Source organism: Alishewanella sp. WH16-1 (assembly GCF_001441695.1).
In the GTDB taxonomy this organism is placed as follows: Bacteria; Pseudomonadota; Gammaproteobacteria; order Enterobacterales; family Alteromonadaceae; genus Alishewanella; species Alishewanella agri.
The window spans coordinates 1-57,671 of sequence record NZ_LCWL01000125.1 but is presented as its reverse complement, the minus strand read 5'-3'; the positions used below and the strand labels follow the sequence as shown (position 1 = coordinate 57,671).

Sequence of the window (57,671 nt, the reverse complement as noted above, 5' to 3'; positions counted from 1 at the left end):
GGGTGGTCAGTAACGGGGCGTGGAAAGGTAAAATACCCAGCTCGCCCTCACTGCCTGTGACCTGCACGGATTCGACAAGGCCGGAGAAGATTTTTTCTTCGGCACTTACTACATCCAGTTGCACTGTCATCGCCATCTCGCTCTCCTAAAGCCTGAACTTACAGTTTCTTCGCTTTTTCGATCGCTTCGTCGATTGAACCAACCATGTAGAAAGCCTGCTCTGGCATATGGTCATATTCACCGGCCAGGATGCCTTTAAAGCCACGGATAGTTTCTTTCAGCGGCACGTACTTACCTGGTGAGCCAGTGAATACTTCAGCAACGAAGAATGGCTGTGACAGGAAGCGCTGAATTTTACGCGCCCGGTATACAGTAGTACGGTCTTCATCAGACAGTTCATCCATACCCAGAATGGCGATAATATCTTTCAGCTCTTTGTAACGCTGCAGTACTGTTTGTACGCCACGCGCCACTTCATAGTGCTCTTTACCGATAACCAGTGGGTCTAACTGACGAGAGGTAGAGTCCAGTGGGTCGATCGCCGGGTAAATACCCAGTGACGCAATGTTACGGCTTAATACAACGGTCGCATCTAAGTGCGAGAACGTCGTTGCCGGTGACGGGTCAGTTAAGTCATCCGCAGGTACGTAAACGGCCTGGATTGACGTGATAGAACCGGTCTTAGTTGAGGTGATACGCTCTTGCAGTACACCCATCTCTTCCGCCAGCGTTGGCTGATAACCTACTGCTGAAGGCATACGGCCTAACAGTGCAGATACTTCAGTACCGGCCAGAGTATAACGGTAGATGTTGTCAACGAAGAACAGAACATCACGGCCTTCATCCCGGAACTTTTCTGCCATGGTTAAGCCGGTTAAGGCTACGCGCAGACGGTTTCCTGGTGGCTCGTTCATCTGACCATACACTAACGATACTTTATCCAGTACGTTAGAGTCTTTCATCTCGTGATAGAAGTCGTTACCTTCACGGGTACGCTCACCTACACCGGCGAATACTGAGTAGCCGCTGTGCTCGATCGCGATGTTCCGGATCAGTTCCATCATGTTTACAGTTTTACCTACACCGGCACCACCGAACAGACCCACTTTACCACCCTTGGCGAACGGACATACCAGGTCGATAACCTTGATACCCGTTTCCAGCAGGGCGTTTGAAGCTGCCTGATCTTCGTAGCTTGGTGCAGCGCGGTGGATTGACCAACGCTCTTCTTCACCGATTGGGCCAGCTTCGTCGATTGGCTCACCCAGAACGTTCATAATACGGCCCAGCGTGGCTTTACCCACCGGAACCTGAATTGCTTTACCAGTATTGGTAACTGAAGTGCCACGACGTAAACCGTCAGTAGAACCCAGCGCGATTGCACGCACCGTACCGCCACCCAGCTGCTGCTGAACTTCCAGCACCAGACCTTGCAGGTCACCGTCGGTAACGTTTAACGCGTCATAGATACCAGGTACCGCGTCTTGTGGAAAATCGATATCCACAACGGCGCCAATGATTTGGACGACCTTACCTTGACTCATGATGTTTCCTCAATTTTGCAAAACTCTTTACCTTAGCCTACAGCAGCCGCGCCCGCGACGATTTCACTGAGCTCTTGGGTAATCGCAGCCTGACGTGCCTTGTTGTAAACCAACTTCAGGTCATCCATCAGGTTTCCGGCGTTATCGGTTGCGGCCTTCATCGCCACCATCCGTGCTGCCTGTTCACTGGCAGAATTTTCTACAACGCCTTGGTACACTTGCGATTCAATATAACGAGACAGCAACATATCCAGGATAGGTTTTGGATCCGGCTCGTAAATATAATCCCAGCTGTGCTCACGCTTCGCGAGGTCTGTTTTTGGCAGAGGTAACAGTTGATCGATCACTGGCTCTTGCTTCATGGTGTTAACAAACTTGTTGTACACCAGGAATAAGCGGTCAATCCGGCCTTCGTCAAATGCTTTCAGCATGACCTGTACCGAACCAATCACGTCCGCCAGCCGTGGTACATCACCTGAACCGGCCTGGGCAGCTACTACCTTACCACCAAACCGCTTAAAGAACGCCGCAGCCTTGTTACCAATGATGGCAAACTCGGTATCCACGCCTTTTTCTTTCCAGCTTTTCAGCTCAATAGCAACTTTCTTAAACTCGTTGGTGTTCAGGCCACCGCAAAGACCACGGTCGGTTGAAATAACGATGTAACCAACCCGCTTAACTTCGCGCTCCGCTAAATACGGATGGCGATATTCCAGCGAGCCTTGTGCCACGTTACCGATCACTTTGCGCATACCTTCAGCGTATGGGCGAGTTGCAGCCACGCGGTCCTGCGCTTTGCGCATTTTACTGACCGCAACTTTTTCCATAGCACTGGTGATCTTGCGAGTATTGTTAATACTCCCGATCTTACTTTTTATCTCTTTACCACCGGCCATGACTGTATCTCCGATTTATTCAACGAATGGGGTGGCACAGGCCACCCACATTGCTTACCAGGTCTGCGTTGCCTTGAATTTCTCAATAGCGGCTTTAAACGTAGACTCGATTTGGTCGTTGTAGTTACCGGTTTTGTCGATCTCAGCCATCAGCTCAGCGTGTTCGGCTTTCATAAAGGCAATCAAACCGGCTTCAAAGTCCAGGACTTTAGCCACGTCGACGTCTTTCATAAAACCTTTTTCGATAGCGAAAATAGACACGCCCATCTCAGCAACTGACATCGGGCTGTACTGCAGCTGTTTCATCAGCTCAGTAACCTTCTGACCGTGCTCTAACTGGGCACGGGTTGCATCATCCAGGTCAGAGGCGAACTGCGCGAACGCAGCCAGTTCTGAGTACTGGGCCAGGGCCAGACGGATACCGCCACCCAGCTTTTTGATGATCTTAGTTTGGGCTGCACCACCTACCCGTGATACCGAAATACCGGCGTTAACCGCTGGACGGATACCGGCGTTGAACAAGTCAGTTTCTAAGAAGATCTGACCGTCAGTAATCGAAATTACGTTAGTAGGTACGAACGCAGAAACGTCACCGGCTTGGGTTTCGATAATTGGCAGCGCAGTTAATGAACCGGTTTTACCTGTTACCGCACCTTTGGTGTAGCGCTCTACGTAGTCAGCATTAACGCGTGATGCGCGCTCCAGCAGACGAGAGTGAAGATAGAATACGTCACCTGGGTAAGCTTCACGGCCTGGTGGACGACGTAACAGTAACGAGATCTGACGGTAAGCTACAGCTTGCTTCGACAGGTCATCGTATACGATCAGAGCGTCTTGACCGTTGTCACGGAAGTATTCACCCATGGTACAGCCAGAGTAGGGTGCCAGGAACTGCAGTGCAGCCGCTTCAGACGCTGATGCAACCACAACGATAGTGTGGGCCAGGGCGCCGTGCTCTTCCAGCTTACGTACTACGTTAGCGATGGTAGAAGCCTTTTGACCTACAGCGACATAAACACACTTAACGCCAGTACCTTTCTGGTTGATGATGGCATCGATCGCCAGTGCCGTTTTACCGGTCTGACGGTCACCGATCAACAATTCACGTTGACCACGGCCGATTGGAATCATCGCATCAACCGATTTGTAACCCGTTTGCATTGGTTGGTCTACCGATTGACGGTCGATTACGCCCGGTGCAATCTTTTCTACCGGCTCATAGCCAGCAGCATCGATTGGGCCTTTACCATCAATAGGAGCACCCAGCGTATTTACTACGCGGCCTAACAGACCAGGACCTACTGGAACTTCCAGGATCCGGCCAGTGCTTTTAACTTTAGTGCCTTCCGTCAGATCCGCATACGGACCCATTACTACCGCGCCCACTGAGTTACGTTCTAAGTTCAGTGCGATAGCATAACGGCTGCCAGGAAGCTCAATCATCTCGCCTTGCATACAGTCTGCCAGGCCATTGATGCGAATGATACCGTCAGTTACCTGAACGATGGTACCTTCGTTGCGAGCTTCACTGACCACGTTGAACTGAGCAATACGACTTTTGATCAGTTCAGATATTTCTGTGGAATTCAGTTGCATTCTCTGTTCCCCATTAAGACTGCAGCGCAGTTGCCAGGCGATCCAATTTACCGCGGACCGAGCCATCTATAACCATGTCACCGGCTTTAATCAGCATACCGCCGACGACTTCCGGGTTGACGCTACAGTTCAATTTAACTTTGCGTTGCAAACGTTGCGACAATGCAGCAATCAGCTTGTCCTGTTGAGCGGCGTTCAGCGCTGTAGCAGAAGTTACATCAACAGTAACTTCTTTTTCATACGCGGCTTTGTGTTCAACAAAAGCGGCTAATACCTCCGGCAACGCCAACAAGCGGTGATTTTCAGCCATCACTTTAATCAAGTTCTGGCCCTGCTCATTGAGTTGCTCACCACATACCTGGATAAACAGGTGGGCTTGCTGTTCAGCAATGCCCGTAGTACGAAGCAAGGCTGCAACCTGCTCATGCTTTGCTACTTCCGCAGCAAAACCCAGCATTTGCAGCCAGGCGTCCAAGGCATTTTGCTCAACCGCAAAATCAAAGGCCGCCTTTGCATACGGACGAGCAATATTCGTCAAATCAGACATAGCTCATCCTCTTTACAGTTCTTGTACCAGTTTTTCCAGAATGTCTGCGTGAGCAGTTTCATCAATAGAACGTTGCAGGATCTTTTCTGCACCGGCTACCGCTAATGCAGCAACTTGTTTGCGTAAATCTTCACGTAAACGATTGCGTTCAGCTTCAACTTCAGCCTTTGCCTGAGCCAGGATGTGATCACGCTCAGCATTTGCCTTAGCAACTGCTTCGTCGATCATCTTAGCTTCACGCTTTTTCGCTTGCTCAATGATGGCGGCAGCTTGCGCTTTAGCATCTTTCAGCTGATCTTTAGCTTTGTCTTGCGCCAGTGCCAGATCTTTTTCAGCTCTGTCAGTGGCAGCCAGACCGTCGGCAATTTTCTTCTGGCGCGCTTCGATGGCATTCATCAAAGGTGGCCAGACAAACTTCATACAGAACAAGACGAAAACTGCAAAAGCAATCATCTGTCCGATAATAGTCAGAGTCAGATTCACGTCCGCTCCTCCTTAGTTAATTAGTTCTTGGTTTAAGAAAACGTCAGATAATTAACCAACGAACAGGATGTACATTGCGATACCAACAGCGATCATCGAGATAGCATCGATCAGACCTGCCAGGATGAACATTTTAACTTGCAGAGAAGGTGCCAGCTCTGGTTGACGGGCACATGATTCCAGGAACTTACCGCCCATGTTGGCGAAGCCCAGTGCAGTACCGATAGCACCAAAACCGATTAACAGGGCTACGGCGATCAGTTTTACCGCTTCTACCACTGCTTCTGGCATAGTTAAGATATTTTCCATTTTTTTACTCCGATAGTTAAAGTTAAGTTAAAGATAAAGGTAAAAATTAATGATTGTCTGCACTGGCCATGCTCAGGTAAACAATGGTCAGCATCATAAACACGAAGGCCTGCAGCACGATAACCAGAATATGGAATACCGCCCAGATAAAGTGCAGAGGCAACTGTAACAAGCCAATAATACCGATCAGGATAAAGATCATCTCACCGGCATAGAGGTTTCCGTACAAACGCAGTGCCAGCGAAAACGGCTTAGTAATCAGCGCCAGCACTTCCAATAACAGGTTGAACGGCACAAGCAGGGCTTGTACAAACACATTTTTGGTGTGGAACGGGTGCAGCGTCAGCTCTTTAATAAAGCCGATAACGCCTTTGATTTTAATTGAATACCCGATCATCAATACAAAGACACCCAGCGCCAGTGCGGCAGTGGTATTGATATCAGTGGTCGGTACGATCTTCATGTAAACATCATGCGAGTCCATACCAAAGAAGGTTGCGCCAATCCAACCGGCAAGCGCAGGCAGCACATCTACCGGTACCAGATCCATCAGGTTCATCAGGAATACCCAAACGAAAATGGTCAGTGCCAGTGGTGCAATCAGCTTGCTACGGCCATGGAAGGTGCTTTTGACGTTGCTTTCAACGAATTCGACCAGCATTTCTACGAAACACTGGAACTTGCCCGGCACAGCCAGCTCATTTTTAGTGGCTTTTACCGCGGCAGTGCGGAACAACCAAAGAAATAACACACCTAAGCCAATAGACCATGCTAAGGAGTCGATGTGTAATACCCAGAACCCAGCCTCACTACATGCTTTGTTAAATGCGACACTGCCATCGACAGTACACATTTTGGCATTTGTTAGGTGGTGCTGAATATGACTTGAAATGCTAGTTTCACCTGCAGCCATGTTTCATCCCAATTATCAATGTTTAAAGAAAATTGCTGTTGTCCATTGTGCCAATAACGTCAGAACAAAGCCGACCATCAGCGGGCCAGCGGCGATATCCTGTTGCATTACGACGACAAAAAGCACTATGGTCAAAATAATTTTCAGCGCATGACCGCGCATCATGGCGGCCTTCGCTTGCTCTGCCGTGCCCTGACCCAAGGTCCAGAAAGCAATCAAGGCAAAGACGAAATTCGGTACTGCGGCAATCAGGCCGCCTTTCAGGGCTGACTTGGCTGCCAGCTCGCCTGAGATCACAGCAAACACCAGGGCCGTTATTACCGCCACCACAACCTGAAAAGCGACTAATTTATAGGCTGAAATTCGAACCTGTCGCGGATTCGGTTGCATTACATCTCCGGTTTCATTTGCTGCCTGGGATCCGAGGCAAAAAACTGCGGCAAGTATACTGAACTGGCCTTGTTTTGCAACAAAAAGCGGCTACAACTATAGTCCTGTCGCTGATTTGTAAACAGAACGCCACTAGTCGTTTTGCTGGGCTTTCAGTTTCTGCAAAATGCCGTCCAGTTCATCCAGACTGTTATAGCTGATCAGTAAACTGCCTTTACCTTTCTTGTTGTAATCAATTTGTACCGGTGCCGCAAAATGTTCACTCAGTTTCAGCTCCAGCGCGGCAACATCCGGATCCTTTTCACGCGGCGTTTTCGCCGGTGCCGGCTCCAGAATGCGGCGCACCAGATTTTCGGTATCGCGCACTGTCAGCTGCTTTGCTGCCACCAATCTGGCAGCGTCAGACTGGGCATCACCGTCCAGTGCTAACAGCGCACGGGCATGCCCCATCTCGATATCGCCATGCTCCAGCAGTAGTTTCACATCGTCGTTTAACTGATTTAGCCGTAACAGATTACTCACTGCGGCGCGGGATTTACCGACCGCATCAGCGACTTGTTGGTGGGTTAATTCAAATTCGGTCAGTAAGCGCTGCAGCGCCACGGCTTCTTCCATGGCGTTCAGATCTTCACGCTGGATATTTTCAATCAGCGCTATGGCGACTGCGGCTTCATCCGGCACATCCTTGATCAAACAAGGCACCTCGGCCAGTTGCGCCAGCTGCGAAGCGCGCCAGCGGCGTTCACCGGCAATAATTTCATAGCGATTTTCAGCCAGGGGCCGCACCACGATCGGTTGAATCACACCCTGGGCTTTGATCGAACTGGCCAGATCTTCCAGTGCATCCTGCGACATATCTTTACGTGGCTGATATTTGCCGGGTTGTAAAAATTCAACCGGGATCTGCTGTAATTCAGAACGCTCTTTGGCTGTAGCGACCGGGGCAGGTTTACCTGCCGTTAATAACGCATCGAGTCCACGACCTAAACCACGTTTTTTCAAAGACATGCGATTCTATAATCCTTATATGCGATTACTGGGCGACGGCACCGGTAACCGGCTTTTTCTTTTCAGAGCGGCGCAAGATTTCACCGGCTAACGCCAGATAAGCTTTGGCTCCAGTGGAGCTTTTATCGTAATACATCACCGGGGCACCGAAACTTGGCGCCTCAGCTAAACGAACATTGCGTGGGATCACCGCGCGGTAGACTTTATCACCAAAATGCTGCTTTAACTGCTCGGAGACGTCATTCGCCAGCCGGTTGCGTGGATCGTACATAGTACGCAGAATACCCTCGATTTTTAGCTCGGGATTAACAACTGAAGCCAGTTTATTAATGGTATCAACCAAGGCGGTTAAGCCTTCCAGGGCAAAATATTCGCATTGCATCGGTACCAGCACACTGTCTGCCGCCGACATGGCATTGACCGTAAGCATGTTGAGCGACGGCGGGCAATCGATAAAAATAAAGTCGTAACTGTTCTTGTAAGCTTTCAGAGCATTGCGCAAACGCAGCTCGCGGGCAAATACGTCCATTAAACGGACTTCAGCCGCGGTCACATCAGAGTTCGCGCCCACCAGGTGGTAACCACCAGAGGTGTCTTTGACGACCACTTCAGCCAGCGGTTTTTCATCGACTAATAATTCATAAGCGGTGGCAGCAAGTTCATATTTGTCGACGCCACTGCCCATAGTCGCGTTGCCCTGTGGATCCAGATCGATTAACAGCACTTTGCGTTTGGTTGCAGCCATGGAGGCAGCCAGATTCACCGCCGTCGTAGTTTTACCTACTCCACCTTTCTGGTTTGCTATTGCGATGATTTTGCCCACGGTGTCCCTCGTGTTGATCAGACGTTACCTATTCGGATTTACTCAGCACCACCAGATGACGTTGCGCATCCAGCTGTGGTACCTGCAAATGATGGATGGCGTCTACTTTAACAAAATCCGGCAAAGCTGCAATTTCTTCTTGCACGGCAGCGCCTTTCATGGCGAAAAAGCGGCCATCAGCAGCAGGTAAGTGTTGGCACCAACTCAGCATATCATTCAGTGAGGCAAAGGCTCTGCTAATCACACCATCATAGCCCTGTGCTGGCTGATGTTCTTCAACCCGGCTTTGCAATGGCGTAATGTTTTGCAGCTTGAGCTGCATTTTTACCTGATTTAAAAAGCGGATCCGTTTGCCCAGACTATCAAGCAGGGTAAAATCTTTATCCGGATAATAAATGGCTAATAAAACGCCGGGTAAACCCGGCCCGGTGCCGACATCAATAAAACGCTGTCCGGTAAGGTAAGGTGCGACCACCAGGCTATCTAACACATGCTTAATCAGCATTTCTTGTGGATCGCGAATTGAAGTCAGATTATAAGCACTATTCCATTTATCCAATAACGCAACGTACTGTACACATTGCGCCAGTTGCGATTCTGATAACTGTAAATCTGTTTGCGCGACCAGCTTACGCAGGGTAGTTAACAACTCAGCCATAGATCCTTAATTCCGCTTAAGCGGTTTTACGCAGTAAACCCTGCTTCTTCAGATAAACCAGTAATAATGAAATCGCTGCCGGGGTAATACCCGAGATCCGTGATGCTTGGCCTACTGTTTCCGGCTGAGTTTGATTTAACTTGGTAACCACTTCATTTGACAGGCCTTTAACCTGACTATAATCAAACTTAGCCGGTAAGCGGGTTTCTTCGTTACGCTGTTGTTTGGCGATCTCATCCTGTTGCCGGTTGATATAACCTTCGTATTTGATCTGGATCTCAACCTGCTCTGCCGCTACCGGATCCGCTAGTACCGGGCCTAAGCTATCAATGGCCAGCAGCTGCTGATAAGTGACTTCCGGGCGACGGATCAGCTCTTCCAAACTGGCTTCGCGGGTCAATGGGGTTTTAAGCAGCGTATTAACTGCTGCCAGTGCCGAATGTTGTGGATGGACCCAGCTCTGGCGTAAACGTTGCCGTTCCAGTTCTATTTGTTCCATTTTCTGGTTAAAGGCTGCCCAGCGGATATCATCAACCAAGCCCAGTTCGCGGCCCTTGGCAGTTAAGCGGGCATCAGCATTATCTTCACGTAACATCAACCGGTACTCAGCACGGCTGGTAAACATGCGGTAAGGTTCTTTAGTGCCTAGTGTGGTCAGATCATCAACCAGTACACCAAGATAGGCTTGATCGCGGCTTGGCGACCAGCCATCCTGCTCTTTAGCGTAAAGCGCAGCGTTAAGTCCGGCTAATAAGCCCTGAGCACCTGCTTCTTCATAACCGGTTGTACCGTTGATCTGACCGGCAAAGAACAAGCCTTTAATAAATTTAGTTTCCAGCGTCGCTTTCAGATCGCGTGGATCAAAGAAATCATACTCAATGGCATAGCCTGGCCGGGTGATATAGGCGTTTTCCATACCTTTGATTGAACGCACGATCGACAGCTGCACATCAAAAGGCAAGCTGGTGGAAATACCGTTGGGATAAAGCTCGTGCGTGGTCAGGCCTTCTGGCTCGATAAAGATCTGATGTTTATCTTTATCAGCAAAACGCATGACCTTGTCTTCAATAGATGGGCAATAACGTGGCCCTATGCCTTCAATGACACCGGTATACATCGGTGAACGATCCAGATTGTCCCGGATCACCTGGTGTGTTTGTTCGTTGGTGTAGGTGATAAAACACGGGATCTGTGTCGGATGATCGCTTTGCTTGCCTAAAAATGAGAATACCGGAGTAGGGGTATCACCAGGCTGAGCTTGCATCACCGAAAAATCGACGGAGCGGGCATCAATGCGTGGTGGCGTGCCGGTTTTTAACCGATCAACCCGAAATGGCAGTTCCCGTAAACGTCTGGCCAAAGCGATAGAGGGTGGATCGCCGGCACGGCCACCGGCGAATTGCTCTAAACCTATATGGATCTGGCCACCAAGGAAGGTTCCTACTGTTAATACCACAGCTTTGGCTTTAAAGCGTAATCCCATCTGGGTAACGACGCCTGTTACCTGATCCTGTTCAACAATCAGATCGTCACAGGCCTGTTGAAAGATCTTCAGGTTTGGTTGATTTTCCAGTATTTGACGAATTGCGGCGCGGTATAACTGGCGATCGGCCTGGGCGCGGGTAGCTCTTACTGCCGGGCCTTTTGAACTGTTCAGGGTACGGAATTGGATCCCGCCTTTATCAGCAGCAATCGCCATAGCGCCACCTAAGGCATCAATCTCTTTTACCAGATGGCCTTTACCAATACCACCAATGGCCGGGTTACACGACATTTGACCCAGCGTTTCAATATTATGGGTCAGCAATAAAGTAGACAAACCGGTGCGTGCTGCAGCTAATGCGGCCTCAGTACCGGCATGGCCACCACCGACGACGATCACATCAAAAGTTTCCTGATACAGCATTGTTGCCTCGATCTGTTACCAATAAAAAACAGGGCAGATATTGTAGCTTGATCCGGTGGAGAGGGAAATGGCTAAAACCAGATCTGGATCCGCCTTAATATATATAGGATCTTTTTAGATCTTTTCTGTTATTACTCTTATTAAGCAAGGGTTTTCTGGTGGATAAGGCTATTTTCTTTCAAAGGATCATAAGCTTAAATAGGATCAGATCCTGTGATCAAGCTTGGATCTAACCTGATCTAACAGGTGGGTAAGATCCTGTTTTATCCACAGTTGATGGGTTTAATAAACTTATAAATTGGATAAATACAGCTTATACCTTGGTAAAATGCTAAGTTATCAACATTGCGTTAAGTTAAGATCATTAACTGTGGGTAAAGTGAGGATAAGAGGATCATAAGATCGGCAACGCCAGTATTTGACTGCCTTTGCCGGATCCATTGCTTGGCACTTGATCAGGCTTAATCCTGGCGGATGCTGGATAAACTGTTGATAAGTTGTGGTAACCAGGCGAGCGCCTGATCTTCTGGTAATTCTGGATCCTGAGCATCGATATTTAGCCCGGGTAATAAGCAGCGAGCGCCTTTTGCAGCCAGTAAAGCGGCGATTTTCGCCCCTGCCAGACAAAAAGTATCGTAACTGGAATCACCTAAAGTGATCACTGCATAAGAAAGTGTGGTAAGATCGCACTGATCTTGTGCTAATTGATCCGCAAAGGGTTGAATATTATCAGGCAGATCTCCTGCGCCATAGGTGGATGTAATCACTAACCAGATAGCATGCTGGTTTAGCTGATTGAGTTCGGGTTTCAGATGCGTTGTAACGTCATAGCCCGCTTGTACCAGTGTTTCAGCAACTTGTTCTGCCACATATTCCGCTGCGCCCATTTGGCTGCCGACGAGGATTTCGATCATTTGTGCCTCTTGCCAGTGAAATGATTGGCTATACTACTGGAATAAAATTGAATAACGCTAGCGCTGTTTATTCGATTTCGCGTTTTTACTGCATTGCAGGCATAGTAGAAACGACAATTGCACGACCACTGAGCCTGCGTGTTATTGAGGTTAAAACAAAGTATGTCTGACTCTATGTCATTTTCCCAGCTAATGCTGCCGGAGCCCCTGGTACGTGCTGTCACCGAACTTGGATATGAAACCGCATCGCCAATTCAGGCGGCTGCCATCCCCAAATTATTAGCTGGCGAGGATGTCCTTGGCCAGGCGCAAACCGGTACCGGTAAAACCGCCGCCTTTGCCCTGCCATTATTAGCCCGGTTAGATCCGGCGCAGAATGATCCACAAATTCTGGTACTGGCGCCAACCCGCGAGCTGGCGATCCAGGTCGCCGAAGCCTTTCAGGCTTATGCCCGTTATATGCCTGCTTTTCATGTGTTGCCGTTATACGGTGGCCAGAGCTATACCAATCAGTTAAAATCGCTGAAACGCGGTTCACAAGTTATTGTCGGTACACCGGGCCGGATCCTGGATCACCTGGATCGCGGCACCCTGAAGCTGGATAAGCTCCGTGCCATCGTGCTGGATGAAGCCGATGAGATGTTGCGGATGGGCTTTATCGATGATGTGCAAACCATTATGGATGCGACGCCTGCCGGTCGTCAGGTGGCGATGTTCTCTGCGACAATGCCAGCCCCGATCCGTGCTATTGCTCAGAAGCATCTAACCAATGCCGAAGAAATTAAGATCGCCTCGAAAACCAGCACAGTGGAGCGCATTGAACAACGCTTTGTGATGCTGGATGCCAACCAAAAACTGGATGCGTTAACCCGGGTACTGGAAGGCGAAGAGTATGATGCCAGTATCGTCTTTGTGCGTACCAAAAGTGCTACCGAAGAAATTGCTGAGAAACTGGGTGCCCGCGGTTATGCGGTAGCCTGTTTAAATGGTGATATGAATCAGGCTCACCGTGAGCAAACCATCCGTCGTATGAAAGCCGGCCAGCTGGATATTATTGTCGCCACTGACGTTGCTGCCCGTGGCCTGGATGTGGAACGCATCAGCTTGGTAGTGAACTACGATATTCCTTATGACAGCGAAGCCTATGTACACCGTATCGGCCGTACTGGTCGTGCCGGCCGTGAAGGTAAGGCGATTTTGTTTGTATCGCCGCGTGAGCGCCGGTTACTGCGTACTATTGAATATGCGACCAAACAACCAATCGAGCAAATGAGCCTGCCAACCGGTCAGGTGATTGAGCAAAAACGGATTGAGAGCTTCCGTGCCCAACTGGCGCAAACCATTGAAACCCAGAATCTGAGTTTCTTTGTCGATTTAATTAACGACTGGCGCGACAAGCTGGAAACCACTGATGCTGATATGGCTGCCGCACTGTTATATCTGGCACAGAAAGATCAGCCGTTAAATGTGGCTAAACAGTTCCCGGAATTACGTCAGCCACATGCCCGTGCTGAACGCAATGATCGTGGCGGTGAGCGCCGTGATCGTCCGGAGCGTAGCTTTGGCGACCGTCCGGCCGGTGATCGGCCAGAGCGCGGTCCGCGTCAGCGTCGCGAGCTGCAAGGTGATTACAATACTTACCGCATTGAAGTAGGTAAAGAGCACGGTGTGCGCGCCGGCGATATCGTGGGTGCTATCGCCAACGAAGCCAATATTGATAGCCAGTTTATCGGTAATATCAAATTGTTTGACCATTTCAGTACTGTTGAGCTGCCGGCGAATATCCCGAATGAGATTTTCCAGCATCTGAAAAAGGTGTATGTGCGTAAGCAAAAACTGAATATTACCGTCGATACCGGTGCTGCACCGGCTGGTGAACGGCGTTCCGGCCCAGGCCCGCGTCCGGGTGCCGCGCCACGGGCTCCACGCAAACCGCGTGAATAATCCCTTTGCAATAACTTAATTGCTTAAGCCCCGCGTGCCGGGGCTTTTTTCTGCGTGTTGCAGGTTATCGCGTCTTTAAATTTGTGTCCGATCACCTTATATCTGCACTATCACCTGTTGCGGAGACTGCCGATGATTATTGCCTGCCCCCACTGCCATGCGTTAAACCGCTTACCTGCCGATCGCCCGCTGCAGGATGGCCGTTGTGGTAAATGTAAACACGCCTTGTTCAGCGGCCAGCCGCTGGAATTGACGGCAGCGAATTTTGCTGCCCATGCAGAAAAGTCTGAGCTGCCGTTGGTGCTGGATTTCTGGGCCAGCTGGTGTGGCCCGTGCCGCAGTTTTGCGCCGGTATTTGCTGCCGCCGCCGCAGAGTTGGAGCCCCGCTTTCGTTTCGCTAAGGTCGATACTGAGCAACAGCAAAGTCTGGCGGCGCGCTTTGCTATTCGTTCGATCCCGACCATTATGCTGATCCACCAGGGTAAGGTGCTGGCACAGCAAGCCGGATCTTTACCTAAGGCGCAATTCTATCAATGGCTACAGCGTTATAGTTGAAAGTAAGCGGCCACTTACTACCGGTGTTGGCTCTATCACTTGATCTGCGTCTTGTCGCGGCGTAAGGTAAGGCCAGCCTCTAAACCTGGGAGAGAATAATGAGTAACACCCGTTTTAGTCTGAGTAGTCCGGATCTGCAAGAAGGCCATTTTATGGCAAAAGATCAGGAATTTGATGGTTTTGGTTGTAACGGCGCTAATATTTCGCCGGCATTGAACTGGCAGAATGCACCTGCAGGTACCAGGAGTTTTGCGGTAACGGTGTTTGATCCGGATGCGCCGACCTGTTCGGGTTTTTGGCATTGGCTAGTTAGCGATATTCCAGCGGCCGCTACCGGTTTGCCGCGTGGGGCCGGTAAAGGCAGCTTACCGCCGGGTAGCCGTAGCTTTACCAATGATTATGGTAGTAAAGATTTTGGTGGCGCCTGCCCACCGGAAGGTCATGGTATGCACCGTTATCAGTTTACGGTCTGGGCCTTACCGGAAGAAACTTTACCCGCTCCGGATGGCGCCAGTGCCGCGGTCGTCGGCTTTATGCTAAATGCGATGGCATTGGCTAAAGCGACGCTTACTGCAACTTATGCCCGTTAATTCATTACTAGACTAAGACTATCGGCGCATAGCCACTATGGGGCTGATCGCCTAAGCTAAGGTCCTGTTGCTCAGGATCTTAGCGATTAAACTTTGCTTCCATTACGCCTGAAAGTTCTGCTGGCCGGCTTTTTCAGTCAGTTACTCTGTCTCGGAGTGGCACGCTTTGCTTATACCCCCTTACTGCCACTGATGCAGCAACAAAGTATGCTGGATGACGCCAGTGGCGGTTATCTGGCCGCGGTAAATTACCTTGGTTATATGAGCGGTGCCTTACTGGCGGCCAGCCTGAACTCACTGACACTAAAAGACCGCCTGTATCGCTTTGGTTTGCTGTTAGCGATTATCAGCACCATGGGTATGGCGCTGACCGAAAATATCTGGCTCTGGGCATTCTGGCGCTATCTGGCCGGGCTTAGCAGTGCCGGCTCGATGCTGATTGCCTCCGGGTTGATCCTGCACTGGTTATTGCAGCATAAGCTAAGAGCCGAGCTTGGGGTTCATTTTGCCGGGCTGGGGCTGGGCATCGCCCTCGCTGCGCTGGCGGTTGAGCTGATGCTCAGGCTGGATTTTGACTGGTGGCAGCAGTGGTATTTATTAGCCTTACTCGGTGTTGCGCTGGCTATACCGGCCTGGCGCTGGTTACCGCCGCCGGTTTTAACCAGTACCAGCCAGCAACAGACTGCTATGCAGCCTGAGCCGGGCAGTCGTTTTATCCGACTAATGTTATTCAGTTACTTTGGTGCCGGCTACGGCTATGTCGTCACTGCAACCTTTATTGTTACTATCGTTGAACGACTGCCGGGACTCACAGGCAGCGGCAATCTGGCTTTTGTGCTGTTGGGCTTGGCGGCGGCGCCAGCGGTATTAGTGTGGGATTTACTGGCCAGAGGTCTCGGTTTTCTGAATGCAATTATTCTGGCGCTGCTATTACAAACCCTTGCTATCGCTTTACCGCTGACCGTGCCCGGACTTTGGCCCGTACTATTTAGTGCTGCGCTGTTTGGTGCGACCTTTATTGGGGTCGTCAGCTTAGTACTGACTATGGCCGGGCGTTTATACCCGACCAAGCCCGCGCGGTTAATGGGAAAATTAACGCTGGCTTATGGCTTAGCCCAGGTGATTGCACCGGCCATCACCGGCGTTCTGGCCAAAGCCACGGGTTCCTATCAACCTGGTTTGCTGCTGGCGGCCGGCTTTGTTGCGCTGGCCGCACTTTTACTTTACTGGTTAAAACGCACCGATCAGACCTTAGCGCAACTGCAGTAGTGGCTTAATGCTTTTACTGCGCTATTTCCCGATGCAGAAACTGGAAAATATCCGCCCCAGTAAATCATCTGAACTAAATTCGCCGGTAATTTCATTCAGGTGCTGTTGGCTTAGTCGCAGCTCTTCGGCCAGAATTTCGCCGGCAATAAAGCTATGCAGTTGCTCCTGGCCTATTGCCAGATGCTCAGCGGCGCGGTCCAGCGCATCTAAATGGCGACGGCGGGCCAGAAAGCTGCCTTCGGTACTGGCATCAAAGCCAATACAACGTTTCAGGTGTTCACGCAGCGCATCGATACCGGCACCGGTTTTCGCGGATAGCGGATAGACAGGCACGGCGGCCAGTTCGTCCGGTTGCAGACTTTCGCCGGTCAGATCGGCCTTGTTGCGGATCACGGTAATGCCTAAGCCTGGCGGCAGGCGATCGATAAACTCCGGCCAGATAGCATGGGGATCGGTATCAGCAGTGGTGGTGCTGTCGACCATAAACAGCACCCGATCCGCCTTGGCGATTTCCTGCCAGGCGCGGGCAATGCCGATTTGCTCTACCTGATCCTCGGTATCACGTAAGCCGGCGGTATCGATAATATGCAGCGGCATACCGTCGATATGAATATGTTCGCGCAGTACATCGCGGGTGGTACCGGCAATCTCGGTCACTATAGCGGCTTCGCGGCCGGCGAGGGCATTTAGTAAGCTGGATTTACCGGCATTGGGTCGCCCGGCGATCACTACCTTCATCCCTTCGCGCAGAATACTGCCCTGGGTGGCTTGCTTTCTGACCTGTGCCAAATCGTCGATAATCTCGGCCAGATCGGCGGCAACCTTGCCGTCAGACAAGAAATCGATTTCTTCATCCGGGAAGTCAATGGCGGCTTCGACATACATCCGCAAGTGAATCACTTTTTCGACCAGCTGATGAATGCGCTTGGAAAACTCACCCTGCAACGATTGCATGGCGCTGCGTGCAGCCTGCTCGCTGCTGGCATCAATCAGATCAGCTATGGCTTCGGCTTGTGCCAAATCCAGTTTGTCATTTAAAAAGGCGCGCTCAGAAAATTCACCCGGGCGGGCGATCCGCACATTTGGCGTCTGCAACACCTGGCGCAGTAACATATCCAGCAGTACCGGACCACCATGGCCCTGCAGCTCCAGCACATCCTCACCGGTAAAGGAATTCGGGCCGGGGAAGTACAGGGCGATGCCCTGGTCCAGTACCTGATCTGTTGCGAAAAACGGCAGATATTCGGCATAGCGCGGTTTAGGCAGGCGTTTTAGGATTGCAGCGGCCACGGTTTTACAGTCCGGGCCGGAGATCCGGATAATGCCAACACCGGCCCGTCCGGGGGCGGTGGCGACTGCGGCAATGGTATCGGTACTAAACATCTTGACCTCGGTTAAACAAAAAAGCCTGTCAGACATAGCAGGGCGTGTTGACGTTTTCTGCTTAGATTTTGTTCGCACTGGCGGCGCTTTGATCGCGAAACGAGGAGCGCAGTTTAGTCATTCTAAATAAGTGACGAGTGCCAAAGAGCAAAGTGTCGCCAGTGCGAACCTTTCGGGCAGCGTTTGGCTGGCGTTTCTACTGCGTTATCGCTTGTTCATGTAGAATAACTACACATCACAAGCTTTGCCTTGTATAAACACCAGCCAAACGGCTGCAAAAACAAGCAGCAAACGTCAACACGCCCTAAAGGCTCTGGAGTTACGTTTGCTGTGGGAGCAGATTAGGCTTTACGGGTATGTATGCCTTTCTTTTCCATACCTTTGTAGATATACAGCATCTGAGCCAGCGAAATCAGGTTACTGACTAACCAGTACAGTACCAGACCACTCGGGAACCAGAAGAAGAAGATTGAGAATACCACTGGCATCCACATCATCAGCTTCTGTTGCAGGGGGTCTGTTACCTGCATTGGCGTCAGTTTTTGCATCATAAACATACTGATACCAAAGAGAACCGGCAACACATACAGTGGATCTTTGGCTGATAAATCCGTGATCCATAACATGAATGGGGCATGTCGCAGCTCGACACTCTCGACAAATACCCAGTATAACGCCAGGAAAATCGGCATCTGGATCAGCATCGGTAAACAGCCACCCATCGGGTTAACTTTTTCTTTGCGGTACAGCTCCATCATCGCCGGGCCCATTTTCTGGCGGTCATCTTTGTAGCGAGACTGAATTTCTTCAATCTTTGGCTTCAGATTGCGCATCTTAGCCATAGATTCATATTGGATCTTGGTCAGTGGATACATTAAGCCTTTTACGATCAGGGTGATGATAATAATGGCGACACCCCAGTTGCCAACAAAGCCCTGGATAAAGGTCAGTAACCAGAACAGTGGTTGTGAAATAAACCACAGGAAACCGTAATCGACAGTCAAATCCAGACCATTCGCCAATTGTGCCAGGTTATCCTGATCTTTCGGGCCGGCATAGAACACCGCATTAATTGTTGCAGTCTGACCCGGATCGATATCCAGTGGATTACTCAGCGCACCGATCACACCTTTATTACCGCCGTGGATGCGACTATATAACTGGTGTGTGCTAGCCTGATCAGGTACCCAAGCCGATACGAAGTAGTGTTCCAGCATGGCGACCCAACCGCCGGTTGTGGTAACTGTCAGGTTGTTTTTCTGCATATCGCTGAAGTCGTACTTTTTATAGCGCTCTTCAGCACTACCAAAAGCGGCACCGCGATAAATGGGCATAAACATACTGCTACTTTCGCCATTATCGATATTTTGCAGTAGGTGTTGATAGGCCTGAACTGTTTTAACTTCGGCACTGTTATTCAGTATTTGATATTCTACCCGGACATCATATTTACCCGCGGTAAAAATAAAACGCTTTTCGATTTGCAGACCGTTGTGCTCTAAACGTAGTGGTACAGTCAGGGTATCGCCGTTCAGACGGTACTCACTGGCTTCACTCTGGTATAGTGGCCGGCCGTTACGGTCAGGGCCATCGCGGGCGATTAAACCGGATTGCGCGACATACTCAAAAGCACCAATTTGCCGCATCAGCACATAAGGGTCCTGACTGTCTTTAGTCAGCGCATACTGTGGTAATTTCAGGCTGACGATATCGCCACCGCGTGGGTCAATTTCCAGTTCCAGCACATCAGTGCTGACTTTGATCCGCCGGGCAACGGCTTCGGTTGGCGTGGTGGCTTGCGGTGTTTCCGGGCTATCCATAATCAGGGACGCGGAACTGTTATCGTTGCTGACTTGTTGTTGAGTAACAGGTGCAACTACCGGCTTAGGGCCATAATCTTTTTGCCATTCCTGCCAGAGGAAAAAACTGACGATTGCCAGGGCAATTATTAGAAAACTGCGTTGTGAATCCATGTGTTAGCTTTTCTCATTATGCTTTTCAGGAACGGGATCTTCACCGCCCGGGTGAAGCGGATGGCATTTTAATATGCGTCTACCGGCTAACCAAGCCCCTTTCACAGCACCAAAGCGTTGAATCGCCTCTATCGCATAATGCGAACAGGTGGGGTGAAAACGACAGCGAGGCCCCAGCAACGGGCTAATCAGTAATTGATAACCACGCACTACGCCCAGCATTAACCAGATAACAAAGCGGTGTACTGGCGAGCGATCTTTTGCCATAGCCGTTCCAGTTGTTTCAGTAATTCATCATTCGGGGTATTGCTGATATCACCCTTTACCATGAGTACCAGATCAACAGCAGGAAGCTGGTGCTGATGTAAACGAAAGCTATTTCGCACACAACGTTTGATACGATTACGCTGTACGGCTAATTTAACACGTTTTTTGGCGATAGTAAGGCCAATTCTTGGCTGGGTTAACTGATTTGGCTTAACAAGGATGGTAAACAGGGGGGAAGCAACCCGAAACGGGTTCTGGAAAACATTATCAAACTGACTGGGAGTCAGTAGTCTTAACTCCCGGCCGAATTTGTAGCTGACCACGCAGCGTTTAACCGCCAGCTTAGGCAGTTAAACGTTTGCGGCCTTTAGCACGACGACGTGCTAACACCTGACGACCATTTTTAGTGGCCATACGGGCACGGAAACCGTGGTTGCGCTTGCGTTTTAACACGCTTGGTTGAAAGGTTCTTTTACTCATAACTTCATCCGTCCGGTCGAAATATTTACTAAGGGTACCTGTGTTTTAGCAAATACACCAAAACGCAGCTGACAAAAATGAGCGCGAATTTTAAGTAGTTCGGCTACTAAAGTCAATGCGATCCTACAGGAAAAGTGCGATCAATACTGTTGTGATCCGGCTTTTTAGAAAGTTTTCCACAGGTAGGGTAGTTAAAACAGAATAAATTGTGAGTTATTTGCTTTTCTACGCATAAATACTAAGGTCTGCTGTGATCTATTCTTAAATAGAATAAGCAGTAAATATGCAATAAATACAATAGTATAAATATCTTTTTGGCTGAATGCCGAGTTTTTTAAAAAGTCAATCTTGCAGTTGTGGATAAGATAGTATGATAATGCCGGTCTGGCGTTTTGCACCAGCCTTAATCATTACTTATAACTCAGGCTTCAGGAGAGACGGTGTACCAGTCCGTTTGGCAAAATTGTCTGCAGGCATTGCAGGCCGAACTACCCGCACAACACTTTAGCATGTGGATCCGCCCGCTGCAGGCTGATAGTTCAGCTGATGCGCTAACTTTGTACGCGCCTAATCGCTTCGTGCTGGATTGGGTGCGTGAAAAATATTTAAACCGGATCCTCGAGCTGATCCGGGATTATTGCGGCGACAATGCACCACGCTTACGCTTTGATGTTGGCAGCAGCACTCAGACGGCCAGAGTGAGTATGCCGAGCCAGATGCCAGCCAAAGCTGCACCTGAAGCCCCTGCTGCCGAACCGGAAATACCAGAACCTGCCCCAAAAAGCATAGTGCGCTCTAATGTTCGTACCAACTATACCTTTTCTAACTTCGTTGAAGGTAAGTCGAATCAGCTGGCGCGGGCCGCAGCATCGCAGGTGGCTGATAATCCGGGTACTGCCTATAACCCGCTGTTTATTTATGGCGGTACTGGTCTGGGTAAAACCCACTTATTACATGCGGTAGGTAACGGTATTCTGGCGAAAAAGCCTGATGCCAAGGTGATCTATATGCATTCTGAGCGCTTCGTGCAGGATATGGTGAAAGCGCTGCAGAATAATGCTATCGAAGAATTTAAGCGTTACTATCGCTCGGTTGATGCCTTGCTGATTGACGATATCCAGTTTTTTGCCAATAAAGAGCGCTCGCAGGAAGAATTCTTTCATACCTTTAATGCCCTGTTAGAAGGTAATCAGCAGATCATTTTAACCAGCGATCGTTATCCAAAAGAGATCGACGGAGTGGAAGATCGGCTGAAATCCCGTTTTGGCTGGGGTTTGACGATTGCGATCGAGCCGCCAGAGCTGGAAACCCGGGTCGCGATCCTGATGCGTAAAGCGCAGGAAAACCAGATCCGCTTGCCGGAAGAAGTGGCGTTCTTTGTTGCGAAACGGCTTCGTTCCAATGTTAGGGAATTAGAAGGTGCCTTAAACCGGGTGATTGCCAATGCCAACTTTACCGGCCGGCCCATTACCATTGATTTTGTGCGCGAAGCGCTGCGTGATTTACTGGCGTTACAGGACAAGCTGGTCACCATTGAAAATATTCAGAAAACGGTAGCCGAGTATTATAAAATCCGGGTGGCGGATCTATTATCCAAGCGCCGTTCGCGTTCGGTGGCCCGGCCGCGGCAAATGGCGATGGCGCTGGCGAAAGAGCTGACTAACCATAGCTTACCGGAAATTGGCGATGCCTTTGGTGGCCGTGACCATACTACGGTATTACATGCTTGCCGCAAAATTGAGTCTTTGAAAGAAGAAACTCATGAAATTAAAGAAGATTTCCAAAATTTAATTCGTACTTTGTCCTCTTAACAGGGTGTTGTTATGCAATTTCTGATCAACCGTGACGCTTTACTTAAACCATTGCAAATGGTCTCTGGTGCCATTGAGCGGCGGCACAACCTGCCGATCTTATCCAATGTGCTGCTGGACGTTACGGCTGATACTTTGTCGCTGACCGGTACCGATCTGGAAGTCGAGCTGGTGGCCAGCACCGAGCAGCTGCAGATCCAAAGTCCGGGCCGGATTACCGTGCCGGCAAAAAAGCTGCTGGATATTTGTCGCAGCTTGCCGGAGCAAAGTGATATTCAGATCGCGGTACAAGGCGAGAATTGCGTACTGACCAGCGGTAAAAGTAAGTTTACCCTGTCGACCCTTAGTGCTGCTGAGTACCCGAATTTAGAGAGCTGGCAAGGAGAGGTTGAGATTAACCTCAGCCGGCAGCAATTGCGTAAGTTATTAGAAGACACCGCGTTCTCGATGGCGAATCAGGACGTACGCTACTATTTAAATGGCTTGTTGTTTGAAGTCGACAACGGCACCCTGACCGCAGTGGCAACCGATGGTCACCGGCTGGCGATGAGCACGCTGGCGTTACCTGCTGTTAGCGGGCAACAGAAGCAAATTATTATCCCACGCAAAGGTGTGTTGGAGATTATGCGCTTGCTGGCCAATGACGAGCAGCAAGTCAGCCTCAGTTTAGGGCAGAATCATATCCGTTTAACCGACAGCAGCTTTAGTTTTAGTAGCAAACTTATTGATGGCCGTTTCCCGGACTACCGCCGCGTCTTGCCACGTAACAGCACTAAGCTGGTGACAGCGCATCGCGCGGTGTTAAAAGATGCCTGTATCCGGGCGTCCATTTTATCGAATGAAAAGTATCGTGGCGTGCGTTTTACGCTCAGCAATCACGAAGTCCAGATCGTTGCCAATAACCCTGAGCACGAGCAAGCGGAAGAAGTGATTGAAGTTGAGTATCAGGGCGACACCCTCGAGATAGGCTTTAACGTCGGTTATTTGCTGGATGTATTAAATACTCTGGCGACCGATTTGGTGATCTTGCATCTGAACGATGCGAATTCCAGCGCCCTGATCGAAGGGGTCGGCAACAATGGCGCGGCCTATGTTGTGATGCCGATGCGTCTCTGATTTTATTCCGTTATGTCGCTGCTATTGCTGCAGGCGCAACAATTTCGCAATTTTGCGGAACTCAGTTTGCAGCCACATCCACAATTTAACCTGTTGGTTGGTGAAAACGGCAGCGGTAAAACCAGCTTGCTGGAAGCGATTTATTATCTGGCACATGGCCGCTCGTTTCGCACCAGCAGGCATCAACGGTTAATTCAGCATGATGAGCCGGCCTTTGTGTTGCATGCCAAAGTCAGCAGTGCGGAGCAAGTACATAGTATTGGTATTCAACGAGAGCGGACTGCTGATTTACAGCTGCGTTTAAATGGCTCTGCCCAGTGTCGTCTGGCGGATATTGCTGAGCTGTTGCCGGTGCAGTTATTAACGCCGGACAGCTTTAAGTTGTTTTTTGGCGGACCCAAGGAGCGGCGGCAGTTTTTTGATATGGGTGTGTTCCACGTGGAACAACATTTTTTTGCTGTCTGGCTGCAGTTTAGCCGGGTACTTAAACAACGTAACGCGCTGCTAAAGCAAAGTCGGCAGTATAACCAGCAATTTGAATACTGGGATGCGCAGTTTGTGCAACTGGCTTGGCAACTTCAGGCGTTACGGCAACACTATATTAGCTTGTTGCAAAATGCTTTTGCGGCACTAACCGATCAGGATAGCTTGCTGTCGACAGTCAGCTTACAGCTTTACGCCGGCTGGCCGGAGAAGCTGCAGACGAGTGCCGAATTTCAGGAGTTGTTAGGTCAAAGTTTTCAGCAAGATTTGCGGCTGGGCTTTACCCAATATGGGCCGCAAAAAGCCGATCTTCGACTGCGTAGCGCCGGCCATTCAGTTGAAGAAGTATTATCCCGCGGCCAGCTAAAAGTGTTATTATTTGCGCTTAAAGTTGCCCAAAATAACCTGATCGCAGGGAGTGGGCTAAAGCAGCCGATACTATTGATTGATGATCTGGCGTCGGAACTCGACCCCAGTTCAACAAAAAAGATTTTTGATTTTTTAACTAATATTAATTCACAGGTTTTTATAACTGCAATTAATGCTGACCAGGTAACACCCTTTATTGCTGCCGATTGCCGGCAAGTGTTTCACGTGGAACATGGTCAGATAACCAGCACGGACAGATAACGATGGCCGAAGAGCATAACTACGATTCCTCCAGTATTAAAGTATTAAAAGGTCTGGACGCCGTCCGGAAAAGACCAGGGATGTACATCGGTGATACCGACGATGGTACCGGTTTACATCATATGGTATTCGAGGTAGTGGATAACTCTATCGACGAAGCCCTGGCAGGCTACTGCACCGATATCTGGGTGACCATCCACAGTGATAACTCGGTATCGGTACGTGATAATGGTCGCGGTATTCCAACCGATATGCATGAAGAAGGCGTGTCTGCGGCCGAAGTTATTATGACGGTACTGCATGCCGGCGGTAAGTTTGATGACAACTCCTATAAGGTGTCTGGCGGCTTACACGGTGTCGGTGTTTCGGTCGTTAACGCCCTGTCGGATGTGTTGGAATTGACTATCCGCCGTAAAGGGCAGGTACACAGCCAGATCTATCATCTGGGTGTACCGCAAGCACCATTAGCCGTAATTGGCGAAACAGAAGGCAGTGGCACGGCAATTCGGTTCTGGCCCAGCCCGACCATCTTTTCTGATATCAATTTCCACTATGACATTCTGGCGAAACGGCTACGGGAGCTGTCATTCCTGAATTCTGGTGTCAGCATTATTCTGACCGACGAGCGCACAGATAAGACGGATCACTTTAAGTACGACGGCGGTATTGAAGCCTTTGTGCAGTACTTAAACCGCAGCAAGACCAGTATTCACCCTAAGGCGTTCTATTTTACTGATCAGCGTGAGGACGGTATTGCGGTTGAAGTGGCGATGCAGTGGAACGATAGCTATCAGGAAAATGTATTCTGTTTTACTAACAATATTCCACAGCGTGACGGTGGTACTCACTTAGCCGGTTTCCGCGGTGCCTTGACGCGGGTATTGAATACCTATATCGATCAGGAAGGCTACGCTAAGAAAATGAAGGTACAGGCCTCGGGCGACGATGCCCGCGAAGGCTTAACCGCAGTAATTAGCGTTAAGGTGCCGGATCCAAAATTCAGCTCACAAACTAAAGATAAACTGGTATCCAGCGAAGTGCGCTCGGCAGTAGAAAGCGTGATGGCGGAAAAGCTGAACGAATATCTGCTGGAAAACCCGGGTGATGCCAAGATTATCGTGGGAAAAATAGTGGATGCGGCCCGTGCCCGTGAAGCGGCCCGTAAAGCCCGTGAAATGACACGTCGTAAAGGCGCGCTGGATATTGCTGGCTTACCCGGCAAACTGGCCGACTGTCAGGAAAAAGACCCAGCCTTATCTGAACTCTATATCGTCGAGGGTGACTCTGCGGGTGGTTCTGCCAAGCAGGGCCGTAACCGGAAAAACCAGGCCATCCTGCCACTGAAAGGTAAGATCCTGAACGTGGAAAAGGCGCGCTTCGACAAGATGCTATCGTCGCAGGAAGTCGGCACCTTGATTACGGCCTTAGGCTGTGGCATTGGCCGCGAAGAATATAACCCGGATAAAACCCGTTATCACAGTATCGTACTGATGACCGACGCCGACGTCGACGGTTCACACATCCGTACCCTGTTACTGACCTTCTTCTATCGCCAAATGCCCGAACTGATTGAGCGTGGCTATATCTATATTGCGCAGCCACCACTGTATAAAGTTAAAAAAGGCAAGCAAGAGCAATATATCAAAGACGAACCGGCGCTGGTGCAGTATCTGACCACGCTGGCACTGGATGAAGCGTCATTACATGTGAACGAGAATGCGCCGGGGATCAGTGGCGAAGCGCTGGAGAAACTGGTGCAGCAGTATCATAAGGTGATGGCGGTCATCGATCGCTTAAGCCGCAAGATCCCGGTTAACCTGTTAACCGAGCTGATCTACGTTACCGGTTTAACTGCCGAACTGATGAAAGACCAAACCGCCGTTGAAGCCTGGGTAAAAACTCTGGCCAAGCGTCTGGATGATAAAGAAGGTGACGGTTCAATTTACAAGTACGCTGTGATTGAAGATCGTGAGCGCCATTTATTCCAGCCGAAGGTGATTATCCGTCAGCATGGTATCGATAACGAATACCTGCTGCATCACGACTTTATTAGCTCACGGGATTACCTGAGTCTGGTTGCACTGGGTGATGAAATTCGTGACCTGATTGAAGAGGGTGGCTATATCCGCCGTGGTGAAAAGGTGAAGCCGGTTGAAACCTTTAAAGACGCCCTGGATTGGTTAATGACCGAGTCCAAGCGCGGTCTCTACATTCAACGCTATAAAGGGCTGGGTGAAATGAACCCGGAACAACTGTGGGAAACGACCATGGATCCGCAAAACCGCCGCATGTTGCAGGTAACCATTGAAGATGCCATTGGCGCCGATCAATTGTTTGCCACCCTGATGGGGGATCATGTTGAACCAAGGCGCGCCTTTATCGAAGAGAATGCGCTGTACGTCGCTAACCTCGACGTCTGATAAAAATTAAACGGGGGCAGCTTTGCCCCCTTAGTCATTTAAAGTGAGTCTGTTGCGTCATGCATAAGTACGATATTAAAACCTTTCAGGGGCTAATTTTAGCCCTGCAGGATTACTGGGCACGCCAGGGCTGCGTTATCGTGCAGCCGCTGGATTTAGAAGTTGGCGCCGGTACTTTCCATCCGATGACCTTTTTACGTTCTCTGGGGCCAGAGCCGACTAACGTCGCTTACGTGCAGCCATGTCGCCGGCCAACTGATGGCCGTTATGGCGAGAATCCAAACCGGCTGCAGCATTACTACCAGTTTCAGGTGATCTTAAAGCCGTCACCAGACAATATTCAGGAGCTGTATCTGGGCTCGCTGCGCGAACTGGGGATCGATACCCTGGTACACGATATCCGCTTTGTGGAAGATAACTGGGAATCACCGACATTGGGTGCCTGGGGCCTGGGTTGGGAAGTGTGGTTAAATGGCATGGAAGTAACGCAGTTTACCTACTTCCAGCAAGTAGGTGGCCTGGAGTGCCGTCCGGTAACCGGCGAAATTACCTATGGCTTAGAGCGCCTGGCGATGTATATCCAAGGTGTGGATTCGATCTATGATCTGGTATGGACCGACGGCCCCTTGGGGCGGGTAACCTATGGCGATGTGTTCCATCAGAATGAGGTCGAGCAGTCGACCTACAATTTCGAACATGCCGATGTAGCCGCCTTGTTTGCCTACTTCGACCAGTGCGAAAAGGAAAGCCAGTATCTGATTGAACAAGGCCTGGCGTTGCCGGCCTATGAAAAAGTAATGAAAGCGTCGCACGCCTTTAACCTGTTGGATGCCCGTCATGCCATCTCGGTAACTGAGCGTCAGCGCTATATTTTGCGGGTTCGCACCCTGGCCAAGGCCTGTGCGCAGGCTTACTATGATGCCCGCGAAAAACTGGGTTTCCCGCTTTGCAAGAATCAGAGCGCCAAGCAGTCGGAGGCGAACTAATGCGTTCACAAGATTTTCTGGTTGAAATTGGTACCGAAGAATTACCACCAAAATCGCTTACCACTTTGGCACAAGCCTTTGCCGATAATCTGCAAGCCGAATTAGCCAAGCTGGAACTCAGCCATGCTGAAATTAGCTGGTATGCGGCTCCACGCCGCTTAGCAGTGCGGGTTAATCAGTTAGCCGCAGCCCAGGCCGATAAAGTGGTAGAAAAGCGCGGGCCTGCACTCAGTGCGGCCTTTGATGCCAATGGCAATCCGACTAAGGCTGCCGAGGGTTGGGCCGCTGGCTGTGGCATTACGGTGGCGCAGGCTGAGCGTTTAGAAACCGATAAGGGCGCCTGGCTATTATGCCGGCAACAGCAACAAGGGCAGGCGACGGTCAGCTTGCTGCCGGAGATGGTCGGCACAGCCTTAGCCAAACTACCTATTGCCAAGCCGATGCGCTGGGGTAGCTCAGATGCCGAATTTATCCGGCCGGTACATACCATTATTATGCTGTATGGCGAGCAGGTAGTGCCTGCTACTATTCTTGGCCGGCAGAGTGGCAACCAGACCTATGGCCATCGTTTTCATGCGCCGGCGCTGGTTAGTATCAAAGATGCTGATGCCTATCTGCCGACGCTGGAACAAGCCTTTGTAGTGGCTGATTTCGCTAAGCGCAAAGCCTATATCGCGGAGCAGGTACAAGCGACCGCTCAGCAGTTACAAGCACAGCCGCAATGGGATGACGCTCTGCTGGAAGAAGTCACGGCGCTGGTCGAATGGCCGGTAATACTGGTAGGTAGCTTTGAAGAAAGCTTCCTGCAGGTGCCGGCTGAGCCGCTGATCTCGACGATGAAGGATAATCAGAAGTACTTCCCGCTGCGGGATAGTCAGGGCAAGTTACTGAACAAGTTTATCTTTGTGGCCAATATCAGCAGCAAGGATCCACAGCAAATTATCTCTGGTAATGAGAAGGTGGTACGGCCGCGCTTATCAGATGCGCAGTTCTTCTTTAATACAGACCGCAAGGTCAAACTCGCTGAGCGGTTAGACAGTTTAAAGACGGTACTGTTTCAGCAGCAGCTGGGCACGTTGTTTGAAAAATCGGAACGCATCAGCCAGGTAGCCGGCTTTATTGCCGCAAAAATTGGTGCCGATCAGGCCGCCGCTGCCCGTGCCGGCTTATTATCGAAAACCGATCTGATGACCAATATGGTCGGCGAATTCCCGGAAGTGCAAGGTATTATGGGTATGCACTATGCCCGGCTGGATGGCGAAGCCGAAGCAGTAGCCTTGGCGCTAAATGAGCAATATATGCCACGTTTTGCCGGTGACCAGTTACCCAGCCGTCTGGAAGGGGCGGCGGTGGCTATCGCGGATAAGCTGGACTCACTGGTCGGTATTTTCGGCATTGGCCAGATCCCGAAAGGTGACAAGGACCCGTTTGCGCTGCGTCGCGCCGCCATCGGTGCCTTACGCATTATGGTGGAACAACAGCTACCCTTGGATTTAACCGACCTGATTGCCGTTAGTCAGCAAAGCTTTGGCAGCAAGCTGACCAACCCGCAGGTAGCCAGTGACGTATTGGACTTTATGCTGGGCCGCTTCCGCGCCTGGTATCAGGACGAAGGCTATAGCGTCGATTTGATTCAGGCGGTACTGGCGCGCCGGCCAACTAATCCGGCAGACTTTGATCGCCGGGTTAAGGCTGTAGCCGAGTTCCGGCAGTTAGAAGCCGCAACAGCTTTAGCTGCAGCCAATAAGCGGGTGGCAAATATTCTGGTCAAGGTTGAAGGTGAAATTGCCAATACGGTTAATCCGGCGCTGCTGCAGGAAGCGGCAGAACAGGCACTGTATCAGGCCTTGACCGCGGAGCAGGCATATCAGGCTGGGGTTAGCGATTATAGCCAGGGTTTAACCCATCTGGCCGCAATGCGTGAGGTTATCGATGCCTTCTTTGAGCAGGTGATGGTAAACGCCGAGGACGCCGCAGTACGGGCTAACCGTCAGGCGTTATTAAAACAGTTGCGTGAACTGTTTTTACAAGTAGCAGACATCTCACTGTTACAATAAAACGAGAAAATATGGCCGGCTCGACAGCCGGCCATTTCGTGCAAAGCGATAGTCCCACCTTTGGCTAATACAGTCAGTCTGCATAATACTTAGTTAGCTGGCGCAGTAATATCACTGATAATAACTTTGCGTTCTGGCAGTCTTTCATAAGGCTGCAGCATACTTACTACTCTGTTCGCATTATGATTACGGGCAAAAGTCAGTAACTGCTGTTTATTACACATTACTTTATCAACCGCACTTTGTTTGCTGATCCGATATTCGCGCAGCGTCCTGAACAATTTCCCTGGTTGGTCATTCTTGGTATGAGTACAGACCTCAACCAACGCAGTATGTACGTAACTACCTTCATCAATTAGGTTGTTCGCGGTAACAGGTGCAACAAGCAGAGCGGAAGCCAGAACTGCAGTTAGCGTAAGATAACGTTTCATAATATCAATCCTTTTGACGGTATTGGCATGATTGCCACACACAGTGTAGAAGTGTTCGTGGTTATTACACGCAGACTTGGGATGAAGGGGTTGCAGCTGTGGCTTTGGGCTTAAACCAGTAAAAGCCACTTTGAAATGATAAAACCCTGTTCAATGCTAAGTTTGGGATGAAAGCGCCATTAAGAGGGTTTAACGGTGGGCTAAGTTGAGTAAGGTATCCAGTTGCAGTTTACAGCGTCGTGAGATTTTAACCTGGCGATTATTAGACAGAACCAAATGTAAAGATGAGCTGGTTACCACCTGTTTAACATGCAGGATATTAACGATCGCCGAACGATGTACCTGAACAAACAAAGGTGGTAGCTTGGCAAGGAGTTCTTTTAAGGTGTTCCGGATAATATAATTCTCATGTCGGGTATGCAGGCAGAGATAATTACCGGCCGCTTCAATCAAAATAATTTCCTGCTCCTGAAAAATCAGTTCACTGTTGCCGGTCTGAAAAACCAGTTGTGACTTTGTCTGGTTGCAGAATGGGCTATCGGGTCGCAGCAAAGTGGTGGCATCCAGCAGTACCTGCTCTAAATGCTGTGGCGTCACAGGTTTTGTCAGATAGGCAAAAGCGTGGAAGTTATAGGCAGCACAGGCAAACTGCTCGTAGGCTGTTAGCATCACGAACAGTGGTGGTGTAAGCGAAGATGTTTTATTGAACTGCCGCAAAATATCTATACCACTAATATCCGGCATCACGATATCCATAAAAATCAGATCCAGATGATGCTGGTGCAGGAAATTCAAAGTATCCCGACCACTGGTAGTAGCGCCAACCAGCAATAGATTAGGAAAGCGCTGCAACAGTATTTTTAGATACTGACTGGTAATAGGTTCATCATCAGCGATTAAAACCCGCAGCGGCTTCATCTTGAATCTGCTGTTCAGGAAGGGGTATTAGAGTATAGTCAGTAAGCCTTGTTCTGCAAGCCAGCATGCTCTGCTACAAGGCGCCGTTGCGGCCGGATTAACTGAAACGCCAGGCCAAAATAGTACTGATTTTTTGACCATGCTGCATTTTAATTTGCCGTACTTCAGGTACCGCCAGGCGCCGCAATTGTGCCACTAATGCCGGTAAATGTTTTTGCTGCGAAACCAGACTAGTAAACCAGCCGACCTGACCGGCAAACAGACTGCTGTCAGCGATCAATTTTTTGATAAAGGCGACTTCGCCGCCCTCACACCAGAGCTCATTGGCGGTACCGGCAAAATTACGGTCATTATTGGCCTTACCTAACTTCTGCCATTTCTGCTGGTTAGCTGCCGCTGCCTCTGCCGCCGATGCATAGAACGGCGGGTTACAGACACTGATATCAAAGTATTCACCGGGTTGGATAATACCAAATAGCAGTTCAGTAGCTTTTGGTTGTAACCTGAGTTCGATCAAGCCTTTAAGATTGGTGTTGGCTTTGACAATGGCGCCGGCGACTTTCAGTGCTGTGCTGTCAATATCACTGCCAACAACGCGCCAGCCAAAACTGCGGCTAGCCAGGATCGGATAGATGCAGTTAGCACCGCACCCCAGGTCCAGCAACCGAAATTGCTTCCCCTGCGCTTTAGCCTCGCCGGTCAGTTCCGCAACCAGATCGGCAGCATAATGCAAATAGTCGGCACGGCCTGGGATCGGCGGGCAGAGATAACCCGGTGGTAATTGCCAGTATGTCACCTGATAATGGCAGGCCAGAATGGCAGCATTCAGTGCCTGTACTGCGGCGGCCTGGCTAAAATCAATACTACTGTCACCAGCGGGCGTGGTGATAATAAAAGCCTGTAATGCAGGGTAGTGCCGGCATAGCCGAGTGAAATCATAGCGGCCCTGATGGGGGTTATTGGGGTGTAATGACATGAATTTTCAGGCATGATAAATCAGGAATCGAATCGACAGTGTAACGGAAAAGGACCTTCAGTGATATGTCAAAGCCTCTGAAAATTACCGCACTGCTCCTGCTATTCTGCGCTGGCGGCTATGGCCTGAGCCAATGTCAGAACCGGGCCGCAGCTCCTGTTGTGCCGCCTTTAGCTGACTCTCCGTATCGGCCAGCCGCCGATGCCAGAGATGACAGGGTGGCTGCGCCAGAGGTAACGCCGGAGCAGTATGCGGCGTTGCAACAGCAGGTCGTTGCCTGCACACCGCAGTTACAGCAGCGACAAAAACAGCATGAGCACGAGCAGGAACAAAAGCTTACGACAGCCTTTCGCGAGCTGTTGCAGCAGGGACAGAGCCTGGAACGACTTTATCAGGAGTTGCAGGTATCTTCTGAACTGCAGCCTTATCTGCAATTGCTATTGGATGAGGCTGCACAGCAACAGGCAACGCAGCAGGGCTTTAATGTGCTGGATGCCAGCGAAGCCAACTATGAAATCTTGTTCAGTGATGTATTGGACCCGCAAACGGAACCTCAAACTGAAGCAGATTGGCTGCAGCTACTGCACAGCCTGGCAAACAGTAGCCGCTTTTATGATATGGCGCTATTGAGTCACCAGCATCAATGGCAGAGTAGCCGGGTATTATCACCGGGGCTGGCCTTTGTCAGCAATCTCAATACAGTGCCGTTGTCGCAAGCCCGTCAGCTGTTGGCAAACCTTAACCTGTATCCGACACATATCGCTCATGCTATTCAGCAGCAGCTGCCGGATGAACTGATCTTGCTATTACTGGAGCGGGGAGTAGAGCTACAGGGCATGCCGTTATTCCGGCGTCTGGCTGAGGATAACAAAGCCCTATTTAACCTTGCTGATGCTGCGCTACTCGCTGGTCGGGCTAACCTGCTGCCGGTACTGGCGCAATATGGTATTGAACCCAGTCAGCTCAATGGCACCTTCAGTGCGCTGGATTATCTGATTTCGGGCCTGACAGCACAGAATCGCAACCGCCAATTAAACCGGCAATGTCAGGACAATTGCTATCAACTCAGCGCAGTACAGGTCCGGCAACTGCAGCAACTGGCTAACCAGGGTCATCTGCTGCATCCATTGCCAGCTCTCAGTAGTCCCTATTTACGCCTTACCTGGCTAAATAGCCGGAATGAGCTTGCCAGTGGTCAATGGCTGGAGCCAGCAGCACAGCAACCAGATTCAGCGCTGGTATCGGCGCTGCGCCGGCAATTAGCGGTACAGCCGGTCGATGACGCTACGGCTGCTTGCCTGACGGCGCAGCAGCAGCTAAGGCAATCCCGGGCGTTGTGGAGTGACGAGCAGGTAGCGGCCATTCTGGAACAGTTTCAGCAGCACTATAGCGGCGAAGCTTTGCTGGCGGCGCTGCATGACTATGAGCCAGCGTTGTTAGTAGCGTTTCAGCACCGGCAACGACAAAACATAGAGCAAGATATTGCACTTGAGGAGACGGAGCTCTATCTGGAGCTGATGCGGGTCTGGCGCTCGGCGGAGCGGATGCAGCAATTGGTGTTTAGTACGCCTTTGTCGCCTTTCCTGACCAGCGAGCTGCTAGCCTGGGTGTTACTGCAACCGGAATATATCAGTATCTGGGAAGGGCGAACCTTACCGGTTGCGCCTCTGACCATGGCCTGGTTTAGTTTTGTCAGCACCGAGAACTTGCAGCAGTTGGTCGCCGGCCGTTTTGACTTCCGGCTAACCGACCAGTTTGGCATGTCGCTATACCGGCCAGCCTTTGCGCACGAACAGGCGGAGCAGGTGGTGCAATTATTGTTAGAGCAGGGGGTAATGCCGCAACACAACCGTTTCGGGCCGGATGCGCTGCATTTAGCGCTGGATTGGAGTTTCCAGCAGGGGCGCTTGTTTCCACTCGTATCAGAGATCCTGCGCCAGCCGCTACAAATAAAGCCCACACATCTTAGCCGCGCCAAACGTTTACAGCTGTATTACCCCGAGCTCTATACTGAGCTGGTGGCACTGGCGCCGGCATTGCGTGTCTCAGAGGAACATTCAGCTAACTTATTGTTGGCATTAGAGCCTAATTAAGGGCTAAGCTGGTTTCTAAGTTAGTCGCCGGCAGATGTTGTTGTAGCCAAAGCCGCAGCGGCTGATATTGCTCCAGCGGAAATTTGTAGCGTACCTGCAGCTGCTGACCGAGTGCAAAATCAATAAAACCATATTGCTGGTCTTGCCACAATTTGATCTTATCGATATTGCGGATATTCGTTGTATCCATACCAACCCGCAGCTGGCCGTCATCACAACTAAACAGCTTCAAGATATCCTTGCTGTATACAAAATCCTGACTGGCATAGGTCGCGCTATTGCGCCACATTATCACTTCCAGCGCCAGAAAGAGTGCGACACCGAGTAAGGTATGAAAGCCGAGAAACCAGAATAATACGGCCAACGCCAACAATAGCAGACTTTTTGCCGGCAGCGATGCCTTAATTAGTGGCCATAACATAACAAATTCTCCCTGAATCATATTGCCCAGATTATGGTGCGTGGTGTTCCTGGTCAAGCGGAGATTTGTAACAGTAAATTAACCAAGCTGCTTGAAAGGCTAATTTCAGCAGGGAAATATCCGGCGCGCAGCGCGCACCGGAATAGCCTGATTTAGGGTTGTTGCTCCGCCGCCTTAGCCTGCTGCACTAAAGTCCGTACGTCGGCCAGTAGGCGCTGGGCATCGTAGATAATGCCGTCCTTGATGGTATAGCGCACGCCCTTGGTGCGCTCAGGTTGATTGTCTGTATTGAGCCGGTAGTGGCCGGTGCCATACAACACTTTAAAATTGGCCAGCGGGTTTTCTGCCACTATCACCAAATCTGCCTTTTTACCGGCGACCACGCTGCCAATTTCCTGATCTAAACCAAGCGCAGTAGCGCCATTTAAGGTGGCGGCTTGTATCACCTCCAGCGCACTAAAGCCTGCTTCACGTAGCAGCTCCAACTCCTGAATATAGGCAAAGCCATAAATTTTATAGATATAGCCAGCGTCGGAGCCAACAGTAACGCGACCGCCATGATTTTTAAAGTCATTTAAAAACTGCATCCAGAGCCGGTAGTTTTCCCGCCACTGAATTTCATGTTCGGTCGTCCAGTCAAACCAGTAGGAACCATGGGCATAGCGGTTAGGTGTAAAAAAGCGCTGCAGTGTCGGCAGGGTATAGTCCTGATGCCATTCCGCATTCCGCTGCGCAGCGGCATCGCGGCTGGCTTCGTAGATGGTCAGGGTGGGGTTGATGGTGAAATTGAGTTGGATCAGCTCATCCCTTACCGCCTGCCATTTGGCAGAGCCCGGCTTCGCCGCCTGTGCCCACAGCTGGCCAGCAGCGGCAAACCGGTCCTGTTCATTCTGATAGTTATAATTAGCCGGATACTGCTGAATCGTCTGGCCATCAAACAAGGCCTCAGGCAGACCATACCAGTGCTCCATCGAGGTCAGGCCCATGCGGGCACTGTGTAGTACATTGGTGCGGTACACATTCAGCTGGGCGTGATGCATCATGGTACCGAGCTGTTGTTGCTTGGCTTCGGCCAGCGCGGCGGCCATAATTTGCGGAGTAGCACCAAAAAACTTAATCCCGGCGGCACCGGCTTTCTTAATATCCTGCACCCATTTTTTGGCCTGGTTTGGGTTAAAAACCGGCTCCGCCAGGCCCTGACCGAAGCCAACATAGGGTACGATCCGTGGCGCGACAATCTGATTGGCGGCCGCCGCCTGCATATGGCGCAAGGTCCAGGCCAGGCCGTTAAAACTGCCCGGCTCGCGAATAGTGGTAATGCCATGCGCTAACCAGAGTTTAAACACATATTCGGCCGGTATTCCGTTGGCAGAGCCGCCGATATGGCCATGCATATCGACAAAACCCGGCAGGATATACATGCCACTGACATCTAATTCCTGATCGCCGGGTTTAGCTTGTGGCCGGCTTTGCGCCAGTACCGGCACCTCCGGATAACCGACAATGGCCACCTGACGAATACGATCCTGCTCAATCACGATATCCACCGGGCCGACCGGTGGCGCCCCTTCGCCGCTAATCAAAATGCCACCGCGCAGAATTAAACGCGGATAGGGGCCGTCACCTTCCGTCCGCGTCGGTGCCGACGGCGTGCGTTCAGGGGTTTGGCTGTAAGCCATTGGTAAGGATAACGCAAGGCAAAGAATGAGCAGTAGCAGCGGATGCATAGGTAAACCTGTTTTGTTGTTATTATTGCCGGGTGAGCAATAAACAGGCTAAGCCGAAATTCGGGAAAATACAATGCAATCAGCCGGCTGGTGGCGTATTTGCGATAGCTGGCGTCGTGTCGACCTTTAGCTACTGACTTTTTTTACCAGATAGCGGTAGGGTAAGGCTGCGGTATCACTACCGACCAGCTGATGATCCATAAAGCGGCAAAACGCCGGGATATCGCGGGTGGTGGCAGGGTCGTCGGCGATAATCAGCAAGGTTTCACCTGCCTGCATTTTGCGGATCTGCAACCGTACCAGCATCACTGGCTCAGGGCAGCGCAGCCCAAGGGCATCCAGCGTATGATCGGCTTGCTGAAATAAGGTTTCCATAATGGCGACTGCTCCGCGAATTGATAAAAAGGGTAACAAAAAAGGGCCGTAAACGGCCCTATTTTAAGCTATCTGCGCTGTTGCGGCTAGGTTAAGGCCGTTCAAACACCGTAGCGATACCCTGGCCCAAGCCGATACACATGGTCGCCAGGCCAAACTTACCGCCCTTAGCTTCCATCACATTAATCAGTGTGGTGCTGATGCGTGAGCCGGAGCAGCCCAGTGGGTGGCCTAAAGCAATGGCGCCACCGTTCAGGTTCACTTTCTGCTCAGCCACTTCCAGCAGCCCCAGGTCTTTCATAACCGGCAAGGCTTGCGCCGCGAAGGCTTCGTTCAGCTCGGCATAATCGATATCGGCAATGCTGATACCGGCAGCCTTTAACGCTTTCTTCGAGGCTGGCACCGGGCCATAACCCATAATAGACGGATCACAACCGGCCACACCCATACCACGGACATAAGCGCGGATCGGTAAACCGAGCGCCTTCGCTTTATCTTCGCTCATCACCAGCATACCTGAGGCACCATCGGATAAGGCGGATGAGGTGCCGGCGGTCACAGTACCGTTAGCCGGGTCAAATACCGGCCGCAGCTGGCTTAGCGCTTCAACTGTGGTTTCCGGGCGGATCACTTCGTCGTAATCGAACAGGCGCAGTACGCCATCGGCGTCGTGACCTTCGGTCGGAATAATTTCATTTTTAAAGCGGCCCTGCAGGGTGGCTTCGTGCGCCAGGCGATGCGAGCGGGCACCAAACTCATCCTGCTGCTGCCGGCTGATGCCATGCAGCTTACCCAGTAATTCGGCGGTTAGGCCCATCATACCGGCGGCCTTGGCCACTGAAGTGGCTAAGCCCGGGTGGAAGTCGACGCCATGGTTCATTGGCACATGACCCATATGCTCGACGCCACCAATCAGATAGACCTCACCCATGCCGGTTTGGATGGCGCGCACGGCATCATGCAATGCCTGCATTGAAGAGCCGCAGAGGCGGTTTACGGTAACACCCGGTACTGAGTGCGGGATACCCGCCAGTAAAGAGGCATTACGGGCGATGTTAAAGCCTTGTTCCAGCGTTTGCTGCACACAGCCCCAGATCACATCATCAATATCTGCCGGGTTTAAAGCCGGGTTACGCTCCAGCAGGCTGGCCATCACATGGGCTGACAGCTGTTCAGCGCGAACATTGCGGTACATGCCACCCTTAGAGCGGCCCATCGGGGTACGGATACAATCTACAATAACGGCGTTTTTCATATTCTGCTGCTCCTGCGCTTAAACCGGGAAGAAACGCTGGCCATTAGCGGCCATGGCGCGGGTTTGTTCGGTTACCTGGTAAATCTCGCCCAGGTGGGCGTACTTGTCCGCCAGTGCGACAAAGTTAGCCAGACCCAGGGTATCGACATAACGCAGTGGACCACCACGGAACGGAGGGAAGCCCAGGCCATAAACCAGACCCATATCCGCTTCGGCCGCACTGGCAACAATGCCTTCTTCCAGACAGCGGATCGTTTCATTAATCATGGGTACCATCAGGCGGGCAATAATGTCCTCGGCACTGAAGTCCTGTTTGGCGGCAGCAATACCGGACAGTAAGTTAAGGCTGGCGGCATCAATATCCTTTTTCGGCTTGCCTTTGGCATCTTTGCTGTAAGCATAGAAACCGAGGCCATTTTTCTGACCGTAACGGTTAGCCTGATACATGGCAGCAACTGGATCATTGTCCAGTTTGGCCATCCGGGTTGGGAAGCCGGCTGCCATCACGTCCGTGCAGTGATAGGCGGTATCTAAACCGACGACGTCCAGCAGATACGCCGGGCCCATCGGCCAGCCAAACTGCTTTTCCATCACCTTATCAACCTGAGCGAAGTCGGCGCCGTCTAACACCAGTTTGCTAAAACCAGCGAAATAGGGGAACAGTACCCGGTTGACAAAGAAGCCCGGACAATCGTTAACGACGATCGGTGACTTGCCCATTTTCGCCGCGTAAGCGACGACAGCGGCTACGGTTTCTTCACTGGTGTCTTTACCGCGGATCACCTCTACCAGTGGCATCTTCGGTACCGGGTTAAAGAAGTGCATACCACAGAAATTGTGTGGCCGGCTCAGATTCGCTGCCAGCTGATTGATTGAGATGGTTGAGGTATTTGACGTCAGGATGGCATCATCGGCCAGCAAGGCTTCAACCTCTTTTAATACTGCGCCCTTGATTTTCGGGTTTTCGACCACGGCTTCCACCACGATATCGACGCCTTTGACCTGCTCGTTGCTTAATGTCGGTGTAATAGCAGAGATCACTTTCGCCATACCGACAGCATCCAGCTTGTTACGCTCCACCTGTTTGGCCAGCAGCTTGGTGGCTTCGCCCATCCCCAATTCCAGCGCTTTATCGGCAATGTCTTTCATCACTACCGGTACGCCCTTTAACGCTGACTGGTAGGCAATGCCGCCGCCCATAATGCCGGCACCCAGCACTGCCGCCTTTTTCACGGCCTTGGTGGCAACTTTTGCAGCTTTTTTGGCTTTACCCTTAATCACCTGATCATTCAGGAACAGGCCAATTTGCGCCGTTGCGGCATCGGTTTTTGCCAGTTTGGCAAAGCCGCTGTTTTCCAGTGCGACGGCGGCGTCACGGCCTAAAGTTGCAGCGGCTTCAATAGTCTGCACGGCGACCATGGGTGCCGGGTAGTGTTTACCGGCGGTGGCGAACACCATACCTTTGGCGGTGTTAAAGCTCATGGTGGCTTCGGTTTTGTTCAGTTTTAGCGGTTGCAGTTTCACCGCACGCTTTTTCTGCCAGTTCAGCTTACCGGCGATGGCATCTTCCAGCATGCTCAGAGCTGCCGCTTCCAGTTTTTCCGGTGCTACAACGGCATCAATTAAGCCTTCTTTCTGTGCTTGCTCTGCGCCACGCTCTTTGCCGGTGGTGATCCACTCCATCGCATTATCGGCACCGATAATGCGTGGTAAACGCACAGTACCGCCGAAACCTGGCATCAAGCCCAGTTTGACTTCCGGTAAACCGATACGGGTTGTGGTATCCGCCACCCGATAATCACAGGCCAGGGTCCACTCACAGCCACCGCCCAGTGCAAAACCTTTAATCGCAACCACCGAAGGCACAGGTAAATCTTCACAGTAATCAAACACATCAGAAGCGGTTTTAATCCAGGGAACCAGTTCGGCTTCCGGACGCTCGAATACAGGTAAGAACTCAGTGATATCGGCGCCGACAATAAAGTTGTCTTTGCCACTAACGAAGAGGATGCCTTTTAATGCCGGATCTGCGTGCAGCTTCGCGAGCGCTGCCTTACAATCAGCCAGTGTTTGCTGATCAAATTTGTTGACCGAACCTTGGGCGTTAAACGTAAACTTAGCAATGCCAGGTTTTACATATTCCACCTGGATGCTGTTACTTTGGTAAATCATAAATATGCTCCTTGGTCGCCTTTGCTTTAGGGTTATTCGCAACTGGTACGATGAGGTTATCCTATCCAGTGTGTCGTGCTTTAATGAAAATATCAACAGTTATTTAAACAGGTGTTTGAATCTTGGATTGCTGTCAGTCGGTCCAAGTCTTGTCGCTGTGATTGTCTCTTCTAATTATGCCGGAGTCGTTTTGTGAAACACCTGTTCTTCTTTATCTCATTTGGCGCAATGTCTGCCCCGTTACAAGCCGAAATGCCAGATTCCAGTGCCGCCCAGCAAGAGCAGCAGCGTCGGCTATTTATTCAGGTAGAACATCAGATCAGTTCGGCATCGCCGTCCCAGGTCGAGCGCTGGCTGACCGAGCTGCAGGATTATCCGCTGCAGCCCTATCTGAAACAACGCTGGTTACAGCGCCGCATATCTCAACACGATGACATTGCCCGTTTTCTGGAGCAACATCAAGGCTCACCACTAGACTGGCCATTACGTCGCCCCTGGTTAATGAGTTTAGCCAAAGGGCAGCAGGCAGCGCGCTTTTTAGAGCACTTTCCAGGTTCTAATGATCCGGAACTAAACTGTATCGCGATACAGCAACAATTGAAGTTGCGACCTGCTACGATAGCTGAAATATGGCAACAAACAGAATCGCTGTGGATGGTGGGCAAATCGCAACCTAAAGCCTGCGATCCCTTATTTAGTCAGTGGCGTAATGCCGGTCAATTAACCACTGAAGCGGTATTGCGGCGGCTGCAGTTATCCGCCGAGGGCGGTGATGCCGGTTTAATCCGCTATTTAAAAACCTTATTGCCGGCACAGCAGCAGTATTTAGCAGATTTATGGTTACAAGTGCGTCAGAACCCGGCAGCCATTGCTAAACCGCGGTTTTTACCCGGCAAGCATGTGATTGAGCGTGATATTTTGGCCTATGGTTTAAAGCGTTTGGTATGGCGGGCACCGGATCAGGCACTGCAAACCTGGCAACGTTATGCCAGCGATCCCTATTTTACCGCTGCCCAGCGGTTGGACGTGCAGCGCCAGTTTGCAATCGCGTTGGCGCACAAGGGCGATGAACGGGCCAGCGCCTGGATGGATCAATTACCACCGGAGCAATTGGATAATACTCTGGCGCAATGGCAGGTGGGTCATGCGCTGCGCGAGCTGAATTGGCCGCGGGTGCAGCAGGTGATAGAGCGCTTTCCTGTCGAGCTGGCCGCAGATATAAATTGGCGTTACTGGTTAGCCAGAGCATTGGAAGAGCAAGGCCAACAAGCTGCGGCCGAACCGATTTTCCGCGAGTTGGCACAGCGTCGGCATTTCTATGGTTTTATGGCAGCAGCAAAACTGGGTTTGCCGCCGAGTTTGGCGCATAACCCGGTAACAGTTTCTGCTGAGGATTTAACTCTGGTGCAGCAGCATCCTGCTGTTGCGCGGGCCAAAGAGTGGTTGGCGCTGGGCAGGATGACTGAGGCGCGTCGCGAATGGAATTTTTTACAACGCGCTGTGACCGAGCCACAAAAATTGGCCGTGGCGAAACTGGCAGGCCAGCTGGAGTGGCATGAGCGGGCGATTTTTACCCTGGCCGATGCTGGCTACTGGGACGATGTCGAGTTACGCTTTCCACTGGCGTTTAAAGAGGAAATCCAGCGTTTTGCCAAAAGTGCCAAGGTTGATTCGGGTTGGGCGATGGCCATTGCCCGGCGTGAAAGTTCCTTTATGCCTGATGCCAATTCGCCGGTGGGTGCCCGTGGTTTGATGCAAATTATGCCCGATACCGCAAACTACATTGCAAAAAAGAAAGTCCCACTGAGCCAGTTGTATAATCCGGTCACCAATATCGATTTTGGCACCGATTATCTGAACTATCTGATGCGCCGTAATGATGGCAACCTGATTATGGCGACAGCGGCTTATAATGCTGGCTACAGCAGAGTGCGGCAGTGGATCCCGCGTGACCGCGCCCTGCCAGTGGATGTCTGGGTTGAGACGATTCCGTATCGGGAAACCCGAGAGTACGTTAAAGCGGTGATGGCATATTATCAGATCTATAATATTCGCTTAAATGAACCCAAAGATGTGTTTCAGCCGCTGTTAGCCATGCAGATTGGGCGTGCTGGCAAATAATGTTATTATCGGCTTTCCCTTAACAGCAATGCATAAGGTAATTATGACTCCGAACTACCCACAACTGTATCAGGCGCACCTGCAGGAATTACAACAGCGCACCCGTAATGTGCTGGCTCGCGAAAATCTGGATGCACTAGTTATTCATTCTGGCCAGGCTAAACGCAAGTTTCTGGATGATATGGATTATCCGTTTCAGGTCAATCCGCATTTTAAAGCCTGGTTGCCGGTCGTGGATAATCCGCATTGCTGGTTGTTAGTTGATGGTGTCAATAAACCCAAGTTGATTTTCTACCGGCCAAAAGATTTCTGGCATAAAGTACCGCCGGTACCAACCGATTTTTGGGCTGAGCATTTTGACATTCAACTGCTGGAAAAAGCCAATATGGTCGAGAATCTGCTTCCATATGACAAAGCCAGATTGGCCTATGTTGGTGAGTATCTGGAAGTGGCCAGAGCACTCGGTTTTACTGAAATTAACCCGGAGCCGGTACTAAACTACCTGCATTACCACCGTGCTTATAAAACGGAGTACGAGCTGGCGTGTATGCGTGAAGCTAACCGGCTGGCGGTAACCGGCCATCGTGCTGCGGCAGCTGCGTTTTATGCCGGCGGCAGTGAGTTTGAGATTCAGCTGGCTTATCTGGCGGCCGTTGGGCAGGGCGAAAACGAAGTGCCGTACGGCAATATCATTGCGCTTAACGAGCATGCTGCTATTTTGCACTACACGGTGTTAGAGCGGTTAAAACCTGAGCAGCCTAAATCCTTTTTAATCGACGCTGGCGCCTCCTGCCATGGCTATGCCGCCGACATTACCCGTACTTATAGTTTTAATCCGAAAGATGAATTTGCTGAGCTGATTAAGGCAGTAAACCGGGTGCATTTGCAGGTGGTTGATACTATTAAACCGGGTATTAAATATACTGAACTGCAACTGTTAACCCATCGTTTACTGGCGCAGGTGCTGGTCGACTTTGACTTTGTGCGCGGTAGCGCAGACAGCGTGGTTGAAACCGGCGTTAGCCGTACCTTTTTCCCACACGGTGTAGGTCATCATCTTGGCTTGCAAGTGCATGATGTGGGTGGTTTTATGGCTGATGAGCGCGGCACTCATGTTGCGGCGCCGGCAGAGCATCCGTTTTTACGCTGTACCCGACTGATTGAGCCGGGAATGGTATTTACCATTGAGCCTGGGCTGTATTTTATCGAGTCTTTATTAGCTGATTTGCAGGCAATGCCAGCAGCCAAGCAGCTAAACTGGCAAAAAATCGATCAGTTCCGTAGTTATGGCGGTATCCGGATTGAGGACAATATCATTGTCCATCGCGAACGTAATGAAAATATGACCCGCGAGCTGCAACTGCCATAAGCAGCGGCAAGGGCGCATTAAGGACGCTATGCAATATCGTTCGATAATCCGGATCCTGGGGATGCTGATTGCCATCTTCAGCATCACTATGGTGCCGCCGGCCTTGGTGGCATATTGGTACCAGGATGGCGCTGGCGTGCCTTTTATTCTGTCTTTTCTGTTATGTTTGTTAAGTGGTTTCCTGATTTGGTACCCCAACCGCCAGTATCGGGCTGAATTAAAAGTCCGTGATGGCTTTTTAATTGTGGTGTTGTTCTGGATTGTATTGGGAGCAGTCGGGGCTATTCCGCTGGTGTTGGCAGAAAGGCCCAATATGAATTTGGCCTCAGCGATGTTTGAGGCGTTTTCCGGCCTGACCACAACCGGCGCTACCGTACTCACCGGCATTGAGTTACTCCCTAAAGCAATTTTGTATTACCGGCAGCAGCTGCAATGGCTGGGCGGTATGGGTATTATCGTCTTAGCTGTAGCTATTCTGCCGCTATTGGGTGTTGGTGGTATGCAACTATACCGGGCGGAAACACCGGGTCCGGTGAAAGATAACAAGATGACACCACGGATTGCCGATACCGCCAAACATCTGTGGTATATCTATCTGGCGCTAACGCTGGCCTGTGCACTGGCGTTTTATCTGGCCGGAATGTCATGGTTTGATGCGATTTGTCACGCGTTTTCGACGGTGGCTATTGGCGGCTTCTCAACCTACGACGCCAGCATCGGTCATTTTGATAGTGGCTTGATTAATACCATCTGCATTGTGTTTCTGCTGATCAGTGCGGTGAACTTTCCGCTGCATTTTGCTGCTATCCGCGGTAAGAGTGTGGCAACCTACTTTCGTGATCCGGAGTTTAAAACCTTTCTTGGCATTCAGGCGGCGCTGATTTTGATCTGCTTTTTGGTACTGTTGCATACCAGCGTGTATCCGGATGGTTTGACAGCACTAAATCATGCGGCCTTTCAAGCGGTTTCTATTTCTACCACCGCTGGCTTTGCCACTGACAGTTTCGCGGCCTGGCCGCTGTTCTTGCCGATATTGTTGATTTTCTCCAGCTTTATTGGTGGTTGTGCCGGCTCTACCGGGGGCGGTATGAAGGTGGTACGGGTGTTGTTGCTATTTAAGCAAGGGGTGCGAGAACTTAACCGCTTGATTCATCCACGGGCGATGTATGCCATTAAACTTGGCCGGCGGCCGGTTGAAGATCGCATTGTGCAGGCGGTTTGGGGCTTTTTTGCCGCCTATGCGCTGGTGTTTGTCGTGATTATGCTAGCGCTGATTTTTACCGGCCTGGATAATATTACTGCTTTTTCAGCAACCGCGGCTTGCCTGAATAACCTGGGACCGGGCCTGGGCGAAGTGGCCGCCCATTTTGGCAATATTCCGGATGCCAGCAAGTGGATCCTGATTATTGCCATGGTGTTTGGCCGACTGGAGATCTTTACTTTACTGGTACTCTTTACGCCGGTGTTCTGGAAAGATTAGATAAAAATCGCGCTGACTTGGAAAAGCTTTTCCACTTCAACGATATGTTTCTTATCGACCATAAACAAGATGATATGGTCGTCAGTTTCGATGCGGGTGCTGTCATGCGCAATCAGTACCTCATCACTTCTGACGATGGCGCCGATGGTGGTACCAGGCGGTAAGCGGATTTCGCCTATGGTTTTGCCAACAACTTTACTGGTACTGCTGTCACCGTGGGCAATCGCCTCTATAGCCTCTGCAGCGCCGCGGCGTAGTGAGTACACATTAACAATGTCACCGCGGCGGATATGGGTTAACAGTGCTGAGATAGTCGCTTGCTGCGGCGAGATGGCGATATCGACCTCGCCGCCTTGCAATAAATCAACATAAGCGCCACGTTTAATCAGTACCATGGTTTTTTGCGCACCCATCCGTTTGGCCAACATCGCCGACATGATGTTGGCTTCATCGTCGTTAGTTACTGCGATAAAAACGTCAATTTGCTCAATATTTTCCTCTTCCAGTAGCTCCGGATCTGATACATCACCGACATAAACCACCGTATTATCCAGTCCACTGGAGAGAAATTCAGCGCGCTCTTTGCTGCGCTCAATTAACTTGACGCTATGGGTTTTTTCCAGTGCCCGTGCCAGGCCATAGCCAACGTTACCGCCACCGGCAATCATAATCCGGCGATAGCTGCGCTCCAGTTTTTGCAACTCACTCATCACGGCGCGGATATGCTTGGTCGCGGCAACAAAAAATACCTCGTCGTCGGCTTCGATAATAGTGGTGCCAAGCGGCTTAATCGCCGTACCGCGCCGATAAATAGCCGCAACCCGGGTTTCAATATGTGGCATGTGCTCCTTTAAGGTAGATAACGCATGACCCACTAACAGGCCGCCATAATAGGCTTTTACGGCGACCAGGCTGACTTTACCTTCAGCAAATTCCACCACTTGCAGCGCGCCTGGGTAGTCGATCAAACGCCGGATATAGTTGGTCACCAGCGCTTCCGGTGCAATAAAGTGGTCGACTGGCATATCATCTTTATGAAATAGCTGATCGCGGTATTTTAGATACTGGTTGGTACGGATGCGGGCGATTTTCAGAGGGGTATTAAAGATACTGTAGGCAACCTGACAAGCGACGATATTCACTTCATCGCTGCTGGTTACTGCAACCACCATATCCGCATCTTCAGCGCCGGCTTTACGTAAAATATCCGGATGTGAGCCGTGGCCGTAAACTACCTGTAAGTCGAAGCGATCCTGCAGGGCTCGCAATTTATCCAGGTTGGTATCGACAATAGTAATGTCGTTCTGCTCACCCACCAGGTTTTCTGCCAGGGTTGCACCCACTTGTCCGGCGCCGAGAATGATAATTTTCATGCTGGTACTCTGTTAGGCTGCTTTATGTAGCAAGGCATAGAAAAAACCGTCCATATCCTGCTCGCCGGGTAAAATCTGCCAGCTATTGACGCCCAGTTCCGGTAAAGATAGCAAGCTGGCATCACTTTGCTGCGCCAGGAACTGTTGTAATTGCTCGCTATTTTCCGCCGGTAATACGCTACAGGTTGCATACAGTAAGGTGCCACCAGGTTTCAGTAACTGCCAGGCGCATTGCAGGATCTGCTGCTGTAACACCGTTAGCGGCGCGATATCGGTTTTTTTTCGTAACCAACGAATATCCGGATGGCGACGGATCACCCCGGTTGCGGAGCAGGGCACATCCAATAAAATCCGATCGAATAATTCGCCTTGCCACCAACTGGCGGTATCCAGCACATCAGCGGCAACAACGCGCGCACTCAGCTTTAAGCGCTCCAAGTTTTCAGTAACCCGTTGTAAACGGGTTGCGTCACGATCTAACGCGGTTAACTGAAGTGCCGGCGCCAGCTCCAGTAAATGGCAGGTTTTGCCCCCGGGGGCACTGCAAGCATCCAATACCCGCTCGCTCGCTTGCGGTGCCAGGAAGAAGGCAGCATGTTGCGCTGCGGCATCCTGCACTGAAAACCAACCCTCAGCATAACCAGGCAAGGTAGTGATATCGCAGGCTTGTTCCAGCTTAATGGCAACCGGCAAATAAGCAAAAGGCTGGCTGGCAGCAATACCTGCCTCATCTAAGGCTTTCAGATACGCATCGGGACTGATTTGCTGCTGGTTAACTCTAAGCCACAGCGGTGCTTTTTGCTGGTTTGCGGTGAAGATCGTCTGCCATTGTTCAGGATAAGCCTGTTGCAGTTCGTTAATCAGCCAGCCCGGATGATTAAACTGCACCGCACTGCTGGCCTGACAAAAATCAAATAGTTCTGGCTTGCGCTGCACATTGCGCAGCACCGCATTAATCAGTTTAGTCAGATTCTGACCTTTTAACAGCCGTGCTGCTTCCACCGTTTCACTGATAGCGGCATGATCCGGAATCCGTAAAAACTTCAGCTGATAGATGCCTACATAAATCAGAAATTGCAGTGGTCGCAGCTGTTTAATCAGCGGTTTATCCATCAGCTGCTGACACACCGTTTCTAATTGCGGCAGCTGGCGCATCACGCCAAAACAGATTTCCTGCAACAGCGCTTTATCCGGTGCAAACGGCAGTTTTTGCTGGCCTTTCGGCAGTGCCTCGGATAACGACTTACCCTGATCAATCACCTGATAACAGATCTCTGCTGCCAGGGCGCGTAACTGGGCACTCATAATTGCTGACCTACGGCCAGCCAATCAGCCCGGCCATTCAGAAAATCTGCCGCGCTCATTGGCTTTTTACCCGGAGGCTGGAGTTGGGTGATTTGTAGCACCTGATGCTGACAGGCGATATAGATCCCTGTTTTATCCGTTCTCAGAATAGTTCCTGCTGCACCAGATAAGCTCTGGTTAACTTGGGCCTGCCAAACTTTGACCATGCCTTGCGGTAATTCGAGATAGCTGACTGGCCAGGGATTAAAAGCGCGAATTTCCCGCTCAAGTGCGGCGGCATCTTTATTAAAGTTGAGCTTGGCTTCATCTTTACTGAGCTTTTCAGCATAGTTCGCCAGTTTTTCGTCCTGCGCTTCGGCCTGTTGCTGCAGTGCAGGCAGATCGGCTATTGCGGACAGTAGCGCCTGTGGCCCCAACTCGGCTAACGTCTGATACAGGCTGGCACTGGTGTCAGTGGCTAAAATAGGACAGCGGACTTTACTGAGCATAGCGCCGGTATCTAAACCTTCATCCATCTGCATAATGGTGATACCGGTTTCACTGTCGCCAGCCCAAAGTGCGCGTTGGATTGGCGCTGCACCACGCCAGCGTGGTAATAGCGAGCCGTGGACATTAATACAGCCCAGCTTAGGTGTATCCAGCACGATCTTGGGCAGAATCAGGCCGTAGGCGACAACAATCATTAAATCCGCATTCAGTGCTGCCAACTCTTGTTGGGCGGCGGCTTTTTTTAACGATTTTGGCTGATAAACCGGGATTTGATGTTGTAACGCCAGTTGTTTGACCGGGCTGGGCTGCAGCTTTTGGCCGCGGCCGGCTGGCCGGTCCGGTTGAGTATAAACAGCAACGATATGATGTGAGCTAGCGAGTAACGCCTGTAAATGACAGGCGGCGAAATCCGGCGTACCGGCAAAAATAATACGTAAAGGCGTGGTCACTTTGAGTCCTGTTTACAGCGCGTGGCGCTCAGCCAGTTTGGCTTCTTTTTCCAGTTTCTTGCGGATCCGATCCCGTTTTAACGGTGACAGATAATCGATAAACAGCTTACCGATTAAATGATCCAGTTCGTGCTGTAAACAGATCGCCAATAAGCCGTCGGCTTGTAACTCAAACCAGTTACCGTCGATATCCTGAGCTTTGACTGTAACGTTTTTCGCCCGTGATACCGAAGCATAGTTTTGCGGCACCGACAAACAGCCTTCCTCATAGCTGGTCTCGCCATCATGGGCGATGATTTCCGGGTTAATAAAGACCTGCGGCTGATTGCGATCTTCTGACAAATCAATGACGACAACACGCAGATGCACATTAACTTGCGTAGCGGCTAAACCGATACCGTTTTCATCGTACATGGTTTCCAGCATGTCTTTGACCAGCTGACGAATTTCAGCGTTAACCTCTGCCACTGGCTTAGCAATGGTGCGTAAACGCTCATCCGGAAAATGTAATACTTTTAAAACTGCCATAACACCTACAAAATATGCTTTAATTAGTTCGCTGTGGTATGTTTTAATTTTAGCCATTATTGCGCTTTAATAACAGCTTAGCGTGTAATTAATAAAAACAGTATAAAGTTAAGGATGCGGGCATGCTGAAAAAAATAACACTGACACTGGCGGCCTTGTTATGCTGGTTTTCTGCAGCGGTAACAGCGGATGTGTTGCAGGTGCGCCCCGATGCGCCGGCAACTTACACCGTGAAACAGGGTGATACGCTGTGGGATATTTCCGGGATCTATCTTGATCAGCCCTGGCGTTGGCCGGAATTATGGCAAATGAACCCGCAGGTCGACAATCCGCATCTGATCTATCCGGGCGATGTATTAACCCTAACCTTTGATAGCCAGGGTCGCCCGCGTTTAGCACTAAGTAGTAAAAAGGCAATGCGCCTTACGCCACAAGGTCGCACTATCCATAAAAATCCCGATGCGATTGCAACTTTACCATTGGGCATTATCCGGCCCTTCTTAACTTACGACCAGGCGCTATCTGAGCAGCAGATTGATGCCTTACCCTATATCCTGGGCAGTGATACCGTAGCGAAGAGCGCCAACGATACCAGCCGGCTCTACGTTAATAGCCAGCTTATTGAAGGAGCCGCTTATGCGGTATACCGTCCGGGCCGCAGCTATGTCGATCCGGACAGTGGCGAAATATTAGGCTTTGAAACTCGCTTAATCGCGACCGCGCGCGCGGTGAGAGCGGGTTCGGCGGGCAGCGAAACCCAACAAATGATCCCGGCGTCTTTGGACGTGCTGTCGGTGGTGCGTGAAATTCGTCAGGGCGATAAAATCATCCCGGCTTACGAGCAACAAATGCTGCCTGCGCAGTTTATTATGACAAAACCCGAAACAGATATCGTTGGTCGCATCATTGCTAGTACGTCAGATTTACGTGAGTTTGCCCGAATGGACGTCGTGGTACTTAATCAGGGGCAAGAGCAACTGCGTGCCGGCCATATGTTAGGTATTTACCGCCAGTCTCCGTCAGTGGTCGACAGTGGTACGAAACCGGTCTATCTCGAGGATGCCAGTAAATTACAGAAAGTGATGCGTGACTTTGGCGGTAGAGTGTTAGACATGCCGCAGGAGAAAGTTGGAGAGTTAATGGTCTTTAAAGTGGCAGAAAAAGTCAGTTTTGCCATCGTAACCCAAACCGAGCGGCCGATTCGGGTCGGAGATATCGTCAGTAATTTGTAGTAGTTCTAACCAGGGAGCCAGCATGCGATGGATTCGTTGCAACACTGGCTTGCGGTAGCGAGTGTACATGGTCTTGATGGTCATCGCCTTCGTGAGCTAACCCAACATATCGACCTTGCAGCCTTAACCAGATTACCTGCAAGCACCCTGCAACAACTGGGCTTAACAGCGAAACAAGCCCAGTTGCTTTGTTATCAAAGCCAACCCTGGGTCGAACAAGCGCTGCAGTGGCAAGCTGAAAGCCCACAGCATCACTTACTTAGCTTCGATGATCCCCGTTATCCTCTGCTGTTAAAAGAAACGCCGCATCCACCGGCTGTGCTCTTTGTGAAGGGCGATGCTGAGCTGTTACAACAGGCACAAATTGCGATGGTCGGCAGTCGCTCACCGACACCGGGTGGCCGGCAAATTGCCCGCCAGTTTGCGGCTGAACTCAGTACGCAGGGGATGGTGATTACCAGCGGCATGGCACAGGGAATTGATAGTGAGAGTCATCTGGGGGCACTGGAGGCGGGTGGCAAGACTATAGCGGTACTGGGTCATGGCCTGCGGCAAATCTATCCGGTAGGCAATCGGGCGCTGGCCGGCAGAATAGTGCAGCACGGAGCCTTAGTCAGTGAGTATTTTCCGGATGTACGCGCCCGGGCAGAGTTTTTTCCGCAGCGTAACCGCATTGTCGTCGGGCTAAGTACTGGTACCCTGGTGGTGGAGGCGGCGCTGCGCAGCGGTTCCTTAATCAGTGCCCATCTGGCGGTACAGTACAACCGCGAAGTCTTTGCCGTGCCTGGCGCCTTGTTTAATACTCAGGCCGCTGGTTGCCATTATCTGATCCAACAGGGTGCTAAACTTGTCACCTCCGTGGCCGATATCCTGGAAGAGCGGGCGCTGTTTGCCGATAACGGTTTAGCCAAAACGGAAAAAAATCCTGAAATCAGCTTGTCTGAACAGCAGTTGTTAGCTAACGTAGGAGATGAGCCTATTGCCACTGATCAGTTGGCAGAACGCTCCGGCATGTCAGTAACAGACGTATCCATTGCCTTGCTGCAACTAGAACTTGCAGGCAGGGTAGCAGTAGTCCCCGGTGGTTACATAAGAGTGAGGAGTGCCTGAAGATGTTTGATATCCTCGTTTATCTGTTCGAAAATTACATCCACAACGAAGCCGATGTTTATGTGAACCATGCGGATCTGACCAAAGAGCTCAGTAAAGCCGGTTTTCACGATGATGATATTTTCCGTGCGCTGAAGTGGCTGGACCGCCTGTCAGCGTTGCAGGAAAATCATATCAAGCCCTATCTGACCAAGGCGGTCAGTACTGCTACCCGGATTTATACGGTAGAAGAATATCGGAAAATCGATACTGCCGGTCAGGGTTTCCTGATGTTTCTGGAGCAAATCAATGTGCTGGATGCGACCACCCGGGAAATGGTGATCGATCGGGTCATGGATTTGGATGCTGCCAGTATCAGTCTGGAAGATTTAAAGTGGGTAGTGCTGATGGTGCTGTTCAATGTACCAGGTAAAGAAACTGCCTACGCCCAGATGGAAGATTTAATCTTTGACGAAGTGGACGGCCCGCTGCATTAAGCTAAGGCACCACTTTACGCTTATCTAGAGATCATATAGACGGATGTCTGATCATAACCCGCTGTTTCAGTTACCACAGCACGCCGAACCCTGCCCGCAATGCGGGCAGCCTTTAGTTATTCGCTCCGGTAAAAGCGGCCCTTTTCTGGGCTGTAGCAGTTATCCGGCCTGCGACTATCTGAAGCCATTACATCAGCATGATAATACGGTGGTCAAGATCCTGCAGGATGAACCCTGCCCGGAATGTGCCGCGCCGCTGGCGGTGAAGCACGGCCGTTATGGCATGTTTATCGGTTGTACCCGTTACCCGGATTGCCATTTTGTGGTACACGAAGAAGCGTCAGCCAGTAGCAGCATTGCTTGTCCGCAGTGCCAGCAAGGTCAGTTAACAGAGCGGCTGAGCAAGTTTGGTAAAACCTTTTGGGGCTGTAACCGTTATCCGGATTGCCGCTTTCTGGTCAATGATGCGCCGCAGCTTGGAACTTGTCAGTTCTGTCAGTTTCCACTGTTACTGCAAAAGAAAAGCGGCCTGTATTGTGCCGCTAAAGCTTGTCAGAAAAAGCAGCCGGCAAAGGCTAACTAGAGCACCATCTGGTGCTCTCGGCTATAGCTGCTGTAGCATCTGTTCCAGTTCGGGGAAGGTGGCGGCGGGTAGCAGGTCAATCAGCTGGGCGAAGCGGGCCTTTAACTCTGCGGTGCTGTTGGCAGATAAATTAATATGTCCCATTTTACGCCCGGCGCGCTTGGTTTTACCGTACCAGTGTAAGCCCAGCGCCGGTAGTTCGAGGATACTGTTCGGGACCTGGTCTTCACCAAGGATATTAACCATCAGCGTAGGCCGGATCAAAGCCGTACTGCCCAATGGCAAACCACACGCGGCCCGTAAATGATTCGCGAACTGGCAACAGTCAGCGCCTTGCTGTGTCCAGTGGCCGGAGTTATGCACCCGCGGTGCCAGTTCATTGACCAGCAGCTTACCCTGTACATCGAAGAACTCGATAGCCAACACCCCAACATAGTTCAGTTGCTCGGCGACGGCGGTAAACATTTGCTCCGCTTGCTGTTGTAGTGCGGTGTCTAGCGGGCGAGCCAGCGACACACTGAGTACGCCATTAACATGGTGGTTCTCTGTCAGCGGATAAACCTTGATCTCGCCATGGCGGTTCCGGGCACCGACCAGTGAGACTTCACGGTCAAAACGAATAAACTGCTCGGCAACTATGGCCTGCTGCGGATCCGCTGCTAAGAACGCCGCCAATTCTTGCCATAATGCCGGCGCGGCTGCCGCGTCTTTTAACCGCCATTGTCCCTTGCCATCGTAGCCGGCCAGCGCACTTTTAAATACCAGTGGCAAACCCAATTGCGCGATAGCGGCGTTAAAGTCCGTTTCGTTATTGATCACAGTAAAGGCACTGGTTGCGACACCCGCGGTTTGTAACAGGCTTTTTTCCAGCCGGCGATCGCCGCCAACCTGAATGGCCTGCGCACCGGGTAAAAACTTACCGCTTTGCTGGCATTGTGCTAACACCGGCAGTGGAATGTGCTCAAATTCAGCCGTCACGACATCGGCGTCGGCCAGCGCTTGTGCCAAACCATTACCCAGTAATTGCTGGGTCAATGGATGCACGATATTGTCGCTGTTCACATCATAAGCACTGATGCTGATATTCAGCGGCGCACCGGCCAGCGCCATCATCCGGGCCAGCTGCCCGGCGCCTAAAACTAATACTTTCATAGGGCAACCTGTGCTGGATCCGGTTGGCTTAATACGCTTTCGGTTTGGGCGGCGCGGAAGGCATCAATTTGCTGCATTAAGGCCGCGTCTGAGGTGGCAAGAATTTGCGCCGCTAGCAAGCCAGCATTGGCAGCACCGGCTTCGCCGATGGCCAGGGTGCCGACTGCAACACCTTTGGGCATCTGGACTATTGATAGCAGCGAATCAATGCCTTTTAAGGCTTTCGATTGCACCGGCACACCCAGTACCGGCAGGCTGGTAAAAGCAGCGGCCATACCCGGCAGATGTGCCGCGCCGCCGGCACCGGCAATAATCACTTTTAAACCGCGGCTGGCGGCTGAGCTGGCATACTCGGCCAGCAGTTGTGGTGTACGGTGTGCGGAAACCACCCGGGTTTCATAGGCAATACCAAACCGGTCCAGCATATCTGCTGCGAGTTTCATGGTAGGCCAATCAGACGTTGAACCCATGATAATACCAACCTGCATAGTGGTTTCCTTCTCTGTACGTAATGAACATCGGGCCGTAAAGCGGTATTATACCCGTCATCGGCAACTGAAGAAAATTTTTAGTACAGCAGCGCTGCCAGACAGCCCGCTGACTTAGACAGTCAGGAGTATTGATGCAACCCTATCAACCCCAGTTAGCGCAGGTGCAGGCATTCTTAATGGCGCTGCAGGATCAGATTTGCCAACAATTACAGCAGGCTGACGGTGGCGCGGCCTTTGTAGAAGATGCCTGGCAGCGGGCAGAGGGGGGCGGTGGTCGCAGCCGTGTCCTCACCGGAGGCAAGGTCTTTGAGCAGGCAGGGGTGAATTACTCGCACGTTTTTGGCGCGCAGATGCCCGCCTCGGCCACAGCGCACCGACCGGAGCTGGCCGGGCGTAATTTCAATGCCTGCGGCGTATCCTTGGTGATCCACCCGCATAACCCTTATCTGCCAACCACGCATGCCAATGTCAGGTTTTTTATTGCCGAAAAGGAAGGCGCTGAGCCAGTGTGGTGGTTCGGCGGAGGCTTTGACCTGACGCCCTATTATCCATTTGAAGAAGATGTGATTCATTGGCATCAAACGGCGAAACAGGCCGTGGATCCCTTTGGCACTAATTACTACCCAGACTACAAGAAATGGTGTGATAACTATTTCTATCTCAAACACCGCGGCGAAACCCGTGGTGTCGGTGGCTTGTTTTTTGATGATTTAAATGCGCCGGGTTTTGAGCAAAGCTTTACCTTAATGCGAGCGGTCGGCGAGGCGTTCTGCCAGGCTTACTTACCTATAGTGGCTAAGCGCAAAGACATCCCCTATGGCGAGCGCGAGCGGCAGTTCCAGCTTTACCGGCGCGGCCGTTATGTCGAATTTAATCTGGTATATGACCGTGGCACCCTGTTTGGCTTACAAAGTGGTGGCCGTACCGAGTCGATTTTAATGTCGATGCCGCCGCTGGTGCGTTGGCAATATGGTTATCAGCCGGAACCGGGCAGCCCGGAAGCATTACTCTACGAACGCTATTTAAAACCGCAGGATTGGTTGCAAATTCTGACCAACTAACAGTTAATCATATGGCTCGCCAGTTGCCCCAGTGACTGGCGAATGCCATCACGCAGCATTTTGTTTTCTACCACCTCATCTAACGCTTGCTCCATACAGAACATCCACTGATCTCTGAGTTGCTGATTTACAGTAAAGGGTAGGTGGCGGGCACGTAGCCGCGGATGGCCATATTTCTGCTCAAACAGGGCAGGGCCGCCAAGCCAGCCGGATAAGAATTCAAAAAATTTTTGCCGGATACCATCCAGCGGCAGCGGATGGATGGCGTACAACTCTTTGGCTTCCGGTGCGGTTGCCATAATATCGTAAAAGCGATCTGCCAGCGCCCGCACTGCCGTTTCCCCTCCCATTAGCTGGTAAGGGGTTTGCCCGGGTGTCGGATGTGCCGTATTATCCTGATTGCTGGTTTTTTTACTGAACATTTGGACTAACTTTTTAAAAGGCATAAATAAAGTGGACCGTTACGCTGTGTTTGGAAATCCGATAGGGCATTCAAAATCACCCTTTATCCACCGCCTGTTCGCACAGCAAACGGCAGAGTCGATGCAATACGAGGCCATTCTAGCACCAGTCGACGACTTTGCCGAACACTGGCGCGCTTTTGTGGCAGCTGGCGGAAAGGGCGGCAATGTTACCGTGCCTTTTAAAGAACAAGCATTTCAGCTGGCTGAACAGTTAACCGCAAGAGCCAGCGCAGCCGGTGCCGTCAATACCCTATACTTTGACTCAAGCGGCCAACTATGGGGCGATAATACCGATGGTATTGGCCTGGTGACGGATCTGCAGCGGCTTGGCATAACGCTAAAGGCAAAGCGGGTGCTGTTACTGGGCGCCGGTGGTGCCAGTCGTGGTGTAATAGGTCCGCTATTGGCGGCTGGTGTCAGTGAGGTGATCCTCGCCAATCGTACAGTCGAAAAAGCGCAGGCTATCGCAGCGAGCTTCCCGGGAAAGGTCATAGCTTGTGCCTTAACGGCGATCCCAGACCTTGCGTATCAACTGATCATTAATGCTACCTCATCTGGGTTAACCGGTGCACGTCCTGAGTTAGCTGCGCAGCACCTGGCCAGCTGTGAGTTGGCTTATGATATGTTGTACGGTAAGACGCCGACCCCGTTCTTAGTTTGGTGTCAGCAGCAGGGCGTACCAAAGATTGCTGATGGTCTGGGTATGTTGGTCGGGCAAGCAGCGGAAGCGTTTCGGATCTGGCGTGGCAAGCTACCGGAGGTGACGCCGGTACTGCAGGCGTTAAGCGCGGAACTCGGGCGATGAATCAACAGTTAATTTTCAACAATGACTTTTCGATTGCCGGCAACGCAGCGGCTATTAGCTTTAGTTGCCTGGTGGCGGGACTAAAAGTCCGCTGCTTTATTCCGATACCTTCGACACTGAGCGCCGCGGATTTTTTGCAGCAAGTGCAGGCCGATAGCTTTTGTTGGGAAGATTTAGCAGAGGCCGCGATTGCTGCAGATACATTTAGTAGTGCCGGTGAGATCTGGCTAACCGGCAACGATTAATCTCGGTATGAGCTAGCCAGCCAGGTACTCGTTTTTTAGTTGCACATAATTGCTGGCAGATTCTTTTAAAAATGCTTTCTCATTATCATTAAGCGGACGTGCCTGTTTTACCGGGCTGCCAACATACAGATAACCACTTTGTAGTCTTTTACCTGGTGGTACTAAACTACCGGCACCGATAATGACATCATCTTCGACAATAACGTCATCCATCACGATAGCACCCATACCAATCAAAATGCGGTTACCCAGGGTACATCCATGCAGCATCACCTTATGGCCTACGGTAACATCTTCACCAATAATAAGCGGCGAACCTTCCGGCTTGCCGTTGCTCGGCCTGGATAAATGTAATACTGAACCGTCCTGCACATTAGTGCGGGCGCCAATCCGGATATAGTTAACATCCCCCCGCGCAACAACTAATGGCCAGATACTGACATCTTTAGCCAACACGATATCGCCAACCAGTACGCTTGACTCATCCACATAAACGCCTTCTGCCAGGGTCGGCAATACACCTTTATAAGCTCTTATTGTCATCATTTCCTCCAGTGCTGCGTTATTATGCAGTAAATGTTCTAAAAAAGCGCTTTTCGCTGCATTTTTCTGCGAACGA

56 protein-coding genes (1 of these 56 running past the window's edge) are annotated in these 57,671 nt (G+C 51.0%); 21 read left to right on the top strand and 35 right to left on the bottom strand.

What is annotated here, in order from left to right; genetic code table 11:
* The 14 genes from AAY72_RS13700 to mioC form a co-directional block, all read right to left on the bottom strand.
* Positions 1–136 carry the 5' portion of a F0F1 ATP synthase subunit epsilon gene (locus AAY72_RS13700; RefSeq protein ID WP_008985011.1) on the bottom strand. It extends 281 nt beyond the left edge of the window, so 136 of the gene's 417 nt are visible here — the first part of the coding sequence; the start codon lies at positions 134–136; its stop codon lies beyond the left edge, outside the window.
* Positions 137–158: 22 nt separating this feature from the next.
* The gene (gene atpD / locus AAY72_RS13695; protein WP_008950593.1) at positions 159–1,544 is read right to left on the bottom strand and encodes a F0F1 ATP synthase subunit beta; all 1,386 of its coding nucleotides are present in this window, start codon (positions 1,542–1,544) and stop codon (positions 159–161) included.
* Positions 1,545–1,576: 32 nt separating this feature from the next.
* Complete coding sequence (gene atpG, locus AAY72_RS13690; RefSeq protein ID WP_008950594.1) at positions 1,577–2,440, bottom strand: F0F1 ATP synthase subunit gamma; 864 nt, start codon at positions 2,438–2,440, stop codon at positions 1,577–1,579.
* Positions 2,441–2,494: 54 nt separating this feature from the next.
* A complete protein-coding gene (gene atpA / locus AAY72_RS13685) occupies positions 2,495–4,036 on the bottom strand; it encodes a F0F1 ATP synthase subunit alpha (protein ID WP_057788238.1) in 1,542 nt (513 codons plus the stop codon).
* Between the two features lie 13 nt (positions 4,037–4,049).
* Positions 4,050–4,583 (bottom strand): F0F1 ATP synthase subunit delta, encoded by a 534-nt coding sequence (atpH, locus tag AAY72_RS13680; RefSeq protein ID WP_057788236.1) that lies wholly within the window; start codon positions 4,581–4,583, stop codon positions 4,050–4,052.
* Between the two features lie 12 nt (positions 4,584–4,595).
* Positions 4,596–5,066, bottom strand: a complete 471-nt coding sequence (gene atpF, locus AAY72_RS13675) for a F0F1 ATP synthase subunit B (protein ID WP_057788233.1) — start codon at positions 5,064–5,066, stop codon at positions 4,596–4,598.
* Between the two features lie 51 nt (positions 5,067–5,117).
* A complete protein-coding gene (atpE, locus tag AAY72_RS13670) occupies positions 5,118–5,357 on the bottom strand; it encodes a F0F1 ATP synthase subunit C (RefSeq protein WP_057788264.1) in 240 nt (79 codons plus the stop codon).
* Between the two features lie 64 nt (positions 5,358–5,421).
* Complete coding sequence (gene atpB, locus AAY72_RS13665; RefSeq protein WP_057788231.1) at positions 5,422–6,288, bottom strand: F0F1 ATP synthase subunit A; 867 nt, start codon at positions 6,286–6,288, stop codon at positions 5,422–5,424.
* A 15-nt stretch (positions 6,289–6,303) separates the two neighbouring features.
* The gene (locus AAY72_RS13660) at positions 6,304–6,678 is read right to left on the bottom strand and encodes an ATP synthase subunit I (RefSeq protein WP_057788229.1); all 375 of its coding nucleotides are present in this window, start codon (positions 6,676–6,678) and stop codon (positions 6,304–6,306) included.
* A 132-nt stretch (positions 6,679–6,810) separates the two neighbouring features.
* The gene (locus AAY72_RS13655; protein ID WP_057788227.1) at positions 6,811–7,686 is read right to left on the bottom strand and encodes a ParB/RepB/Spo0J family partition protein; all 876 of its coding nucleotides are present in this window, start codon (positions 7,684–7,686) and stop codon (positions 6,811–6,813) included.
* A gap of 25 nt (positions 7,687–7,711) precedes the next feature.
* Entirely contained in the window at positions 7,712–8,509 is a 798-nt protein-coding gene (locus AAY72_RS13650; RefSeq protein WP_057788225.1) for a ParA family protein, read from the bottom strand.
* Between the two features lie 28 nt (positions 8,510–8,537).
* Positions 8,538–9,167 carry a 16S rRNA (guanine(527)-N(7))-methyltransferase RsmG gene (gene rsmG, locus AAY72_RS13645; protein ID WP_057788223.1) on the bottom strand — a complete coding sequence of 210 codons (630 nt, stop codon included), beginning with the start codon at positions 9,165–9,167 and terminating at the stop codon, positions 8,538–8,540.
* 16 nt (positions 9,168–9,183) lie between these two features.
* Positions 9,184–11,073, bottom strand: coding sequence for a tRNA uridine-5-carboxymethylaminomethyl(34) synthesis enzyme MnmG (mnmG, locus tag AAY72_RS13640; protein WP_057788221.1), 1,890 nt, complete (start codon positions 11,071–11,073; stop codon positions 9,184–9,186).
* 461 nt (positions 11,074–11,534) lie between these two features.
* A complete protein-coding gene (gene mioC, locus AAY72_RS13635) occupies positions 11,535–11,987 on the bottom strand; it encodes an FMN-binding protein MioC (protein ID WP_057788219.1) in 453 nt (150 codons plus the stop codon).
* 162 nt (positions 11,988–12,149) lie between these two features.
* Here mioC and AAY72_RS13630 point away from each other — a divergent pair, with 162 nt between their 5' ends.
* The 4 genes from AAY72_RS13630 (at position 12,150) to AAY72_RS13615 (ending at position 16,345) form a co-directional block, all read left to right on the top strand.
* Complete coding sequence (locus tag AAY72_RS13630; RefSeq protein WP_231728972.1) at positions 12,150–13,931, top strand: DEAD/DEAH box helicase; 1,782 nt, start codon at positions 12,150–12,152, stop codon at positions 13,929–13,931.
* Between the two features lie 132 nt (positions 13,932–14,063).
* Positions 14,064–14,486: a thioredoxin TrxC gene (gene trxC, locus AAY72_RS13625; RefSeq protein ID WP_057788215.1), complete on the top strand. Its 423-nt coding sequence runs from the start codon at positions 14,064–14,066 to the stop codon at positions 14,484–14,486.
* A gap of 98 nt (positions 14,487–14,584) precedes the next feature.
* Positions 14,585–15,076 (top strand): YbhB/YbcL family Raf kinase inhibitor-like protein, encoded by a 492-nt coding sequence (locus AAY72_RS13620; protein WP_057788213.1) that lies wholly within the window; start codon positions 14,585–14,587, stop codon positions 15,074–15,076.
* A 93-nt stretch (positions 15,077–15,169) separates the two neighbouring features.
* On the top strand, positions 15,170–16,345 hold the full coding sequence (locus AAY72_RS13615; protein ID WP_057788210.1) for a YbfB/YjiJ family MFS transporter: 1,176 nt from the start codon (positions 15,170–15,172) through the stop codon (positions 16,343–16,345).
* Between the two features lie 21 nt (positions 16,346–16,366).
* Here the strand turns inward: AAY72_RS13615 and mnmE are convergent, their stop codons facing one another.
* From mnmE to rpmH, 5 genes are all read right to left on the bottom strand, one after another.
* Positions 16,367–17,728, bottom strand: a complete 1,362-nt coding sequence (gene mnmE, locus AAY72_RS13610) for a tRNA uridine-5-carboxymethylaminomethyl(34) synthesis GTPase MnmE (protein ID WP_008985029.1) — start codon at positions 17,726–17,728, stop codon at positions 16,367–16,369.
* A 341-nt stretch (positions 17,729–18,069) separates the two neighbouring features.
* Positions 18,070–19,701, bottom strand: a complete 1,632-nt coding sequence (yidC, locus tag AAY72_RS13605; protein ID WP_008985030.1) for a membrane protein insertase YidC — start codon at positions 19,699–19,701, stop codon at positions 18,070–18,072.
* A 3-nt stretch (positions 19,702–19,704) separates the two neighbouring features.
* Positions 19,705–19,968, bottom strand: coding sequence for a membrane protein insertion efficiency factor YidD (gene yidD / locus AAY72_RS16585; protein WP_008985031.1), 264 nt, complete (start codon positions 19,966–19,968; stop codon positions 19,705–19,707).
* Entirely contained in the window at positions 19,923–20,291 is a 369-nt protein-coding gene (rnpA, locus tag AAY72_RS13600; protein ID WP_008985032.1) for a ribonuclease P protein component, read from the bottom strand. Before rnpA ends, yidD begins: the two co-directional genes overlap by 46 nt.
* A gap of 19 nt (positions 20,292–20,310) precedes the next feature.
* Complete coding sequence (gene rpmH / locus AAY72_RS13595) at positions 20,311–20,448, bottom strand: 50S ribosomal protein L34 (RefSeq protein WP_008222343.1); 138 nt, start codon at positions 20,446–20,448, stop codon at positions 20,311–20,313.
* A 440-nt stretch (positions 20,449–20,888) separates the two neighbouring features.
* Here rpmH and dnaA point away from each other — a divergent pair, with 440 nt between their 5' ends.
* Genes dnaA through glyS form a run of 6 tightly spaced genes read left to right on the top strand, consistent with a single transcriptional unit; the run spans position 20,889 to position 29,951 of the window.
* Positions 20,889–22,259 carry a chromosomal replication initiator protein DnaA gene (dnaA, locus tag AAY72_RS13585; RefSeq protein ID WP_008985034.1) on the top strand — a complete coding sequence of 457 codons (1,371 nt, stop codon included), beginning with the start codon at positions 20,889–20,891 and terminating at the stop codon, positions 22,257–22,259.
* 12 nt (positions 22,260–22,271) lie between these two features.
* On the top strand, positions 22,272–23,375 hold the full coding sequence (gene dnaN / locus AAY72_RS13580) for a DNA polymerase III subunit beta (RefSeq protein ID WP_057788206.1): 1,104 nt from the start codon (positions 22,272–22,274) through the stop codon (positions 23,373–23,375).
* A 12-nt stretch (positions 23,376–23,387) separates the two neighbouring features.
* Positions 23,388–24,488: a DNA replication/repair protein RecF gene (recF, locus tag AAY72_RS13575; protein WP_057788205.1), complete on the top strand. Its 1,101-nt coding sequence runs from the start codon at positions 23,388–23,390 to the stop codon at positions 24,486–24,488.
* Positions 24,489–24,490: 2 nt separating this feature from the next.
* Positions 24,491–26,908 (top strand): DNA topoisomerase (ATP-hydrolyzing) subunit B, encoded by a 2,418-nt coding sequence (gene gyrB, locus AAY72_RS13570; protein WP_057788203.1) that lies wholly within the window; start codon positions 24,491–24,493, stop codon positions 26,906–26,908.
* 59 nt (positions 26,909–26,967) lie between these two features.
* Complete coding sequence (glyQ, locus tag AAY72_RS13565) at positions 26,968–27,894, top strand: glycine--tRNA ligase subunit alpha (protein WP_008606182.1); 927 nt, start codon at positions 26,968–26,970, stop codon at positions 27,892–27,894.
* Entirely contained in the window at positions 27,894–29,951 is a 2,058-nt protein-coding gene (gene glyS, locus AAY72_RS13560) for a glycine--tRNA ligase subunit beta (RefSeq protein WP_057788200.1), read from the top strand. Before glyQ ends, glyS begins: the two co-directional genes overlap by 1 nt.
* 89 nt (positions 29,952–30,040) lie before the next feature.
* Here glyS and AAY72_RS13555 read toward each other — a convergent pair whose 3' ends face one another.
* The 3 genes from AAY72_RS13555 to rlmF form a co-directional block, all read right to left on the bottom strand.
* Positions 30,041–30,382, bottom strand: a complete 342-nt coding sequence (locus AAY72_RS13555) for a DUF3718 domain-containing protein (RefSeq protein ID WP_008985040.1) — start codon at positions 30,380–30,382, stop codon at positions 30,041–30,043.
* Between the two features lie 189 nt (positions 30,383–30,571).
* Complete coding sequence (locus tag AAY72_RS13550) at positions 30,572–31,300, bottom strand: LytTR family DNA-binding domain-containing protein (protein WP_057788198.1); 729 nt, start codon at positions 31,298–31,300, stop codon at positions 30,572–30,574.
* 97 nt (positions 31,301–31,397) lie between these two features.
* The gene (rlmF, locus tag AAY72_RS13545; RefSeq protein WP_057788196.1) at positions 31,398–32,276 is read right to left on the bottom strand and encodes a 23S rRNA (adenine(1618)-N(6))-methyltransferase RlmF; all 879 of its coding nucleotides are present in this window, start codon (positions 32,274–32,276) and stop codon (positions 31,398–31,400) included.
* Between the two features lie 65 nt (positions 32,277–32,341).
* Here rlmF and AAY72_RS13540 point away from each other — a divergent pair, with 65 nt between their 5' ends.
* The gene (locus tag AAY72_RS13540; RefSeq protein WP_057788193.1) at positions 32,342–34,369 is read left to right on the top strand and encodes a hypothetical protein; all 2,028 of its coding nucleotides are present in this window, start codon (positions 32,342–32,344) and stop codon (positions 34,367–34,369) included.
* Here the strand turns inward: AAY72_RS13540 and AAY72_RS13535 are convergent.
* From AAY72_RS13535 to fadB, 5 genes are all read right to left on the bottom strand, one after another.
* On the bottom strand, positions 34,362–34,790 hold the full coding sequence (locus tag AAY72_RS13535; RefSeq protein WP_156411337.1) for a hypothetical protein: 429 nt from the start codon (positions 34,788–34,790) through the stop codon (positions 34,362–34,364). The genes AAY72_RS13540 and AAY72_RS13535 overlap by 8 nt on opposite strands.
* 152 nt (positions 34,791–34,942) lie before the next feature.
* Positions 34,943–36,517: an amidohydrolase family protein gene (locus AAY72_RS13530; RefSeq protein ID WP_057788189.1), complete on the bottom strand. Its 1,575-nt coding sequence runs from the start codon at positions 36,515–36,517 to the stop codon at positions 34,943–34,945.
* A 126-nt stretch (positions 36,518–36,643) separates the two neighbouring features.
* A complete protein-coding gene (gene tusA / locus AAY72_RS13525; protein WP_008985046.1) occupies positions 36,644–36,892 on the bottom strand; it encodes a sulfurtransferase TusA in 249 nt (82 codons plus the stop codon).
* Positions 36,893–36,983: 91 nt separating this feature from the next.
* Positions 36,984–38,147 carry an acetyl-CoA C-acyltransferase FadA gene (gene fadA, locus AAY72_RS13520; RefSeq protein WP_008985047.1) on the bottom strand — a complete coding sequence of 388 codons (1,164 nt, stop codon included), beginning with the start codon at positions 38,145–38,147 and terminating at the stop codon, positions 36,984–36,986.
* Positions 38,148–38,165: 18 nt separating this feature from the next.
* On the bottom strand, positions 38,166–40,319 hold the full coding sequence (fadB, locus tag AAY72_RS13515; RefSeq protein ID WP_057788187.1) for a fatty acid oxidation complex subunit alpha FadB: 2,154 nt from the start codon (positions 40,317–40,319) through the stop codon (positions 38,166–38,168).
* Between the two features lie 192 nt (positions 40,320–40,511).
* Between fadB and AAY72_RS13510 the strand changes: the two genes are divergently transcribed.
* Genes AAY72_RS13510 through AAY72_RS13500 form a run of 3 tightly spaced genes read left to right on the top strand, consistent with a single transcriptional unit; the run spans position 40,512 to position 45,289 of the window.
* The gene (locus AAY72_RS13510; protein ID WP_156411336.1) at positions 40,512–42,440 is read left to right on the top strand and encodes a transglycosylase SLT domain-containing protein; all 1,929 of its coding nucleotides are present in this window, start codon (positions 40,512–40,514) and stop codon (positions 42,438–42,440) included.
* Positions 42,441–42,483: 43 nt separating this feature from the next.
* On the top strand, positions 42,484–43,809 hold the full coding sequence (pepQ, locus tag AAY72_RS13505) for a Xaa-Pro dipeptidase (RefSeq protein ID WP_057788260.1): 1,326 nt from the start codon (positions 42,484–42,486) through the stop codon (positions 43,807–43,809).
* A 28-nt stretch (positions 43,810–43,837) separates the two neighbouring features.
* Positions 43,838–45,289: a TrkH family potassium uptake protein gene (locus AAY72_RS13500; protein ID WP_008985051.1), complete on the top strand. Its 1,452-nt coding sequence runs from the start codon at positions 43,838–43,840 to the stop codon at positions 45,287–45,289.
* Here AAY72_RS13500 and trkA read toward each other — a convergent pair.
* Genes trkA through def form a run of 4 tightly spaced genes read right to left on the bottom strand, consistent with a single transcriptional unit; the run spans position 45,286 to position 49,433 of the window.
* Complete coding sequence (trkA, locus tag AAY72_RS13495; RefSeq protein WP_008985052.1) at positions 45,286–46,662, bottom strand: Trk system potassium transporter TrkA; 1,377 nt, start codon at positions 46,660–46,662, stop codon at positions 45,286–45,288. The two genes, AAY72_RS13500 and trkA, sit on opposite strands and share 4 nt — an antisense overlap.
* Positions 46,663–46,674: 12 nt before the next feature.
* Positions 46,675–47,967, bottom strand: a complete 1,293-nt coding sequence (gene rsmB / locus AAY72_RS13490) for a 16S rRNA (cytosine(967)-C(5))-methyltransferase RsmB (RefSeq protein WP_057788185.1) — start codon at positions 47,965–47,967, stop codon at positions 46,675–46,677.
* On the bottom strand, positions 47,964–48,905 hold the full coding sequence (gene fmt, locus AAY72_RS13485; RefSeq protein ID WP_057788183.1) for a methionyl-tRNA formyltransferase: 942 nt from the start codon (positions 48,903–48,905) through the stop codon (positions 47,964–47,966). The genes rsmB and fmt overlap by 4 nt, the downstream gene beginning before the upstream one ends.
* 12 nt (positions 48,906–48,917) lie before the next feature.
* Positions 48,918–49,433, bottom strand: coding sequence for a peptide deformylase (def, locus tag AAY72_RS13480; protein ID WP_057788258.1), 516 nt, complete (start codon positions 49,431–49,433; stop codon positions 48,918–48,920).
* Positions 49,434–49,555: 122 nt separating this feature from the next.
* On the opposite strand from def, the gene AAY72_RS13475 reads away from it, so the two are divergent.
* The 4 genes from AAY72_RS13475 to AAY72_RS13460 are packed head-to-tail and all read left to right on the top strand — an operon-like array spanning position 49,556 to position 52,834.
* A complete protein-coding gene (locus tag AAY72_RS13475; protein ID WP_008985056.1) occupies positions 49,556–50,665 on the top strand; it encodes a LysM peptidoglycan-binding domain-containing protein in 1,110 nt (369 codons plus the stop codon).
* Positions 50,666–50,692: 27 nt separating this feature from the next.
* Complete coding sequence (dprA, locus tag AAY72_RS13470) at positions 50,693–51,775, top strand: DNA-processing protein DprA (RefSeq protein WP_057788182.1); 1,083 nt, start codon at positions 50,693–50,695, stop codon at positions 51,773–51,775.
* A gap of 2 nt (positions 51,776–51,777) precedes the next feature.
* Positions 51,778–52,251: a DUF494 family protein gene (locus AAY72_RS13465; RefSeq protein WP_057788180.1), complete on the top strand. Its 474-nt coding sequence runs from the start codon at positions 51,778–51,780 to the stop codon at positions 52,249–52,251.
* Positions 52,252–52,294: 43 nt separating this feature from the next.
* The gene (locus AAY72_RS13460; protein ID WP_057788178.1) at positions 52,295–52,834 is read left to right on the top strand and encodes a type I DNA topoisomerase; all 540 of its coding nucleotides are present in this window, start codon (positions 52,295–52,297) and stop codon (positions 52,832–52,834) included.
* Positions 52,835–52,855: 21 nt separating this feature from the next.
* Here the strand turns inward: AAY72_RS13460 and AAY72_RS13455 are convergent, their stop codons facing one another.
* Together AAY72_RS13455 and purE are read right to left on the bottom strand one after the other, a co-directional pair.
* The gene (locus tag AAY72_RS13455; RefSeq protein WP_057788176.1) at positions 52,856–53,986 is read right to left on the bottom strand and encodes a 5-(carboxyamino)imidazole ribonucleotide synthase; all 1,131 of its coding nucleotides are present in this window, start codon (positions 53,984–53,986) and stop codon (positions 52,856–52,858) included.
* Positions 53,983–54,474 (bottom strand): 5-(carboxyamino)imidazole ribonucleotide mutase, encoded by a 492-nt coding sequence (purE, locus tag AAY72_RS13450; protein WP_008606148.1) that lies wholly within the window; start codon positions 54,472–54,474, stop codon positions 53,983–53,985. The genes AAY72_RS13455 and purE overlap by 4 nt, the downstream gene beginning before the upstream one ends.
* Before the next feature lie 134 nt (positions 54,475–54,608).
* Between purE and hemF the strand changes: the two genes are divergently transcribed.
* Entirely contained in the window at positions 54,609–55,538 is a 930-nt protein-coding gene (gene hemF, locus AAY72_RS13445) for an oxygen-dependent coproporphyrinogen oxidase (protein ID WP_057788174.1), read from the top strand.
* Here hemF and AAY72_RS13440 read toward each other — a convergent pair.
* Positions 55,535–55,960, bottom strand: coding sequence for a group II truncated hemoglobin (locus AAY72_RS13440; RefSeq protein ID WP_057788256.1), 426 nt, complete (start codon positions 55,958–55,960; stop codon positions 55,535–55,537). The two genes, hemF and AAY72_RS13440, sit on opposite strands and share 4 nt — an antisense overlap.
* A gap of 31 nt (positions 55,961–55,991) precedes the next feature.
* Between AAY72_RS13440 and aroE the strand changes: the two genes are divergently transcribed.
* Together aroE and AAY72_RS13430 are read left to right on the top strand one after the other, a co-directional pair.
* Positions 55,992–56,807 (top strand): shikimate dehydrogenase, encoded by an 816-nt coding sequence (gene aroE, locus AAY72_RS13435; RefSeq protein WP_082628993.1) that lies wholly within the window; start codon positions 55,992–55,994, stop codon positions 56,805–56,807.
* On the top strand, positions 56,804–57,052 hold the full coding sequence (locus tag AAY72_RS13430; protein ID WP_057788170.1) for a DUF1488 family protein: 249 nt from the start codon (positions 56,804–56,806) through the stop codon (positions 57,050–57,052). Before aroE ends, AAY72_RS13430 begins: the two co-directional genes overlap by 4 nt.
* A gap of 12 nt (positions 57,053–57,064) precedes the next feature.
* Here AAY72_RS13430 and AAY72_RS13425 read toward each other — a convergent pair whose 3' ends face one another.
* Positions 57,065–57,595, bottom strand: a complete 531-nt coding sequence (locus AAY72_RS13425) for a gamma carbonic anhydrase family protein (protein WP_057788254.1) — start codon at positions 57,593–57,595, stop codon at positions 57,065–57,067.
* Between the last annotated feature and the right edge of the window lie 76 nt (positions 57,596–57,671).

Bases quoted from the DNA above. Each gene is read 5' to 3' on its own strand.
- recF (WP_057788205.1), top strand. From the start codon at position 23,388: ATGTCGCTGCTATTGCTGCAGGCGCAACAATTTCGCAATTTTGCGGAA.
- AAY72_RS13540 (WP_057788193.1), top strand. From the start codon at position 32,342: ATGTCAAAGCCTCTGAAAATTACCGCACTGCTCCTGCTATTCTGCGCT.
- AAY72_RS13430 (WP_057788170.1), top strand. From the start codon at position 56,804: ATGAATCAACAGTTAATTTTCAACAATGACTTTTCGATTGCCGGCAAC.
- trxC (WP_057788215.1), top strand. From the start codon at position 14,064: ATGATTATTGCCTGCCCCCACTGCCATGCGTTAAACCGCTTACCTGCC.
- glyS (WP_057788200.1), top strand. From the start codon at position 27,894: ATGCGTTCACAAGATTTTCTGGTTGAAATTGGTACCGAAGAATTACCA.
- AAY72_RS13455 (WP_057788176.1), bottom strand. From the start codon at position 53,986: ATGAAAGTATTAGTTTTAGGCGCCGGGCAGCTGGCCCGGATGATGGCG.
- AAY72_RS13550 (WP_057788198.1), bottom strand. From the start codon at position 31,300: ATGAAGCCGCTGCGGGTTTTAATCGCTGATGATGAACCTATTACCAGT.
- AAY72_RS13440 (WP_057788256.1), bottom strand. From the start codon at position 55,960: ATGTTCAGTAAAAAAACCAGCAATCAGGATAATACGGCACATCCGACA.
- rpmH (WP_008222343.1), bottom strand. From the start codon at position 20,448: ATGAGTAAAAGAACCTTTCAACCAAGCGTGTTAAAACGCAAGCGCAAC.
- AAY72_RS13620 (WP_057788213.1), top strand. From the start codon at position 14,585: ATGAGTAACACCCGTTTTAGTCTGAGTAGTCCGGATCTGCAAGAAGGC.
- def (WP_057788258.1), bottom strand. From the start codon at position 49,433: ATGGCAGTTTTAAAAGTATTACATTTTCCGGATGAGCGTTTACGCACC.
- atpA (WP_057788238.1), bottom strand. From the start codon at position 4,036: ATGCAACTGAATTCCACAGAAATATCTGAACTGATCAAAAGTCGTATT.
- AAY72_RS13465 (WP_057788180.1), top strand. From the start codon at position 51,778: ATGTTTGATATCCTCGTTTATCTGTTCGAAAATTACATCCACAACGAA.
- pepQ (WP_057788260.1), top strand. From the start codon at position 42,484: ATGACTCCGAACTACCCACAACTGTATCAGGCGCACCTGCAGGAATTA.
- rlmF (WP_057788196.1), bottom strand. From the start codon at position 32,276: ATGTCATTACACCCCAATAACCCCCATCAGGGCCGCTATGATTTCACT.
- tusA (WP_008985046.1), bottom strand. From the start codon at position 36,892: ATGGAAACCTTATTTCAGCAAGCCGATCATACGCTGGATGCCCTTGGG.
- AAY72_RS13660 (WP_057788229.1), bottom strand. From the start codon at position 6,678: ATGCAACCGAATCCGCGACAGGTTCGAATTTCAGCCTATAAATTAGTC.
- AAY72_RS13630 (WP_231728972.1), top strand. From the start codon at position 12,150: ATGTCTGACTCTATGTCATTTTCCCAGCTAATGCTGCCGGAGCCCCTG.
- AAY72_RS13475 (WP_008985056.1), top strand. From the start codon at position 49,556: ATGCTGAAAAAAATAACACTGACACTGGCGGCCTTGTTATGCTGGTTT.
- mnmG (WP_057788221.1), bottom strand. From the start codon at position 11,073: ATGCTGTATCAGGAAACTTTTGATGTGATCGTCGTCGGTGGTGGCCAT.
- AAY72_RS13555 (WP_008985040.1), bottom strand. From the start codon at position 30,382: ATGAAACGTTATCTTACGCTAACTGCAGTTCTGGCTTCCGCTCTGCTT.
- atpE (WP_057788264.1), bottom strand. From the start codon at position 5,357: ATGCCAGAAGCAGTGGTAGAAGCGGTAAAACTGATCGCCGTAGCCCTG.
- atpD (WP_008950593.1), bottom strand. From the start codon at position 1,544: ATGAGTCAAGGTAAGGTCGTCCAAATCATTGGCGCCGTTGTGGATATC.
- gyrB (WP_057788203.1), top strand. From the start codon at position 24,491: ATGGCCGAAGAGCATAACTACGATTCCTCCAGTATTAAAGTATTAAAA.
- atpH (WP_057788236.1), bottom strand. From the start codon at position 4,583: ATGTCTGATTTGACGAATATTGCTCGTCCGTATGCAAAGGCGGCCTTT.
- atpG (WP_008950594.1), bottom strand. From the start codon at position 2,440: ATGGCCGGTGGTAAAGAGATAAAAAGTAAGATCGGGAGTATTAACAAT.
- rsmG (WP_057788223.1), bottom strand. From the start codon at position 9,167: ATGGCTGAGTTGTTAACTACCCTGCGTAAGCTGGTCGCGCAAACAGAT.
- rsmB (WP_057788185.1), bottom strand. From the start codon at position 47,967: ATGAGTGCCCAGTTACGCGCCCTGGCAGCAGAGATCTGTTATCAGGTG.
- fadB (WP_057788187.1), bottom strand. From the start codon at position 40,319: ATGATTTACCAAAGTAACAGCATCCAGGTGGAATATGTAAAACCTGGC.
- mnmE (WP_008985029.1), bottom strand. From the start codon at position 17,728: ATGTTTAGTACCGATACCATTGCCGCAGTCGCCACCGCCCCCGGACGG.
- AAY72_RS13460 (WP_057788178.1), top strand. From the start codon at position 52,295: ATGTCTGATCATAACCCGCTGTTTCAGTTACCACAGCACGCCGAACCC.
- AAY72_RS13535 (WP_156411337.1), bottom strand. From the start codon at position 34,790: ATGTTATGGCCACTAATTAAGGCATCGCTGCCGGCAAAAAGTCTGCTA.
- AAY72_RS13425 (WP_057788254.1), bottom strand. From the start codon at position 57,595: ATGACAATAAGAGCTTATAAAGGTGTATTGCCGACCCTGGCAGAAGGC.
- hemF (WP_057788174.1), top strand. From the start codon at position 54,609: ATGCAACCCTATCAACCCCAGTTAGCGCAGGTGCAGGCATTCTTAATG.
- dprA (WP_057788182.1), top strand. From the start codon at position 50,693: ATGGATTCGTTGCAACACTGGCTTGCGGTAGCGAGTGTACATGGTCTT.
- yidC (WP_008985030.1), bottom strand. From the start codon at position 19,701: ATGGATTCACAACGCAGTTTTCTAATAATTGCCCTGGCAATCGTCAGT.
- AAY72_RS13655 (WP_057788227.1), bottom strand. From the start codon at position 7,686: ATGTCTTTGAAAAAACGTGGTTTAGGTCGTGGACTCGATGCGTTATTA.
- yidD (WP_008985031.1), bottom strand. From the start codon at position 19,968: ATGGCAAAAGATCGCTCGCCAGTACACCGCTTTGTTATCTGGTTAATG.
- trkA (WP_008985052.1), bottom strand. From the start codon at position 46,662: ATGAAAATTATCATTCTCGGCGCCGGACAAGTGGGTGCAACCCTGGCA.
- fadA (WP_008985047.1), bottom strand. From the start codon at position 38,147: ATGAAAAACGCCGTTATTGTAGATTGTATCCGTACCCCGATGGGCCGC.
- purE (WP_008606148.1), bottom strand. From the start codon at position 54,474: ATGCAGGTTGGTATTATCATGGGTTCAACGTCTGATTGGCCTACCATG.
- atpB (WP_057788231.1), bottom strand. From the start codon at position 6,288: ATGGCTGCAGGTGAAACTAGCATTTCAAGTCATATTCAGCACCACCTA.
- glyQ (WP_008606182.1), top strand. From the start codon at position 26,968: ATGCATAAGTACGATATTAAAACCTTTCAGGGGCTAATTTTAGCCCTG.
- AAY72_RS13530 (WP_057788189.1), bottom strand. From the start codon at position 36,517: ATGCATCCGCTGCTACTGCTCATTCTTTGCCTTGCGTTATCCTTACCA.
- dnaN (WP_057788206.1), top strand. From the start codon at position 22,272: ATGCAATTTCTGATCAACCGTGACGCTTTACTTAAACCATTGCAAATG.
- AAY72_RS13500 (WP_008985051.1), top strand. From the start codon at position 43,838: ATGCAATATCGTTCGATAATCCGGATCCTGGGGATGCTGATTGCCATC.
- mioC (WP_057788219.1), bottom strand. From the start codon at position 11,987: ATGATCGAAATCCTCGTCGGCAGCCAAATGGGCGCAGCGGAATATGTG.